Origin of the sequence: uncultured Vibrio sp. (assembly GCF_947488985.1) — a bacterium.
GTDB lineage: Bacteria > Pseudomonadota > Gammaproteobacteria > Enterobacterales > Vibrionaceae > Vibrio.
Window position 1 is genome coordinate 1 of the sequence record NZ_CANLBV010000016.1, and the last position, 57,671, is coordinate 57,671.

Sequence of the window (57,671 nt, forward strand, 5' to 3'; positions counted from 1 at the left end):
CGGAACCGCCGTATGCGACCCACGCTTGTACGGTGGTGTGAGAGGACGGAGGCCGTGAGGCCTCCTCCTACTCGATTGATTTATGCTACCAATCGTAATAAATAACTGGTCACGTTTTATCTTCTCTTTCGCTCGAATTTTTTATCCTTAACTATCTTTAACTTTGAGATGACCCCCTTTTCTATAGTTTTATTAACCTACGGTTTTTTTACACAGTCTGAGAATATTATGAAATTTCGTTATTTGGTTGCTAGCCTCATCGGCTGCTGTAGTGCCTCGCTTGCTCACGCTTCTGAAGGCCCAACCTTAGAAGTTGGTTTAGCTCTCGACCAAGATTTAAGCGTCGTTGCTGAATTTGCTCAAAAGTATCGTGTCACCATTGGTAACGATGGTGCTGCATTTGACTATATTTTTCAGCGCGGTCAGTTTCAAACTGAAGCACCGTTAAGCTGGTACGTAGGTGCTGGTGCATGGGCTGATTGGCATGATGATTTTGGCTTACGTTTACCGCTAGGTGTGAAAGCCAATTTCTACGAAGGTTGGAATGTTTACGCGCAAATACACCCTGAACTCGACATGTATAAAGGTCTTGAGTTGCAAGTGGGTGGCGCACTGGGTGTGACCTACAAATTTTAACGAGCAAGAAAACTCGTTTTATAATGAAAAGCTAGCATTTCGCTGGCTTTTCGTTTTTTTAACTATCAATATCAGCTTTTCATTGATGTTGATTGAAAAGCCGTTCGATGAACAGTAAGCACGCCATAAACCCCGCATTTTAATCACCTAGCACGAAGAATAAAATCAAGCCTCCAACCATGAGGAGATTTGAAATGGGAAAACAACGCACCAATCAAGAATGGTAAATGCTTATCGAACAATCTGAATCGAGTTCACTGTCGACACTCGCGTTTTGTAAGCTCAATGAACTTAACCCCTCAACGTTCTATGCCAAGTGCTAGCAACTCAATAAAACTGACGTATCTCTAGGCTTTGTCCGAGATAAAGTCGTCGAAAATAAGACTAAGTATCAAGCTCAGGATGCATCCAACCAAGTCAAAGGTCATTTACTGTAAGGACAGCAATCGACCGCTTGCATATCCAATACAAATGCGTAAATTAGCAGGCTATCTGGAACTTAGGTTGAGGCGTAGGGCAGGCGAAAGTATAAACGTCTTGCAGGGTATAAGCGGAAAAGCTCACAGTGGTTAAGGCATGTCGTTCAAAGTAGACCAAGTCTATTCATCCACTGGCATTATTTTGAAGATCAACGATTGGGTAATAGGAGCCGTATGATATGAGAGTATCACATACGGTTCTGCGAGAGGCTAGAGGTGAAATTCCTCTGGTCTACTCACCATAAAACAGGTTTCGCCCTCTGGTATAAACGTCTCGAAAAAGCTAAGTATAAGTGGCCTTCAAAAGAGAAAAGTCAGGTGTTTACCCCACTTAATTTGAGCTTGATAGACTGCTATCTGAGTTCACAATCATCGGCCATGAAACCATCAAAATAAAAAATTTACAATGAGTTAATCGAGAATAAAACCTTATCTGCCAAGTGTTAATGGCATGGTTTTAGTATAATAAATGGTTCATCGCGGCTTTCCGGGGAACGCGATGAACCTAAAAGTGCCAGATGTAACTCTGACACATCAAAAACAAAAATTAAAACCTTAAACTCTAAACTTTAAGGATTTGAGACGCAGGATGCGTAGTCCGTGTCGCTCGGATCAGTGCTGACGTCGCCGCCATTGAAGAGGTCCACGATGTAATTGTCAGAACCATCAGGTGTCGCAGACCAATAGACGTAGGTCGGCCAACCGCGCGTGATAAACATATTGCCGAATACACCGTATAGTTCCGTTTGTAATTCGTCTTTTGTCGCTAAACTCCAGTTCGTCCGTCCGCCGAAACTAAGGGTGTTGTAGGTATTACACAGTGCATTTGCGTTAGTCCAGTTGAATTTGTAAAAATCACCAGCTGGGCTGGTAATTCCATTTTCAGTATAAACACCGTCTGTAGCACTACCGCCAATGCTGTCTAGATAGGCCACTGAAGGTGAATTGGTAAACAACTTACCACTACCTGTATCGAAGATATCAATACATACACCCGCCAATGAACCACATACATTCACGTCCACCGTATTACTAGTCACATTATCTTTGGTGGCCGTGAGTGTCGTATACCCCGCTTCAACTGCAGATAATAACCCCGCTGCTGACACGGTAGCCGTCGCCGTATCGATAGGTGTCCACGTCACGGAGTTAGATATGTCAGACGATGTGGCATCACTGAACGTCGCTGTTGCTGTTAACTGTTGATTCTGACCTTTCGCAATATTCACAGGCGAAGGCGTCACTTGAATGGCAGTAATGACCGCTGCCGAAACATTCACATCCACCGTATTACTGATCACACCATCTTTGGTGGCCGTGAGTGTCGTATTACCCATTTCAACCGCAGATAATAAACCCGCTGTTGACACGGTCGCCGTCGCCGTATCGATAGGTGTCCACATCACTTCGCTAGAGATACCAGACGATGTTCCATCACTGTACGTCGCTGTTGCAATTAACTGTTGGGTCTGACCTTTCGCAATACTCACAGGCGAAGGCGTCACTTGAATGGCAGTAATGACTGCTGCCGAGACATTCACGTCCACCGTATTACTGGTCACTCCATCCATCGTGGCCGTGAGGGTCGTATTACCCGCTTCAACCCCAGTTAATACCCCCGATGCTGACACGGTAGCGGTCGCCGTATCGATATCTGTCCACGTCACTGAGTTTGTGATCGGAGAGGAAGTACCATCGCTGTACGTTGCATCGGCAACTAACTGTTCAGTCTGACCTTTCGCAACACTCACAGGCGAAGGCGTCACTTGAATGGCAGTAATGACCGCTGCCGAGACATTCACGTCCACCGTATTACTGGTCACTCCATCCATCGTGGCCGTGAGTGTCGTATAACCCGCTTCAACCGCAGAGAATATGCCTGGCTCATCAAAGAGTCCTACATCAGAGTCGCTTGTGTGCCAATCACTCACGGTTAAATCCGTCAATGGACGAGATAAGCCATCAGAGTAGTGACCAACCGCTTCAAAGGGCTGCTTGTTACCTACCGCAAGCGTCAGCTGACTTATGCCTTGTGTTGTTATTGGCGATGCGACGATATCTATACGTTCTAATTTTACGGTTGGTTCAGAGAAAGCACCTTCTGAATTACAACCGGTTAATAGCATTAATAGTGGAAAAATCGCTATTGCAAATAGAGATTTAAAATATTTACTCATAGTAATACAACCTATTCTTGATCTTGAAACTGGAAGCTAGGGATCGTGATTTCAACTCGGCAATTTTTAGCTCGTCCTTCTGCAGTATTGTTGTCTGCAATAGGTTGAGACTCACCTTTACCTCTCCACTCAAGTTGCGTCGGTGTGGCACCCAATTCAATCAGCTTATTGACAACCGCTTGAGCACGACGTTCGGAAAGATTTTGGTTGTAGAGTGCTGAACCTGTTGAGTCAGTGTGTCCAACAACTTTGGCCTGAGCTTGAGGGTAAAGATTTAATATTGAAGACATCTCGATTAATTGGTCAATAAACTCTTGGCTAAGTTCGACTGAATCAAAACCAAACAATCCATCTGTAGTTTTTGGTGAAAAGACCTGTATTTGAGGTGGTGCTTTTACAGTGGTTGTCTCTTTAACGGGAGTATCTTCAATAATAGATGTTGGCGCTGTTTCGACTAACGCTGGTTGAGTTGCACTGTCAAATGTATAGGTTAGACTGACCAACAACCCATTGCTATCATACTTACCCGTGTTTGACTTACCAATACTGTCAATGTATTGATAGCCAGCTGATATTCGGACATTAGGGTTAAAGATGTAGTTAACCCCCACCTCTCCGAGAGGAGAAAAACCAGTGGCATCGATTTTATTTGAAGAAAGTTGCGTTTGTTCCATGTCCCAATAAGCAGCACCAAGTCGGCCGTATAAACTTAGGTTATCTTGTAGGTACCAATCGTAACGAAGAGCACTTTCAATTAACCAAGTTTTAACATTAACCGAGCTGGTATCCGCCTTTAGTTTATCGTGATATTGATAGCCTAAATCCCAACTCCAAGAGGGAGTAAACTGTAACCCGCCATAGAGACCTAAAATGGTGCCGTCTGGATTTGAATGCTTGTAATTGTTGTCTTGGGCCCATTGATACCCACCCTTTACGCCAACAAAAACCTGAGGGGATTCCGTCACAGCTAGTACAGGAATGCTGAATAAACCAGTAAGTAATATTATTTTTTTCATAATTTCAGATAGATAGATAGATAGATAGAGTCTTTGTTAAGCACACATTGCATGTAGTACATGAGGACTTAAAAAGTGGTCGGCTTTGTTTGTACTTTATTTTCTGCAAATAACGAACTCTCATCATATCAAAAAAATAAAAAACATAATATACCCGTACTCATTGAAGGTGCTTGATTTTCAGTAAAATCAGGATCATGCTACTCTGAATATGTAGGTATTGAATGGAAGAGCTTAGGTTGAGTTTTTCTAATTCAGAGCGTTGGTTGGAATAGAAAAGACCGAAACGTCCTTTCTCAAGCGGTGTTTCAATCGCGAAGGTAACGTTTTCGGATCCTTCCATATCATAGGTTTTTCCTGTTTGATCTTCGACACTGCCACCAGCGGTATAACCGATCATAGGAGTAATGATGACCTCCGCTGAAGCATAGCTGTTTGAAACCGAAAGCAGCGCGATCAGTGCCATCATATTTGCTTTGTTATTCATGAGTATATCCTTATCCACACACCGATTAATTGTGATGGTTACATCAATATTGTGCGAGTAATTTCGATGATTCTTGAAGATACTTCACACACCTGATAGTACTTAGAGAAATTAATAATAACTCAGAGGTGTCTATGGAAAATAATCTGAAAAATGCCCTACAAATAACCGCTTTCATTTACGTCATTATTTTTGCCTTTGGAATTATTGCTATTGGTAGCTAATACCATCAATTGCGAGGCTGGGTTTTTATACTCAGGAAACCATGAATAGTGGGATCATCACCAATCTTGATAGAGCAATAGACTTAAATTATTACTCCAAGTTTATTGCTGGAAAAACGGCACTGGTTGCCCAAGGTGGCGGGCAGAGAAGTATTTTTACGTCTGGCGTGCTCGATGCCTTTCTCATTTCTAACTTTGACCCCTTCGATGAGTTTTTTGGTACTTCTGCTGGTGCTCTTAACTTATGCGCTTATCTTTGCCGCGATAAAGGTCTTGGTCGCTCTTTTGTTCTCGACCTGACCACTTCGCCAGAATTTTTCAATCTTTTTTCTTATATACGACATCGAAAGAACCTCGGCTTAGATTGGGCCTTAGAGCAGGTCATGGCGTACCCCTATAAGCTTGCTCTCGATCTTGGAAGGCGCACCCTAGGCGATCGACAATTCTTTGCCGCAGTAACGGATTCAAAAGATCTTAGAGATCACTATTTCCCATTGCTGGGCGAAGATTGGTACAAAGTGATGGTGGCCACGTGTGCCATTCCGCGCTTGTACAATTATGAGATACGTATTGGCGACAGTGCGTATGTCGACGGTGGTGTCTCCGCGTCTATCCCGGTGCAAGAGGCTTGGCGCAGGCAGGCTCGATCTATCGTCGTGATTAGAACAGAGCCAGCGGCTGAGTCTGCGGATAATGTGACGATTGAGGCTCAAAACAAGCCAGCTCTGAGTAAAGCGCCTAAGCCAATATCAGCCGAAGAGCTGGAATGGTTCCGTGAATCGTTTGAGAGTGTTCAAGGCCATTGGCAACAAAAGGTCGAGCAGTGGAAAAGTGATTGGACTTCATTTTTTCAGCAGCAGATTTTGAGCTCAAAAGAACAAAAACGCGATAGCGGACATCTCGATCTTCTGAATGGTGGTCGATGGTTATTTGGTGCGGATGATATTTACCGTTTGAGTCATTTGATTGGCGATAAATTTGATTCAGGACTTGCAGACATGCTGATGGTGCATTATCAAACCTATTCGCTGACTCAAGATTTTCTAAGTTCACCACCAGACGATGCCTTTGTGGTGCAGATAGCACCAAGCCAACCGCTTAAGTCGAGCTCTTTAATGAGCAATAAAGACGATTTGCAACATGATTACGAATTGGGCTTGGAGGCAGGCTATCGATTTGTCGACACTTATACTTCGACAGATAATGCTCGCATCTCCCATGCATCGTAACTGACGAATTTCTTCAGGAGTGAGAAGGTTGATGGTTAGAAGAGCAAGCAACGAAAGCCTTAATGTTTAAATCGATCGTGTATGAGGGATAACACGTGGTGCAAAATGGTTATTGGACTGGGTTCAATAACCATTTTAGTTTTTAATGGGGCTAAGAGGGGGATTCGCTTTTAAGAAAAGAGCGTTCAATGATTAACCATCACATCTTCACTTAACAATCACCAAACTACTCTCTATTCCTCCCTAGGAGACGGGTAATATTCTCATGCAGTTGGTGGAGCCTGCGACATCCATGATGTCCCCTTGAGTGACGATCACCAGATCGCCAAATTTAAGGTAGCCTTGCTCCTTCAAGCTAGCTAGGGTTGATAGGGCGATATCAAAGCTGTCTTTGGCTTCTGTCTCGAAATAGATAGGGGTGACGCCTCGGTACAAGCTACAACGATTAAGCGTTCCTTCATTTCGTGATAATGCGTAAATCGGCATATCGGCACTTAAGCGTGACATCATGAGTGCAGTGCGGCCAGACTCGGTGAGAGTGACCACGCCTTTGATGCCTTCCATATGGTTTGCAGAATAAATGGTTGCCATTGACACCGTCTCTTCAGCAGTAATGAAGGTGCCGTCAATGCGGTAATTCGATGGGTTAATGCCTGCCATCTTTTCTGCACCAATGCACACCTCGGCCATCGACTTCACGGTTTCTACTGGGTAGGCACCGGCGGCGGTTTCCCCGGATAGCATTACCGCATCCGTTCCATCAAGCACCGCATTTGCCACATCCATGACTTCTGCACGAGTGGGCATCGGTGCGGAGATCATCGACTCCATCATCTGAGTGGCGGTGATAATGGTTCGATTCAGCGCTCTAGCGCGGCGTATCAGCTGTTTTTGTACTCCGACCAACTCTGGGTCACCAATCTCAACGCCGAGGTCACCACGGGCTACCATGACCACATCTGAGGCCATTATGATGTCATCCATGTTTTCAATGGTGGCGACCGTTTCTGCTCGCTCTACTTTGGCGACCAGATGGGCGTCTAACCCCGCTTCTCGTACCAATTTTCGAGCGTAGTACATATCTTCACCGTTACGTGGAAAAGAGACGGCAAGGTAATCCACTTGGATTTGTGCGGCGGTGATGATGTCTCGCTTGTCTTTGGCGGTGAGTGCTTCTGCAGAAAGCCCACCGTTTTTTTTATTGATGCCTTTGTTATTGGAAAGAGGGCCGCCAATGAGCACTTCGGTGTGCACCCTACAACCTTCAACTTTGGTGACTTTCAGTTGCACACGACCATCGTCGAGGAGCAGAGTATCATTGACAGCGACGTCGTTAGGCAGCTCTTTATAGTCGAGTCCGACCGCATGTTGATTACCCTCACCCAAACCAAGGCTGCTGTCGAGTGTAAACGCATCACCGACGGCAAGCTGAATTTTACCGTCTTTGAAGGTCGATACGCGAATTTTAGGGCCTTGCAAGTCTCCGAGAATAGCGATTTGTTTGCCAAGTCTTTTGGCGATGGAGCGGACTTTTTCGGCGCGCTGTATATGGTCGTCGCTGCTGCCATGAGAAAAGTTCAGACGGACGATATTGGCACCGGCTTTGATGATTTCTTCAAGCACGTTACCTTTATCTGTTGAAGGGCCTAGCGTTGTGACGATTTTTGTTTTTCTTAATTCGGCAGTCATGAATACTCCTAGAGTGAGACCAAGTAACCTTTGTAAACACTGATTTAAGTATATGCATTAATTGATAATTTAATGGGAGTTTGGAGGATATTTCGTTATTTGGTGGTATTTATTGAACTTTGCACTTAAGATCGATGTTTTTATATAGAAATTAAGTCTCAATTTATCGATAAGAGTGATGAATTTTATTAAAACTATTTGACTCGATACACAAAGATTCATGTATATACGTGACACTGGTCACGGCGATATATCAAGTGACTTCACAATTACTTCGCAAAGTAAAAAAATTAAACTGTTGATGATTTCTGGAGCGTAAAATGTACATGGCTCAACCGGGCCATATTGATCATATCAAACAGGTCAATGCTGGTCGTGTATACAAACTAATTGACCATAAAGGTCCTATTTCTCGTATTGAGTTGTCCAAGCAAAGTGAGTTGGCTCCGGCGAGTATTACCAAAATTACCCGTGAACTTATTGAAGCTCACCTCATTCATGAAACGACGGTTCAAGAAGCCACGACTCGTGGGCGTCCTGCTGTCGGTTTGCAAGTCAATAACGAAGGTTGGCAGTTTCTGTCGATGCGTCTTGGTCGAGGGTACCTTACGCTCGCGCTTCATGAATTGGGCGGCGATGTGCTGATCGATACAAAAATTGATATTCATGAACGCGATCAAGAAGATGTGCTCGCGCGCCTTCTCCATGAAATCGATGAATTCTTTCAAACCTATGCTGAGCAACTCGATAGGGTGACGAGTATAGCAATCACCTTGCCGGGGCTTGTGAATTCAGAGCAAGGTATCGTGCTGCAAATGCCGCACTATAACGTTGAAAATTTGGCGCTTGGGCCGGAGATCTACAAAGAAACCGGCCTGCCTGTATTCATCGCCAATGATACCCATGCTTGGGCATTGGCAGAGAAGCTATTTGGTAACTCACAAGATAACGATAACTCTGTTCTTATTTCGATTCACCATGGCTTAGGGGCGGGGATCATCCTTGATGGTCGTGTGCTGCAAGGACGTCACGGTAATATCGGTGAACTGGGGCATATCCAAATCGATAAACAGGGGAAACGTTGCCACTGTGGTAACCGAGGCTGTTTAGAAACGGTAGCGAGTTCTCAGGCGATCCGTGAGCAGGTCAAAGAGCGACTGACAAATGGTGAAGCATCGTTGCTGACCGCGTTTGAAGAAGTTACGATCGAACAGATCTGCTCAGCCGCCGCTGATGGGGACCCACTAGCGGTTGACGTTATCGAGCAGCTAGGACGTTATCTCGGTGCCGCGATTGCGATTGTGATTAATTTATTTAACCCAGAGAAAATTTTGGTGGGTGGGGTCATCAATCAAGCAAAAAGCGTGTTATACCCTGCGATTCAAAAATGCATCGAAGAGCAGAGTTTATCGGTTTACCACCAAGATTTAGAGCTGGTGGAGTCTCGCTTCTATAAGCAGGCCACTATGCCTGGTGCAGCGCTTGTCAAGCAGGCTTTGTATGATGGTCAGCTGTTAATGAAGGTGATAGAAGGCTAACCTCTTTGGGTTACCCTATCGTTTCGCTTTTACCTTTCATGTTACGTTAACCCGCCCCAGGCGCTTAAGCTTGGTATTACCTCTCAGGTTGTACTGAGTTTAAGCATTTATGCAATGGCGCGTTGCTTTAACCTATTGAAGTAGGCTATTGTCACTATCGTCATTATTTGTTAATACGGTTATTATTTGTCACTAAGGTGTTGTATGTCTGGCGTTTTAAATTCGGTTGATCAGAGAACTAAATTGGTTGGTGAGAACCGCCTGGAGCTGCTGTTATTTAGTCTAAATAGCCGCCAACTGTTCGCGATTAACGTCTTTAAAGTGAAAGAAGTCCTAAAAGTGCCTGCACTGACGCGTTTACCCGGCTCCCACCACCATATTACTGGGGTGGCTTCTTTACGAGGCGAATCGGTTCCTGTGATTGATCTGCGCAGCGCAATTGGCTTCCCACCCTCTCGTGCAGAGTCTCAAGAGAGCAACTTAATCATTACGGAATATAACCGAAGCGTACAAGGGTTCTTGGTCGGTCAAGTACGCAATATTGTGAACACGATGTGGACTGAAATTCAGCCGCCGCCAAAAACGACTGGGCGTGCCAATTACTTAACAGCCATCACGCATATTCAAGAAGAAGAGCAACATAAAATCGTTGAGATCATCGATGTAGAGAAGGTATTGGCAGAGATCATCGATTACGATGTGTCTATCTCTGAGGGTGTGTTAGATGAGCAGCTAGCGCATGAGATGGTCGGTCGTAATGTTCTTATTGTTGATGACTCTTCTACTGCGCGCAACCAGATCAAAGGCACCTTGTCACAACTTGGCCTGAACATTATTGAGTGTTGTGATGGCTTAGAAGCTCTCAACTTACTCAAAGGTTGGTGCGATGAAGGTAAAGACATCAACCAAGAAATATTATTGATGATCACCGATGCTGAAATGCCGGAAATGGATGGCTATAAACTGACTCATGAAGTACGAACGGATCCTAGAATGCAGGATCTGTTTATTACACTGAATACGTCATTGAGTGGCAGTTTTAATGAAGCTATGGTTGAGAAAGTCGGGTGTAACCGCTTTATTTCTAAGTTCCAGCCAGACTTATTGGTTGAAGTGACTCAAGAGCGATTACGTCAAATCTTATAGTTGACGTTGCGTTCAACGAATTGGATCAAAGTTGAAGTCCAGCTATCAGTCAATAATTTAAACTGAACTAAAGGGAAGCGAGTGCTTCCCTTGTGGTATTGACACCTTTAGTCAGCTGTTAACCGAAATAGCCATTTTGATCGTTAATGGAAATCTCTTGATTTGGTATTCAAGTCAATAATTTCATCGGTCATATCGATAAGTTTCCCGGCAATCACATGCACAACTTCACCTTCCTTTTCTAATATTCCTTGTACCTTTAATGCTTTAGCTGTGAGATAAGCTTGCTGTTGAGCACGCGCCGTGGCTCCCCATACCACCACGTTGATATTGCCAGTGCTGTCCTCAAGTGTGACAAAGGTGACACCGGCTGCGGTGCCGGGTGACTGCTTGCCAGTGACTAAACCAACAACCGTGACCATGGATTTGTGTCTTTGTTGTATCAAGTCTTTCATATGAGTGAATCGACCTAATCGATTCGCTTCTTCTAGCAAAGTGATTGGGTGCTTGTTTAATGAAATCCCGACACTGGTGAAATCTTCGAGTAGATCTTGCATCTCGTTGGGCTTGTGCAGTGTGTGTTCGCCATGCTCACCCTCGGTATCGTCATAGACCTGGCTAAACAGAGGTAGATCAGAAGCGGAGTCCATGATCGCCCAGCGCGTCTGAAAGCGGTCTCCCGAAACGTTGTGCAGTGCGTTGGCTGATGCGAGTAGCTCTATGTCCTTCCTATTCATCGATAGCTGTTTTACTTGGCTAGGATGGCGATAACCAGAATTCGGACGATTGGCAAGTACGCTTTGAATACCGTGTTCACTCAAGCCTTTGATTTGTCGCAACCCTAATCGAATCGCTAGACCATCCTGATGAGAGACAACCGTGTGGTCGTTTTGAGAAGCGTTCACACATACCGGAAGTATCGTCACATTGTGACGCTGCGCATCTTGTACCAACTGTGAGGGGCTGTAAAAGCCCATGGGTTGGCTATTCAGCAAAGAAGCATAAAAGCACTCTGGATAGTAGCATTTCAACCAAGCGGAACAATAGGCTAATACCGCAAATGAAGCCGAGTGGCTTTCAGGGAAACCGTACTCACCAAAGCCACATATCTGTTTAAAGATCTGTTCGGCAAACTCGGTTTCGTAGCCTCGCTTTTGCATGCCTTCGATGAGCTTGGTTTTGAACTTAAAGACGTTGCCATTCTTCTTCCAAGCGGCCATTGCGCGTCTGAGCTGATCCGCCTCACCACCTGTGAACCCTGCAGCCACCATTGCGAGTTTAATCACTTGCTCTTGAAATATCGGTACACCTAAAGTACGCGAGAGTACCGACTCAACATCCTTAGAAGGGTAGCTGATTGGCTCAATACCATCGCGACGCTTTAAGAACGGGTGCACCATATCGCCTTGAATTGGTCCTGGACGCACGATCGCGATTTGAATCACTAGGTCGTAATAAGTTCTTGGCTTAAGCCTTGGCAACATGCTCATTTGTGCTCGTGACTCAATTTGGAATATGCCGACGGTGTCTGCTCGCTGAATCATGCCGTAAACCTGAGGATCATCCTTAAGGCGAGTGATCTCTGCGATCGTTAACGAACGTCCATGAATACGCTTGATCAGGTCAAAGCATTTTCTAATTGCAGAGAGCATACCCAATGCGAGCACATCTACTTTTAGTAGTCCCAAGGTTTCAAGATCATCTTTGTCCCATTGAATTATGGTTCGATCATGCATCGCTGCATTCTCGACAGGAACTAATTCATATAAGGGGCCAGAGGAGATCACAAAGCCGCCCACATGCTGAGACAGATGACGTGGAAAGCCGATGATTTCATTCACTAAGTGGATAAACTGCTGACCTTTCAAAGAGTCCGGTTGCAGTCCCAATTGGGTGAGCTGAGCTTGCCAACCTAAGCTTTTGTCCCTGCGATTGGTGTTCTTAATGAAATAATCAAGCTGGGTTTCTTGCAGCCCTAAAGCTTTTCCGACATCCCTTACCGCACTTTTGAAGCGATATGAAATCACAGTCGCGGCAAGCGCAGCGCGTTCTCTACCGTACTTCTTGTAGATGTATTGGATGACTTCTTCACGGCGTTCGTGTTCAAAATCGACATCAATATCAGGCGGCTCATCACGCTCTTTACTGATGAAGCGTTCAAACAGTACCGAGATTTGTCTTGGGTCGACAGAGGTGATCTCTAGGCAATAACAGACCACGGAATTAGCCGCTGACCCTCGACCTTGGTAAAGAATGCCTTGGCTTTTAGCAAACATCACGATGTCGTGAATCGTGAGAAAAAAGAAAGGGTAGTCGAGCTCGCCAATCAACCCCAGCTCTTTATCTATGATCTGCTGGATGTCATGAGGGACACCTTGTGGAAAGCGAGCCTTTTTTCCTTTCTCGACCAACATGCGCAGATAACTCATGGGTGTCTCACCTTGAGGAATCAGTTCACTTGGGTATTCGTAACGTAGGCTACCTAAATCAAAGTCACACAGCTCAGAGATTCGGTTGCTCTCTTCCAGCCACTCAGCTTTGAAGATATGAGAGAGCTTATTGATGCTTCGTAAACAGCGCTCGGCATTCGCCAGTAAGTGACTGCCAACTTCGGTCACTGATTTTTGATATTTAATCGCGGTAAGTGAGTGCTGTAAGGGCAAGCGATTAGCGTTGTGCATCAACACGCCACCACAAGCTGTAATCGGTAATTGATGATGTTGTGACAGTTCAACACAGTAATCTGTGTATTGTTGGTCGGTTTGTTTTAGGTGTCGCTGCAAGCCAATCCACAATCGACCGGAATGATGTTGAGAAAGCCACTGTCCCCAATGTGCGTCTTCATTTTTCTGTTGCGGTAGCCACAGGATGAAACAGTGCTTAGCCGACATAATATCCCACTCAGAGAGCTGATAGTGCCCTTTGCTGCTACGACGTCTCGCATTGGTGATAATACGGCACAGCTCGGCATAGGCTTGTCTGTTTGGGCACAATAAGACCACTTGGCACTCGTCATTTAACCAAAACATGCTCCCGACAATTTGTTTGAGCGACAGCTTGTGTTGCTTGATTGCAGAGTGAACCTTCACGATGCCCGCGACCGAGCACTCATCAGTAACCGCGAGTGCTTGGTAACGTAAAAAATCGGCCTGTAGAACCAACTCTTCCGCGTGTGAAGCCCCTTCAAGGAAGGAGTAATTACTTTGACAGAAAAGCTCTGAGTATTGCTGAGACATAATGGAATCTCACTTAACCATTGCGAGTAAACATGATTGAAAAGGGGCGTTTTAATGGGACAAATGGCAAGAACGACTTACCATGCTAACTAGCTGAATAAGCCGTGTAAGAACCACTGTTTATCGGGTGTTCTGAACACCCATAGCCATCGACCGTTTTCACTGTGAGCAATAAAGTAGTCTCGAATGATTTTTTCACCATCCCACCACCCAGAAACGATACGCTCAGGGCCCTGAGATAAGGTGACGCTTTCGGTTAATGCTTCAGGTTCTGGTAGTAAAATACTGGGCCTGAGTCGCTGTTGGTTAATGTTGTTCGTTGTTGTGGCTCGTTGATCGAGTTCTTGTGGAGCTCGCCCCTTTTTCGCCGTATGACTTAGTGTTGGAAGCGAATATTGATTGGCTTTCTCTGGCCTAGGATCTTGTTGTATTTTCGGCGTTTGAATACAGGCCTGTCCAAGCTTCGCCTGTAACAGTGAAAGTAGGTCTAACGCAGCAAGTGTTCCTGTATTGCCATCAAAAAGATCATAGTAGGCCATTTGGGGTTCTCCATGGCGAACCAAGGTGAGGGTTAGCCCTTGAACGGGGGCTGTGATCTTCAGTGACTCTAAGGTCAGATGCGTTAGGTTCGCCCATTTGCTAGCAAGGTAATCGCCCTGCGCCGAATAGAAAGAGACATGATGATCGTCTTTATCCCTAAGATGCAGAGTCAGCGTTAACTCAAACGCTACTCTGTCACGTAGCTTCAAAAAGCATTCCAGTTGATTCAACAATTTCAGCAGCGGCTTTTCGATAAATAGAATGTTTTCAATATCAAACAGCAGCTCCAGATATTGCTGGAAGCTTTCTGGTGGATGATAGAAATCAATAGGGTGCTTGAACTGCCCATTAAGGCGACCAACATAATTGACCAAGTCGATATCAAAACGACGTGCGACTTCTTGCAAAGGTAGCTTCAATAGTTCTTCAACGATATTAATGCCGACACGATTTAAGCGCTCAACTTGCTTAGGTGGTAGCTCGCTAGAACTTAGAGCTTGTTGGTTAACCCAAGTCTTCATGTGTTGAACATTGTTCGTTGCTTGGTTGATCGCTTGTTTGCCCAAAAGGATCGCAGAAAGCGGTGAGTAACCCGTCGCAAAGCTGAACTGGATGTTGAGTGCTTCTAAATGGTTTTTGAGTTCATGCCAATAGTTATCTAGTCCGTCGTAAAGTGACAGCATGTTAGAGGCTTTAATCAACAAACCATTAGGTGGCAATAACGCCATATCAGAAGTGACCAGATACGCCCATTGAGCTATCTCTTTCAGCTTATTTTTCTCTAGCTCAATACTGTAAGGGTGGACGTGTAAGTTATGGCAAAGCGCCGCCGCAGACCCTAGCCCCATGTCCAGTGTAATGCCTGAGTCCAGCGCGACTTGGTTAGCTTGCAGCACACGATGATCTTTTTCGTCGACGATGATAATAGGTTGCTCGTGTGATTCTTCGTTCGAACCCAATTCATTAGAGTTAAATAAGGTATCCAACTGCAGAGATGGAAAGTGCAGATAAAGCCACAGCATGCGTTAACCTTGCTTCGCAATAGGAAAGGCCAATACAGTATTACCTGACAGATCGTGGTGTGAACAGTCGATGTTGATGACTTTTTCTGTCAGTAACGGCCAATTGTGGGTCATATCGAGAATAAAGCTGCCATACGACCAACTGCCTTTTCTCTTAGTCACCTCAACCTTTAATCCCTGCGCGTGAGAAGAGAGCTTCATGCTCAAAGAAACGGGCAGAGATAACTGATTATGGCTAGTGGCTTTAAAGTGAAATTGCAGGCATTTACCTGTTTCACTTGCTGCTTGTAGGCGTTTGGTTTGGTGAATTTCGAGATCGGTTCCCCATAACAATACAGAATGACAAGCACCACTCTTGAGGCATTGCTCGGCTGCCCATAATGCATCGAGGTTGCGTTGAGGCTCGATCACCAAGATGTTATCGAGTTCAATCCCTTGGCTGCTAAAAAACTCGGCACAGATCTTCCCTGGCGGGTTAATGAATATGGCCAGCTTCTGTGAGTTTTGCTGAGCTAAATAGGGCGTAAGCAGGCGAAGCTCGCCTATCCCTTGTTGTGATTCGACTTCAATAACGCCGTGTGTAGGAAAGCCACCATCAAGCTGTTTATCCAATTGCGGATAGCCTGTCGAAGTGGTATTTCCTTGCGTTGTTGATTGTAGCCCTTTCCAGATTAGCTGGCGGTCTTGTAAGTTTTTTATGAGTTCATGCATAATTAAATACCTGTATATTTATACAGTATATTGGACAATGAAAAAGATGCAAAGCAAAATGATGAAAATTAGTGGAAGTAAGTATTAGGTGGTTGATTTAGATACAAAAAAAGCCGCTATTAAAGCGACTTCTTGTTATTGGTTATAATATCAGCTACTTAGGTTGAGCGTCGATACATTGGCCATTAATGTCTGTCACACTTGGGTTCATTAAGTGTAGGTACAGTGGGATGATGTCGAGTGGCGTTTTCAGCTTGTTCGCATCTTCACCTGGGTACGCTTTTGCACGCATACGTGTTTGAGTTCCTCCTGGGTTGATTGCGTTAACACGGATGTTTGTGTCTTCAAGCTCATCCGCTAGGATTTGCATCATGCCTTCGGTAGCAAACTTAGATATTGCGTAACTGCCCCAGAATGCACGGCCAGAGTGACCAACCGTTGAAGAGGTGAATACTATACGACCCGCGTCTGCTTTCTTAAGGGCAGGCAGCAGTGCTTGGGTCATTAGGAACTCAGACTTGACATTGATTTGCATAACATCGTCAAAGGTTTCTTCATCAATCTGCTCAAACGGACTCAGAGTGCCGAGAACACCTGCATTATGAAGTAGACCGTCTAAACGACCGAACTGTGATGCAATGGTTTCAGCCATATCAACGTAGTTCTGCTTTGTCGCGCCTTTTAAATCCAATGGGATAATTGCAGGTTGTGGGTAACCCGCGCTTTCGATTTCATCGTAAATGAATTCAAGGTTTTTAACATTGCGGCCTAACAGAATGACCGTTGCGCCATGTTGAGCGAAGCTTAGTGCAGCTTGGCGACCAATACCAGCACCGGCACCTGTAACCAAAATTACTTTATCTTTGAGGGCATCTGTAGAGATTGGGTAATCCACTGTGCTTATCCTTCTTTCTTTTATTATGTTCGTCATTCCATTGATGTTTAATCACACAGATAACCGTAGGAATGATGAGAAATTCTTGGTAATCGTGACAAGATGGTTACAATACACTAATTCATACAATAGGGGATATGACATTGGAATTTTTGTTGGACTACGGCTTGTTTTTAGCCAAGATTGCGACCGTTGTAATCGCCATCATTGCAATTTTAGTCATTGCTAAATCTGTGGGTGGAAAATCAAGCGCGATTAAAGGTGAGCTGGAAATCACGAACCTATCTGAGTACCATAAACAGACGATCGAACAGTTAGAGCACCATCTACACGATGATGCTTTCATCAAAGCCCGTGATAAAGCAGAAAAGAAAACGGAAAAAGAGAAAGTAAAATCACGTGGTAAAGAAGTAAAACAAGCGGCAAAAGAGGGGGAGCTGGATAGCAAGCGTGAACCACACCTCTTTGTTCTCGATTTTAATGGCAGTATTGATGCGAAAGAAGTCGCTTCTCTACGTGAAGAGGTGACAGCGGTTCTAGCTGTGGCTCGTGAAGGTGATGAAGTATTGCTTAAACTAGAATCTGGTGGTGGCATGGTTCACGGCTATGGCTTGGCGTCTTCTCAGCTTGATCGTATCAAAGCAGTAGGTCTGCCTCTGACTATCTCGGTAGACAAAGTAGCAGCAAGTGGCGGTTACATGATGGCATGTATCGCAGACAAAATTGTATCTGCACCGTTTGCTATTGTTGGCTCTATTGGTGTTATCGCTCAACTGCCCAACTTCAATAAACTGCTTAAAAAGCACGATATTGAGTTCGAGCAGCTAACAGCGGGTGAGTACAAACGTACATTAACCATGTTTGGTGAGAACAGCGATAAAGCACGCGAGAAGTTTAAAGAAGAGCTAGAAGAGACACATGGCTTATTCAAAGACTTTATTCGTGACCACCGCCCAGCTCTCGACCTTGAGAAAGTAGCAACGGGTGAGCACTGGTTTGGTACACAAGCGCATGAACTTGGGCTGGTGGATGAGATCCGTACTTCTGATGATTTAGTGGTTGAAGCATGCAAAGACAAAACGGTGCTTGCGATTCACTACGTACAAAAGAAAAAGCTTTCAGACAAGCTAGCAGGTGTGGCAGGTAAATCGGCAGACAGCGTGCTGATGAAGCTGATTGAACGCGGCCAAAAGCCGATTGTTTAAGCTTATTCAGTTTTAGATCTAGTTTATAGTTCTAGGTTCAGTGCCTTACGTACATTTAAAGACGTTTGAGCCTTAAAGAGAAAGCGCATAAGTTATTAGGCTTATGCGCTTTTTTATAGCTCCACTTCCGAGTGGGTTGACCACTATGTTGTAGGGGGAGCGGAGTTTGATACCAATCACTGACTTGCTGCGAGTGGTATTAAATCTTGGCTCCATAATCATTGCGTTTTGGACAAGTGGTTAGAATTTCTCTATGTCCCGTGTCTTTGACCTCTTCCAAAATCACATCAAAACCCCATAATCGATAGAGGTGCTTCATCACTTCATCGTAGCCTTTATCAAGCGGTATACGATCGTGAGGCACATACTGTAGTGTCATGGAGCGATCACCACGGACATCGACGTTGAACACTTGAATATTCGGCTCAAGGTTACTTAGGTTATATTGCGCTGCAAGCTTCTCACGAATCAAGCGATAGCCTGGGTCATCGTGAATCGCACTCACTTCAATGATATTTTTACGGTCGTCGTCGAGTACCGCGAACAGCTTGAAGTCTCGAATGATCTTTGGAGAAAGATATTGGCTGATAAAGCTTTCATCTTTGAAGTTATGCATCGCAAAGTGCACCGCTTCTAACCAATCGCTTCCTGCTAACTCAGGGAACCACTCTCTGTCTTCATCTGTTGGCTCCTCACAGATACGGCGTATGTCTCTAAACATAGCAAAGCCAAGCGCATAAGGGTTTATTCCACTGAAGTAAGGGCTGTTGTAAGCCGGTTGTGCGACCACACTGGTGTGGCTGTGCAGGAACTCTAAGATGAACTTGTCACTCACCAAACCTTCGTCATAAAGGTGATTTAGAATGGTGTAGTGCCAGAAGGTTGCCCAACCTTCATTCATCACTTGCGTCTGTTTCTGAGGATAGAAATACTGGCTCACCTTACGAACAATACGAACACACTCACGCTGCCAAGGTTCAAGCAGTGGGGCGTTCTTCTCAATAAAGTAGAGAATGTTTTCTTGAGGCTCACTAGGAAAGCGGATCTTGGTCTCTTCTTCTTTACTTTTATTTTGAGGAACGGTTCGCCAAAGTTCATTAACTTGAGATTGCAGATAGGCCTCACGCTCTTCTTGTCTTGCTGTTTCTTCGGCAATGGAAATCTTCTCAGGGCGTTTGTATCTGTCTACGCCGTAATTCATTAGTGCATGACAAGAATCGAGAAGCTTTTCAACCTCTGAAACACCGTATTTTTCTTCACAGTCGGTAATGTATTTCTTCGCGAATAAGAGATAGTCAATAATGGATCCAGCATCTGTCCAAGTTTGGAACAGGTAGTTGCCCTTAAAGAACGAGTTATGACCATAACAGGCGTGAGCCATAACCAGCGCCTGCATCGTGACGGTGTTTTCTTCCATCAGATAAGCGATACAAGGGTTGGAATTGATTACGATTTCATACGCGAGCCCCATTTGACCATGCTTGTAGTTTTGTTCTGTTTGAATGAACTTCTTACCAAATGACCAGTGGTTGTAATTAATAGGCATACCGATACTCGAGTACGCATCCATCATTTGTTCAGAAGTGATCACTTCGATTTGGTTAGGGTAAGTGTCTAGTCGGTAATGCTGCGCGACACGCTTAATTTCGACATGATATTGCTCTAAGAGGTTGAACGTCCAATCCGGGCCGTCAGGCAGTATCTTGTCGTTTTTATTCTGTGCAGCCGTGTCTTTATCTGCAATGTCTGATTTCTCTGCAACGTTTGATTTCGCTGTCATGGCAAGCCCCCTTACGCTGTCTCTTTTTGGAACAGTTCTCTAAACACAGGGAAAATATCATCCACTGTTTTGATGTTTTTCATCGCGAAGTTGTCAAAGCTACTTTCAAGTTTCTCGTATTCATGCCAAAGGGTTTGATGAGAGCGGCGTGTGATTTCGATGTAAGAGTAATATTGGCAAGTCGGCAGCAGCGTGTTGACCAGCAGCTCTTTACAGCGAGGTGAATCATCTGCCCAGTTATCGCCATCGGAGGCTTGTGCCGCGTAGATGTTCCATTCATTCGCAGGGTAGCGGTCTGCGACAATTTCTTTCATCAGTTTCAGTGCGCTGGAAACAATAGTGCCTCCGGTCTCTTGTGAGTAGAAGAATTCATGTTCGTCGACCTCTTTGGCTTGAGTATGGTGACGAATGAACACCACATCGACGTTTTCATAAGTGCGGTTTAAGAATAAGTAGAGTAGAACATAGAAGCGCTTAGCAATGTCTTTGGTCGCTTGATCCATTGAGCCTGAGACGTCCATCAAACAGAACATGACGGCTTGGCTAGATGGAATAGGCCGCTTCTCATAGTTTTTATAACGCAGATCGAAGGTGTCAATGAATGGCACGCCATCGATCTTCTTGCGCAGCTTAGCGATCTCCTCTTTGATACGAGTTTCTTCAAAGGGTTGCGCTGGCTCGGTCATTTGAACTTGATCTAGTTGATCCATGAGCGTTTTCAAGTCGCGCTTTTTGCTTGCCGTCATTGCAGTTCTACGAGCAAGGGACTGCTGCAATGAGCGGACAATCGCGATATTCGATGGGATCCCTGCGCTTTGGTAACCTGAGCGATGGGTCTTCCATTCAGTGATTTTATTGACTTGATTCTTTTCTAGATTAGGCAGGGCTAAATCTTCAAACAGAATATCAAGATACTCATCTTTTGAGATTTGGAAAGAAAACTCATCTTGTCCTTCGCCATCAGGGCTCGCGTCCCCTTGACCGGAGCCGCCGCCTTGGCCGCCTTTAGGACGTTCGATTTTATCACCCGTGATGAATTGATCATTCCCCGGGTGAACGCGTTCCCTTAAGCCTCCTTGGCCTTGATGAAAGCTGGGTTCTTTGATGTCTTTGTGAGGAATCGTAACGCCTTCACCTGATTCAGTATTGGTGATGGAGCGTCGGTTGACTGCATCGGCGACAGATTCTTTGATTTGCTCTTTATGACGTCGTATGAAGCGCTGCCTATTGACAGCACTCTTATTCTTGCCATTGAGCCTCCGATCGATAAATTGTGCCATATGAACTCCCTCTCATCTGATGTCGCAATCCTACTTTTAATTAGGGTATAAGAGTTATTTATTAGGGTATAAGTGTTGTTAAGGTATAAAAATATTATTTGGTTATACGAGCTGTCCACTTGAACAGCTCAGTAGCGCTTGATTATGAGGATTTACGAACTCTTAGGTACCACTCGGATAGCAGTCTTACTTGTTTCTCGGTGTAGCCTTTTTCCATCATACGAGCAACGAAGTCGTCGTGTTTTTTCTGATCATCTGTTGAGGTCTTAGCATTGAACGAAATAACAGGAAGCAGCTCTTCTGTATTAGAGAACATTTTCTTCTCAATCACAGTGCGCAGTTTCTCGTAGCTTGTCCAAACTGGGTTTTGACCGTTGTTGTTGGCTTTGGCACGAAGCACAAAGTTCACAATCTCATTTCGGAAGTCTTTTGGGTTACTGATCCCAGCTGTTTTCTCGATTTTCTCAAGTTCACCATTCAGAGAAGCGCGGTCAAATAGTTGGCCTGTTTCTGGATCACGGTACTCTTGATCTTGGATCCAGAAATCAGCGTAGGTGACATAGCGGTCGAAGATATTTTGACCGTATTCCGAGTAAGACTCTAGATACGCGGTTTGGATCTCTTTACCGATAAATTCGACGTAGCGTGGTACTAAATATCCTTTCAAGAACTCTAGATACTTCTCGGCGGTCTCTTGAGGGAATTGCTCGCGTTCAATTTGCTGCTCAATAACGTAGAACAGGTGCACTGGGTTCGCAGCCACCTCGGCTTGGTCGAAGTTAAACACACGAGACAGGATCTTAAAGGCGAAACGGGTAGATAGCCCAGACATACCTTCGTCAACGCCCGCATAGTCGCGGTACTCTTGATAGCTCTTTGCTTTTGGATCGGTGTCTTTTAGAGTCTCACCGTCGTAAACACGCATTTTGGAGAACAGAGAAGAGTTTTCCGGCTCTTTGAGTCGCGATAGGATGCTGAATTGCGAAAGCAGATCGAGTGTACTTGGTGAGCAAGGGGCTTTGGATAGCTCACTGTGTTCAAGCAGTTTCTTGTAGATCTTCACCTCTTCGGAGACGCGCAGACAGTAAGGGACTTTTACTATGTAGACACGGTCGAGGAAGGCCTCGTTGTTTTTGTTGTTACGGAAGGTTTGCCACTCGGATTCGTTCGAGTGAGCCAGAATCATACCGTCAAAAGGCAGGGCAGAAAGCCCTTCGGTGCCGTTGAAGTTTCCTTCTTGTGTGGCCGTTAGTAGAGGGTGCAATACCTTGATGGGTGCCTTGAACATCTCCACGAACTCCATCACACCTTGGTTGGCTTTACACAGTGCACCAGAGTAGCTGTAGGCATCAGGATCATCTTGCGAGAAGTGCTCAAGTTGACGAATATCGACTTTACCCACTAGAGAGGAAATGTCTTGGTTGTTCTCATCACCAGGCTCTGTTTTCGCAATCGCCACTTGATCGAGAATCGAAGGGCGTAGTTTGATGACTTTGAATTTAGATATGTCACCGCCAAAATCGTGTAGGCGCTTAGCGGCCCATGGCGACATAATTGAGCGAAGGTAGCGTTTCTCAATGCCGTATTCGTTCTTTAGTAAGTCACCATCTTCATTGACATCAAATAGGCAGAAAGGGTGATCATTGACTGGGCTGCGCTCACCATCAGCAGACAATACATAGATCGGCATCTTCTGCATTAATGCTTTGAGTTTTTCTGCAAGAGATGATTTACCGCCGCCCACCGGGCCGAGCAAATAAAGGATCTGCTTGCGTTCTTCTAGACCTTGCGCAGCATGTTTTAAATAAGAGACAATCTGCTCAATGGCATCTTCCATACCATAGAAATCTTTGAATTCGCTGTAGCGCGATATTACACGGTTCGAGAAAATACGACTTAGCTGAGGATCTTGAGCGGTGTCAATGACTTCCGGTTCACCAATAGCCAGTAGTAGGCGCTCAGCAGCGTTCGCGTAAGCACTTTTATCGTCTTTACACAGCGCTAAGAATTCTTGCAATGATAGCTCTTCTTCCTTGGCCGCTTCATAACGTGATTGATAGTGGTCAAAAATACTCATAGTCACATTCCCCTTGTTAACCAGTCAAACTGACGAGCGATTTTAAATAGGCTCTCCCTACATTTTAAGGTTAGACCTGCTTAGGCAATTTTGCTTAACAATTATGTATTTATTTACATTTTTGCATGATGCAACCCTATAGAAAGCAACAGGCAACTTATCGCACGTAGAATCAAATTAGTTTATTTAACAGGGTGGCTAGTCGTTTGTTTTGTGATTTCAGGTCGTTTTATAATTCTTGTACTGTATTTGTGGGTGTTGAATGTATAGCTGGCATTTATCAAATTTTTAGAGTGAAGTACTGTATAGTGCGTGATGTTATCAACAAATGGTTAATAAATAGTGATAAACCGTGAAGAACCAATTTAGATGAATTAGACGCAGGCTGGGATGGTCAATACTTTATTGGTTTGAGGGCATATATGAATGTGACGGCAAATATTTGTAATCACTGGTGGGGTTCGTTATACCAACCTTGAAGGTGATATAGAGGAAAGTCCAACACTTGAAAGTGGCATTCATATGTCAGGAAATGTTGACGTTGCTTACGTTTTCTAGCTCAAAGAAGCGAACGAAAAAGGGTTACTCATTATGAGTAACCCTTTTTGATTGTTAGCGATATAAACCGGTTAACACCGACTTGCTAACGCATTAAGCGCTAAAAATTTGAGATAGTTCGGTCGCACATAGGTGGTATTGACGAGGGCAGTTGCGCCATGTCGTCAGCATGCGACGGTACTTCTCTAGCATTGGGATCTGACTATTGAAGTGGTGATCAGCTTTGTCGAATTGAGGGTAAAGACCTTCAGAATCAACAAGGAAGCGCACGTAGTGTACGATTTGTGCTTCAGAAGCGATATCAAAACCTAGGAACTGTAGGCGACGTTGATCTACTTCAGTACGTTCTTGCTCTGCAAGCATCTTGTTTGACTCTTGCATGGCATGGTACATCTCCATGATGTCGATGATTTCACGACATTCAGCCTCAGTCAAACAACCAAATTCCTTGTTAAGCTCACGCATTTGGAGTTCGTAACCGCGCTCTACAATCGTTTGTAGGCGTTGATACTTTGCTGAGTTCTCAGGGGTCATTCGAGACATTAGGTAGTATTGATTTGATAGAATTAGACGCTGAGCATTGGTCATTTCCATGGGAGGAGCCTCACTAAAAAACGAAATGTTATATTGTTTTGTTGTTATAAGAGTAGCAGCATTCCTACACGTGGAAACATGATCTCAACACGGTTTTAATAGATTTTTTTGAATAAATAAACAAAAGTTGTAAAGAATAGTTTATGTATAAAAAACGCCTCGATAGAAATCGAGGCGCTTGAAGTGGTAGTTGAACAAGGTTTGTACTTTTACCAGTATTAGTATTTTACGTTTGAATGGTATTGGCTGAGTACCGCAACAATCTCGTCCATTGTATCTTTGCTCGGCGGATTGATGCCATCAAGAGGGTAATCATGACCAAGCGCTTCCCATTTATGAGCACCGAGCTTGTGGTATGGAAGCAGTTCTACTTTTTCAATGTTATCCATGTCTTTGATGAACTCACCTAAAAGGTGGGCATCTTCAGGCTTATCGGTATAACCCGGAACAATCACATAACGAATCCAAGTCTTTTTACCAATTTTGTGCAGATAGCGAGCGAAATCGAGTGTACGTTTGTTTGATACACCAATGAAATCGTGGTGAATCTCGTCGCGCATGTGCTTAAGATCCAGCATAACAAGATCAGAGACTTCTAGGACTTCATCGATCACATCTGTGTGCTTACGAATGTAGCCGTTAGTGTCAAGGCAGGTATGGATGCCTTCGGCTTGAGCTGCTCGGAAAAAATCGCGAACAAATTCAGGTTGGAGCATGGCTTCACCACCAGAACAGGTGATCCCCCCTCCAGAGGCTTTCATGAAATGACGGTATGATTTTGCTTCGTTGATGATCTCTTCAACCGTTACTTCCTTACCGTCATGAAGATCCCATGTGTCGCGGTTGTGGCAGTACATGCAACGCATTAAGCAGCCTTGAAGAAACACAATAAAGCGGATACCAGGACCATCGACAGTACCACAAGATTCGAATGAGTGAATGCGACCAGTTGTAGACATGAGCTATTCTCGTAGAGGAATTTATACCCTTTATTTTATTACAAAAATGGTACATAAAATAGGGTCAAATGGTAACGAGGACTTTAAAAATAAAGCTAATCGTCTTGGCAAAGGGGGGCTTTTATTTCACTTAAAGGTAAGCGTCAATGCTTGCTACTGTGACTAGAAGAAAGTGAACATCGTTATCCCACCTGTAGCGTATACTGGTTGTTTTGCTTGTTGGTAATCGGGCGTTTTTGCCGTTAGTAAAAGGGATGCGCCAAATTGTTGGTTATACCAAGCCGCACCCAACACAGCCGTCGCTTGAATGTTCTCCAGTGTTACATCATAGATCGCAGGGTCTTCGTTATTTTCTCGTGCGTATTCATCAACACCTGAGCGATCGCCTTCAATCGTGAGATCATTAAAGCGGTAGCGAGTTTCAAGACCTGCGTATGCAAACCAACCATGGTTTGATGCACCGATCATACCCGGTCGAAATGGGTTTTCAGAGTTGATGTTGGCTGCGCCAAAGTTGTCCCCTAAACTTGTCCCCCAGCGAAACATGAATCCGGTTGAAATATCACTTCTAAAATTGCCGACATTGATTTCTGAAACGTTAGAGATTTCGAAGTCAGTATTCGCGAAAACTCGATTACGTTTGAGGTTGAAATGACTCAAGTAACCGATGCTACCTGCGTATTCATCATCTACTTGATACGCCCAGCCCATAGGCTCATCCGAGTTAGTGATCGAGTGAACCAACTTCTGAGCATCTTCTGAAAGTGCACGCTCGCCAGTTGTACCAAATGTGATGTTAAAGCGTTGAGCTTGCTGTGGATGCAAACTGATGTAATTGAATTCTGCGTGCAGGTAACCCGCGTATGGGCGGTCATTGGCTGATGGGGTATCCAGCTCAATATCTGAAGGGGTATACATTTTGTGGCCGAGGTTGATCTCCCATTTGTCTAAAGAGCTTGCGCCCCAATAGGTAAGACTCAAGGGTTTTACCCAATCGTATGGCGTAATCGTTGAAGATGTGTAACCGAGAAATAAGCCGTTAGTATAGTCTTGATCAACACCAAAAATGCCATCATTGTCGAGTGCAAAGGTCAGCGTTGAGCGTTCAGACGCCATTGATGAGAAGGAAAGCAGGAGTAGGGGTAAGCAACGAAGGTATTTCATAGAGCAGTACTCCTAAATTATGAACTAAGACAGTATCGTAATTTAAAGGTATTTTCGGGAAAAAGGTCAATCTGACGTTGTTTTTCTGCTTAAGCTAACACTTTGATAGATAGGCTGAGTGTAGGTTATTTGTTGTAGGTATAAAAAAGCCCCGCACATTGGCGGGGCTAATCATATTTTACTATCTATTTAGCGTGAGCTTATAGAGACTCAGTAAATGTACGTGCGATTACGTCAGCTTGTTGCTCTGCAGTTAGAGAGTTAAAGCGTACCGCGTAACCAGAAACACGAATGGTTAGCTGAGGGTATTTCTCCGGGTGCTTAACAGCGTCTTCAAGAGTTTCGCGGTTAAGAACGTTCACGTTAAGGTGTTGACCACCTTCAATGCCAGCTTCGTGGTGGAAGTAACCATCCATTAGGCCTGCAAGGTTCGCCTTCTGACCTTCAACATCTTTACCAAGAGCGTTAGGTACGATAGAGAACGTGTAAGAGATACCATCTTGTGCATCAGCAAACGGTAGTTTACCTACAGACGTTAGTGACGCTACAGCACCTTTCTCATCACGACCGTGCATTGGGTTAGCACCAGGAGCGAAAGGAGCACCAGCACGACGACCGTCTGGAGTGTTACCAGTTTTCTTACCGTATACAACGTTAGATGTAATAGTAAGAACTGATTGTGTAGGGATAGAATTACGGTAAGTTTCAAGCTTACGGATCTTGTTCATGAACGTAGAAACTAGTCCACAAGCAATATCATCTACACGAGAGTCGTTGTTACCGTATTTAGGGTAATCGCCTTCGATAGTGAAGTCAGTTGCGATGCCATTTTCGTCACGAACTGGAGTTACTTTAGCGTACTTAATAGCAGCTAGAGAGTCAGCAGCAACAGATAGACCAGCGATACCACAAGCCATAGTACGACGAACGTCACGGTCATGAAGGGCCATAAGCGCTGATTCGTAGCTGTACTTGTCGTGTGAGTAGTGGATTGCGTTTAGTGCAGTCACGTATTGCTTAGCTAGCCAATCCATGAAGTGATCCAACTTGTCCACAATGTCAGCGTAGTCTAGTACTTCGTCTTCGATCTTAGGCATCTTAGGACCCACTTGGATCTTAAGTTTCTCATCCACACCACCGTTGATAACGTAAAGTAGTGTTTTAGCAAGGTTTGCACGAGCACCGAAGAACTGCATTTGCTTACCAACAATCATTGGAGATACACAACAAGCGATTGCGTAATCGTCAGATTCTAGGTCAGGACGCATTAGGTCATCATTTTCGTACTGGATCGAAGAAGTATCGATAGATACCTTCGCACAGAAACGTTTGAAGCCGTCAGGCAGTTGCTCAGACCAAAGAACAGTGATGTTTGGCTCTGGAGAAGGCCCCATAGTGTATAGAGAGTTTAGGAAACGGAAGTTCGAACGCGTTACTAGCGTACGACCGTCGATGCCCATACCACCCATTGATTCTGTTGCCCAGATTGGGTCACCAGAGAACAACTCATCGTATTCAGGAGTACGTAGGAAACGAACCATACGTAGCTTCATTACGAAGTGGTCAATCATTTCTTGAGCTTCTACTTCAGTGATTTTACCAGCAGCAATGTCACGTTCGATGTAGATGTCTAGGAAAGATGAAGTACGACCAAGAGACATAGCCGCGCCGTTTTGAGATTTAACAGCCGCTAGGTAACCGAAGTAAGTCCACTGGATAGCTTCTTGAGCAGTTTGAGCTGGCTCAGAGATATCGTAGCCGTACTTAGCTGCCATTTCTTTCATTTGACCAAGTGCACGGTACTGCTCTTGCAGTTCTTCGCGCAGTTGCATAGTCATTTGAAGGTCTTCACCGCTTTCCAGTTTCTCTTGAGTAGAGTGGAACTGAGCCGCTTTGTCTTTCATTAGGAAGTCGATTCCGTAAAGAGCAACGCGACGGTAATCACCGATGATACGACCACGGCCGTATGCATCTGGAAGACCAGTTAGAACACCAGACTTACGACATTTTAGGATGTCAGGAGTGTAAACATCGAAAACACCTGCGTTGTGTGTTTTACGGTATTCAGAGTAAATCTTCTTAACTTCTGGATCCAGTTCACGATCGTAAGCTTTGCACGAACCTTCAACCATACGGATACCACCGTTAGGGATAAGTGCGCGCTTAAGTGGTGCTTCAGTTTGAAGACCAACGATAGTTTCAAGATCTTTGTTGATGTAACCAGCGTCGTGAGACGTGATGGTAGAGATAACAGAAGTATCGAAATCTACAGGAGCGTGGGTGCTGTTTTCTTGCTTGATACCTTCCATAACTTTAGCCCAAAGCTTGTTAGTTGCTTCAGTACCTTCAGAAACTAGGAAAGACTCGTCGCCTTCATACGGCGTGTAGTTCTTTTGAATGAAATCACGAACGTTTACTTCGCTTTGCCACTCACCCGCAGCAAAATCTTCCCAAGCTTTAGCAAATTGCTCTGCCATGACATACCTACCTTTTTAGTAGAAAAAACACGTACATTAACACTGTTTAGTCAGTGCCCCTCGTAAGGGTAGTACACTCTTATTAATAACAATATGTATAAGCATACTTGTCTCATATGGCTATATATATTGTTACTACTTCTAATATGGTGCTTAACTTTATGAATTCAATACTACGCTAAAAAAATTTGCAAACCTTAAACTAAATCAATAAATACCAAAAAAAAGTTGAAAAAGTTTGAGTAACAAGGGGTGTCACCCAAACTTTTTTTGATCCAAGTACTACTTTTGTGTAGTAAGAACTATTATAGCCAAGCTTTTAGACCATATTGACTTTCTAGCATACCAACTGCAAGCATTGCTACTAGACAGATAACTAAAACACCAACTGGGATAACAATCTTGTCTACAAATGATAGACGCTTAGCACGCTCTTTATCACCAATTAGACCGTTGTTATCTAGAAGCATTGTCAATGCCCATGCTAGTACTGGGTTAACAACCGCTGAACCGAAGATACAGATACCAGCCGCTTGAGAATCTTTAGAATCCTTAACCATTTGCATACCCGCTTCAAGTAGAGGTAGAGATACACCTACAAGTAGCGCAACACGCATCACTGGTGGCCATACTGCAACGTCCATTGGGAAGCCAAGAATCGCAACAATAATACATAGAGAACCAAGCAAGATTGCACCTCCAGGAATTGGACGTTTCGCGATAGCTGCTGGGATCATGTAAGTACCCCAAGAAGAAGTGATGTTACCACCACCAACCGCAGTACCAACCATTTGACGAACTGAACACATAGTCATTGTGTCATCTACATCCATAAGCACTTTTTCAGATTTTTTAGGGTAGTTAAGTTCTTGGAAGATACGGTGACCTAGGAAGTCAGGTGACCACATTGCTACAGCAAGGATTGCAAATGGTAGAGATGCAATGAAGTGTTCAACGTTTGGCAAGCCAAGCATCCAACCTTCAGAAGTAGAACCCCACCAGTAAACTGGGTTTAGGTTTGGAATGCCCATTTCAGTTTCGAATACGATGTCGAAGCCAGCGCCTAATACTAATGCAATAGCAAGGCCTGTGAATGCACACACTGGGATAGCCAACCAACGCTTGTTCACTTTTGCTAGGAAAGCGTAAATAGCAATAGTAATAGCAAGAACGATTAAACCAACGTAACCCATGCTGCCCGCTTCAACAGTAGAAGATTGAAGACCAACCGCCCATTCTTGAATTGAGTTGATTTGGCTCATTGTACCGGTTAGGCCTAAGAAAATGAGCAAGCCACCAGCGGTACCTTCAGAAGTCAGGTTAACCAGCTTGGAGCCGCCTTTTAGGAAGCTTAGGATTAGACCGAAGACACCGATAAGGATTGCCAATGCAAGAGGGTGAGCACCAGCTAGAGCGATGGTACCAATAAGAGGAATCATTGGGCCGTGGTTACCGGCAAGGTTTGCTTTAGGGTTAAAGAAACCAGAAGCTAGGATACAGAACAGTAGTGCAGGGATAAGCATTTCTACACGAGCGACTTCAATCGCAAACTCTTTACCTAGGTTTACGTGATCCCAAGTTTGAGTTAGGCCGTCAGCCCAAGACATCATTACTGCAGAGTACATCGCGATGATACCAATAGTACCAGCAAGTGCAGGAACAAGATCTTCAATTTCAAAGCGGAAGTCACGACCAGGAAGGTTTAGGCCGAAGCGGCGAGGCTTCATGATTTGAAGCTCGTGATCTAGATAATCTGAGCGACTCTCAAATTCAGAAGCAGGACGGTGTAGCTCTTTATAGCTTTTCTCTTCTACTTCAGAGTTCGCATTATTCACAACGTCTGACATAGATTCCTCATGTTTTTATATTAGTAATTCTAAAATTGAATTCTACAATTTCGCGTTATTTCTTAGTTATAACTCATCAACATTATGTTGCACGGTTTTGATGTGCTTTGTGTAGCTAAGTTAAAAAAATGTTTAGCACTTTTAATGCCTTATTCTTTGCTGAGGAGTTTAACAAGCTTACCTTTTAGGGTGATTGATCTTGATCACTTTATGAGTGTGCGTGAAAGAAAACTACAAAACGAAGCGATTCATTAACGCACCATTTATGAATCGTGTAATTAGTTTTCACAAATTGACATTTACCTATCTTCTTCAAGCCTTTGTCATCATGGTTCGAGTTCAATGCCCAATTCTTACTGAGTTATTTCACTATTACTTGCTTCCCAATTGTTTCCAGTGAAATGCTTACAATGTAATAACCTTAAAATAACTGTGCCTTATGGTATGTATGTAGTGTTGAGCTTGCAGATTATAATTTGTCGATCTCGGCGTATCTAAGTTCACAAAACTTGTTTTTCTTGTGAGACATCAAGCTACGAGAATCTCATTTTGGTTAACTTTATTTAAACAATGTAAGGGAGGGCGAATTACAGCTTATTGATAGAGCTTATTCATTAAATTGAGGCTAAAACGCTACTTTTTGCATAGTAAGTCAGAGTGAATCGCTATTTATTTTAATTTATCAGGTTGATAATTTGTTGTATATTGTTTCGTGTGGTGCTAATTTGTATCGCATGAAAAGGTCGGAGCACCTTGCATTTCACAAATTTGGGAGAGAAAGCGCATGAAAGATGTACCAGCGCTGGACATAAAGGGTCTACATAAGACGTTTGGTCAAAATGAAGTTTTAAAGGGAATTTCACTTTCTGCGTACAAAGGCGATGTGGTCTCGATTATTGGGTCTTCAGGATCAGGTAAAAGTACTTTTCTTCGTTGTATCAATCTGTTAGAAACGCCGACGTCAGGAGAGATTTGGGTTAATGGCGAATTAATTCAAATGAAAAATAACCGCCAAGGTGTCTCTGTTCCTGTCAATGAGAAGCAAGTGCAGCGAATCCGTTCTCGCTTAGCGATGGTTTTTCAAGGCTTCAATCTTTGGTCTCACCTGACCGTTCTCGAAAATGTGATTGAAGCGCCGATTCATGTTTTAGGTGTACCCAAAGCACAAGCGATTGAAAATGCAGAGTTACTACTGAAAAAAGTCGGCCTGTATGAGCGTAAAGATTACTACCCAGGTCATTTATCAGGTGGACAACAACAACGTGCTGCGATTGCCCGAGCGTTGGCGGTTGATCCGGAAGTGATGTTATTTGATGAACCGACATCGGCGCTTGACCCTGAGTTAGTTGGGGAAGTGCTAGGGGTAATGCGTGATCTTGCGGAAGAAGGCAGAACCATGTTGGTAGTAACGCATGAAATGGCCTTTGCTCGTGATGTATCAAACCACGTAATGTTCTTACATCAAGGTTTAGTCGAAGAGCAGGGTGACCCGGCGAAACTGTTTACAGAGCCTGAATCTGAGCGATTACAACAGTTTATCTCTTCGATCTATTAATTACGCTTCAAGTTTGATTGTTTTTAAGCGCTAAAGCGCCTGAATAGACCTCATTTGAGCGAATCAGAATTGAAATACTGCCGCGACGGTAACGCGAGACAGTGTGAACAATGAAACGCAACATCCAAGTACCAGTAATAAGCAACAACAAACACAACATTAAAATTAGCAAAACAAAAAAACCTAAATCACAGGAGTAGGGATATGAAAAAGTGGTTATTAGTCGCGGCACTTGCTGCAACTGCTGCAACGGGCGTAGCTCAAGCTAAAGAATGGAAAACAGTACGTTTCGGTATTGAAGGTGCTTACCCTCCATTTAGCTGGACTGAAGCTGACGGTTCACTGAAAGGCTTCGATGTCGATATGGCTAACGCACTTTGTACTGAAATGCAGGTGCAGTGTAAGATTGTTGCACAAGATTGGGACGGCATTATTCCTTCTCTACTGGCTCGTAAATACGATGCGATCATCGCGGCAATGTCCATCACGGAAGAGCGTAAGAAAAAAATCGACTTCACAGGTAAATACGCACTTATCCCAAACAATTTCATCGCTAAGAAAGGTACAGACCTTAACTTTGATGATCTAAGTGGTAAAAAGATTGCCGTTCAACGTGCAACGACTCACGATAAATACCTAACAGACAACTATGGCGACACAGTAGAAATCGTTCGTTACGGCTCATTCGACGAAGCTTACCTTGATTTAGCAAACGGTCGTGTTGATGCTGTACTTGGTGATGCGTCAGCGCTAGAAGAAGGTGTATTAAACAAAGCGGGTGGTGAAGACTACGAATTCGTTGGTCCATCACTGACTGACCCTAAGTGGTTCGGTGAAGGCTTTGGTATTGCTCTACGTAAGCAAGACAAAGATCTAACTAAACAATTAGATGCGGCAATCCTTTCACTACGTGAAAAAGGCATCTACCAAGATATCGCGGCGAAGTACTTCAACTACGATGTTTACGGCCAGTAATCTCTAGTGTCAATTCTTAAGGGAGAGAGTCTTCTCTCCCTGTCTTACCAACTTTTTCGCAGTTCTGTTGGAATTCATTATGTTTGATTTACAAGGTTATGAAGCTTCGATCCTGAAAGGGGCGATGCTGACAATCGAAGTTGCCTTGCTGTCGCTAATTTTAGCTATGGTTCTTGGCATGCTAGGTGCCTTAGCAAAACTAGCGCCTTATCGTTGGGCTCGTGCTATTGCAACCCTCTACACAACCGTCATTCGAGGCATTCCTGATCTCGTCCTGATGATGTTGATTTTCTTTGGTGGACAAATCCTTTTAAACAACAGTTTGTATTCCATCAATGAGTGGCTTAATGAGTGGTTTACATCAAGTGATCCTAACCATGAATGGACCTCTTACTTACCGGATTATATCGATGTCAGCCCATTTATTGCCGGGGTACTTACAATAGGTTTCATCTTTGGCGCTTATATGGCTGAAACATTCCGTGGTGCGATCATGGCTGTCGACAGCGGTGAAATGGAGGCTGCCAAAGCTTACGGTATGAGCTCTGTATTGGCATTTCGTCGTATTCTACTGCCACAGATGATTCGTCATGCACTACCCGGTTTTGGTAACAACTGGTTGGTTTTACTTAAGACAACTGCACTGGTTTCGATTATCGGCCTTGAAGATATGGTACGTGTTAGCGCACTGGCGGCGGGTTCAACCAAAATGCCGTTTACCTTCTATATGACAGTGGCGATTATCTTTTTATTCTTTACCAGCGTTTCGACTGGCTTACTCAAGCTTGTTGAACGTAAATTCAGTATCCACACGAGGTAGCTATGGACTTTTCATTAATAGTTGAAAGCCTGCCGATTTATCTTAGTGGTCTATGGACAACGGCTTGGATGGTCAGCTTAGCTTTGGTCATCGGTTTATTTGTTGCTATCCCGTTAGCGATTACTCGCAACAGCCCTAATATGTTGTTTTATGCGCCAGCTTGGTCATTCATCTATTTCTTCCGTGGAACACCGTTATTGGTGCAGCTGTATTTGATTTACTACGGGATGGACCAGTTCTTCCCAGTAAAAGATACATTGTGGGAAAACGCATGGTTCTGTGCTTTGGTGGCGTTCGTTCTTAACACATCGGCATACACTGCAGAGATCATTCGTGGTGCGATTAACGGCTTGCCGAAAGGGGAAGTAGAAGCAGCGAAAGCGTACGGGATGAGTACAGCTAAGACTTACCGCCGCATCATTCTACCAAGTGCATTGCGCCGAGCATTACCGGCTTACAGCAATGAAGTGATCTTTATGCTTCACGGCTCTGCAGTAGCAGGTATCGTAACCATTATGGATTTAACGGGTGCTGCGCGTTTGGTGAACTCTCGTTACTACGCTCCATTCGAGTCTTTCCTAACGGCAGGTCTGTTCTACATGGCACTAACGTTCATCATCATCGCGCTCTTCAAATTCGCAGAGAAGCGTTTCTTGGCCTATATGAGGCCGCTCGATGCTCAATAGCTTAAAAAAAGAGCGCCAACTTGGCGCTCTTTCTAATCAACATTTATTGAGACCTATGCTAGATCGATAAACGAATCCCAAGAAACGTCAGTGTATATTTGAACTTCTTCGTCATCTGCGTTGGTAAACGTATAGCAGTATAATATACCTTCAACGCCCTCTAGACCAAGGCTAGCCCGGACTGTTGGGTCCAATGCTGAGTAATCAACGTCTGATTTACTGGCGTTGGTGTAGCCATTCTCTTTTAACTCTAGGCTTTCGACACCAAGTGCATAAAAGGCGTTGCCATCATTCCCATCCACATCTTGGGTTTGGCGCGCAACTTTGTTCAAGTTGAGCTGCAACGTATCATCTCCACTGGTACCGATTACGGCTTCCATCCCTTTAATGGTCGTTTTGCCCATTAAGTCAAAGGTGACACCGGTCTCTCCTTCAGGGATATCTTTATCATTAGCAACTAATACATCGAACCCTTTCCCCCATGGATTAGGGTATCCTCTGCATCATAGGCTATGGTATCGTTACCAGCACCGCCGCGAATCTCGTCTGCGCCACCGCCGCCAATGATGATGTCATCGCCTTGACCGCCTTTGATATGGTCGATTCCGTCGCCGGCATCAAGCCAATCATCACCTTTACCACCGAACAATTGCTCTGGTTGGTCATCGATTTCAACGGTGGTTACCACATCATCGAAGTCAGCATCACCGCCTGGGTCGTCATTCCAGAACTGATTTCCGAGTTCTGTACCTGGATTGAAGTTGTCAATGCCGCTAACATCTAAGGTAAGGTTGCCGTTACTACCGACTAAATCTTGTACACCTAGCAAGAAGGGGTGGTCACTGTTGTTAGGGCTTGTCGCTTGTTGAGTGTTTAAGTCAATCTCAATACTTTCGCCTGAGACGAAACCGTCATTCCCGCCATCTGGAATAATGAAGAACCCGAGCGTATCAACGCAATCATCACAGCGCCCTAAGTCGAGACTAAAGCTGTTGCCAGCTTCAGAGTTTGGAAGGTGCTCCTTAACATTCCCCCAAATGATTTCAGCGTTTACATTGCCTTCACTGTCTTTTGTGAAGTAACCAAACGAATTTTCGAAGCCCGCTTCGGTACCTTCCATGGTGATATCAATAGTCCCTCTGAAGTTACTTACATCGTAGTAACCCGTATCAGGTTCGAGTTCAGGTACGCCACCCTTGGCGTTGTCGCCACCAAGAATGACATCGTCTCCACGGCCACCATAAAGCATATCGGTGCCATCACCGGTTAGACCGTCGGTGGTGACAGAAGTGACGTAGTAGTCACTTGAATCAGCATTAGCGTTGCCGCCTTTGTCAAATGCAGGGCCAACGGCAGTAAACTGAAGCTCATCAAAGGCTTTAAACCCTGTCTCTTCAGGGCCGATATTTAGATAACCGCTGTTGTTGTTGCCATCCGACAAATCACTGGCGATGAAGTCACCCTCGGCGACCAGAATACCGTCTCGATATGCTGCCCAATGACCAGTCTCATCGACTCCATTGTCGCCTTCATTTAAGTAGAGGTTGGAAATGCCAATTTTAGCAATCATCGTATGTTCGTCTAAGCAGACAGAAAACATCTCTGATGCACCTTCACCGGTATCGCCGTCGTAGCTAAAGCCGATTTGAGCCAGTACGCCGCTCTCTTCTACTTGCATTGCCAGTATCAACGGTACCGAAAGAACCATCAGCGTTGTATGCCGTTGAGTTTGCTGATAGGTCGACGGATGTTGTTGGCTCTGCTAACTCAAATTCCCCCGTCCCTTCATTAAACGATAGCGCTTCAAAGTTATCACCTATAATAACGTCGTTACCTTTACCGCCTCGAATCAAGTCATTCCCAGCAGCGCCCTCATTTGCAGCGTCTGGCCCATTATCACCGATGAGTACATCGTTGTGCAGTACCTGCTTCAATGACACATTATCGATAAGAGCCCCAAAGGTATCTTCTGCGCCATCGGCAATAAATTTGAGTGAGTATTCTCCGGAAGAGAGATCGACATCTTCGCTGAATAGATCCCAATCATCATCGACGCCGTCAATGTCTTGGAAAGATTTCTCGAACACGACCTCGGTGCCCGCCATAATTTGAACCGTAAAAGGTGCGGTGGTGTCGTTGCCCCCTTTATTACGGAAAGCGTAAGAGAAGTCGAGTTGATAGATGCCGGCGTCATCGACTGTAAAGTCTTGGGATACGGTTGAATTTGAATTCGCGCCATGCGAGTCTAATTCTAGGAAGTGGCCACTGGCGATATCAGTTCCGTAACCACCAGCTGGGACACCGCCATGCAGTTGTTCTTGAATCTCGATGCTTCCAACCTCAGCGTTCCATGCACCAGCACTTGTGGTTGTTCCCCAAGTGTTGCCAAGGTCAAAAGCTTCAAAATCACCATCGCTGATTAGGTTTTCGCCAAATTCGGCGCCAGCGCCTCTGTCACCATAAATAATGTCATTGTTCGCACCGCCTTCTACGTAATCATCGCCGTCCCCTGCGACCACAATATCGTCAACGCACTCTGCGCCCAGTGCTTCTAAATCTTTAGTGTGTGCTGCACTTAAATCACGGTTAGTGCCGACTTCATCACCTGCATTAAGCGAGTGATTCCAGGCTTCCACCACGTCGTTGCCGGCCCCTGCTTTAATTGTGTCAGAACCGCGTCCAGCCGCGATAAAATCGTCGCCGCTGCCCGTTTGAACAATGTCGTCGCCTTTATCTGCTCTTACTTCGAGATTGTCGCCGCTGAGGTTAGAAAGGTCATTATCGACATCTCTAGGCTCGTTGTTGGTAGTAGGACCATCTACCAGAATATTGGTATCGTTGCTATTGTCGCTTTTTAGTCCTGCTTCGGTATTGGTTACTTCTGCCATTGTTTTGTCCTCATATATCATTCGATACATAGAGGTAGCCCAGCCATCTCGGCTTCACCCCTGAGATCTGGAGCTTTCCGTCCTCACCTCACGATGAGTTTGGCTTTGTCTTCTTTGTGCTTGGTTAAATTTCTCTCATTGCCTTGTAGGCGCTTACAGAGAGTGGGTTGAGTAGATACTCAAGCGGCGTTTGTTGCTCAAGTAAAATCATCACCTCTGCGGGCATGCCCGGATACAATGAGATGTTTTCTAATGCTTCTAGCTCAGACTTATCTAACGATACTCTCGCTAAGTAAGCAGAAGATCCTGTGGCTTGATCGCCAATGCGGTCAGCCGAAATATGAACTAATTTACCGCGAATCGGCGGTGTTTTACGAAAACTGTATGCCGTTAGCCTTACTTGGGTATCCAAGCCAATGCGTAAGGCTTCGATGTCTTCTGGTTTCACTAATGCTTCAACAATCAGCTCATCGTTTTGTGGAACCAGTTCCATTAAGGTTTCACCGGGTGGAACGATGGCATTTTCAGAGACCACATTCAACCCGACCACCACACCACTTTGAGGTGCTCTTATTTCAACCCGTGTCAGAATATCTTGAGCATTGACCATCGCTTCTCGGGTTTCGTTTAGTTTTTGTTCTAAGCCTTGAATCTCTTCGCCGAGTGTTTTTGCGTAAGTATAATCTGCGTTGATCAGTTCTAATTTCGCTTCGGCAATGGTACGTTTTGCGTGCCCAATTCTGGCTTTGAGGTCAGCAACATCGCCTTGTAATTGAGAGCGTTCACGCTGTAAATCCAACAGGCGAGATTTGGAGGTATTACCAGAAACAAGCAAATCTTGGTGCATTTGTACTTGTTCTTCTAAATATTTGAGGCTTCGATTCCCCGCCAAGAATCGCTGTTGGTAGCCTTGAAGGTCGAGCTTTGACTGCTCCACTTTTTGCTGTAACACATCGGATTCACCGGATTTTAACGATTGTCTTTTACTGAAAAGCTTACTTTGTGTATCGAGTAAGCTAGATACGTTTGGATCACTCATAAGGGAGAGTAATCTCATATCAAATTGAGTTTCTGTGCTTGCCCGCCAGACAATTGATGGCCGAAAGAGCCAATGATGGTTTCATAGCCATTGGGAAGGGCGACAATGGTGTCATGCACACCAGCCTGAATGGCTGATTTTACAATTTGGCTATCGGTCACATTGTCGTCGAATCGGGCGATGTTCTGTTTTACCGAACCATGCAAAAACTCGATGTGTTGAAGTACGTATCCGACAGTGTGTTTGAACTGGTTTTGGTTCCAGAGTTCAACGTTGAGCCCATCAATGGAAACGCCGCCTTTCGATGGCGTGATCCCATTGGTAATCATCTTACAAATCGAAGACTTACCTGAACCGCTCGGACCTATCAAGGCGACTCGATTTCCTGATTCTAATCTGAGCTTTAAACCATTCAGGGTTGGTTTATTGAGGTTTTCAGAGGCGAACCAAATGACGTTGTCGATCACTAAGTTACCCTTAATTACTTCCAATTCTGTTCGCTCGGCACGCTTGGTGTGTGATGTAAACTCTTTGGCTAAACGCTTGTTTGCATCCATCCCGGTTTTCCACGCCTGTATCCCACTAGAGAGCATTTCTATAGGCTGCAGCGCGCGGGCCATCAGTATTGAGCCTGTAATCATCCCACCAGCAGACATGGCATTTTCGATGACTAAACTGGCACCGACGGCCATGATCACGAGCTGTAAAACCATACGGATATAGCGAGAAAAAGCACTTAATGAACAAGTGGCTTGATCGAGGTGGCTGCGAGACCAACTCTTTTCCGCCAATATATCTTGGTAGGTTTGACTCAACCCATGTTGTTGGTGTTGACTAAAGATTGTGGTGTGTTTTTGAAAGCACTCATCGTTTTTTCTTTGCGTTGCAAGCTAGCTTAAGTAAGTGGTTTTAAAGTGCTTAGATTTCACCCAATGAGAGATCAATGTCGTCATCAGGATAAACACAACAGCAGCCATACCGACCATGCCTATATATGGATGAATAGCAAACATGATAACCAAAAACAGGGGCGTAAATGGCAGATCAAACATAACAAAGTACGCAGGGGAAGAGAGCAGGCTTTTAACTTCATTAATATCGTTAAATAGATGCTTTTCTTTTACTTTCGCTGAGAAGGAGCATTGATCAAAGAGCTGTTGAGAGGCCAAAAACTCAAATTTAGTTGCTTTTTTTTGCGCATATTTTGCTCTGGATGCATCAAGGAACGCCTGAGCTGTGAGCAGAAACACAGCTATGAAGGCCAAAAATAGCAGCGTATCCAGACTTTGACTGGAGAGTACTCGATCGAATACCTGAAGGCTAAACAGTGGAACCACTAACATCAACACGCTAATCGCTCCACTGACCACCATCATAGGAAGCAAATTACGCAGATTGATTGGATTAATACCACTCCAAAGTTTTGCATCCATACAACACCTACCTTTATTTGGTTACTCAAATAGTATAGATGGACAAAAGCGATAGTGTGGGCTATGTCAAACCTTTTGAGAGTGAGGGGGAGGAACTAGGTAAAAATGCACAAGCTAAACATCAACTTGTGCATTTCTGTTTGGAAATTAAATTTTTTTTTATTGAAATGAAGACCAAATGGGGGCGTGGTCTGACGGTTTTTCGATGCCGCGTAGCTCGTAGTCGATGCCTGCTTCCGTGCATTTATCGGCCAGTTTTTGGGTAGCCAGTACCACATCAATACGCAACCCACGATTGTCCACAAAACCTTTTGAACGATAGTCAAACCACGAGTATTGATCGTTTACTTCAGGGTGCAGTAGACGGAAAGTATCGACAAAGCCCCAGTCCATTAACGCTTTCAACCATTGGCGTTCTTCTGGTTGGAAAGAGCATTTGCCTGTTTTTAGCCAGCGTTTCGCATTAGGCTCACCAATACCGATATCTGCATCGATAGGGCTAATATTAATGTCGCCCATCACAATCACTTGTTGATCTTTGTTGTGAAAGTCATTTAGGTAAGTCATCAAATCTTTATAGAATTGGCGTTTATATGGGTATTTAGTCTCATGCTTAATGTTGTCCCCTTGTGGGAAGTAGCCATTCAGCACTGTCACCTTGTCCCCATTCTCATCTGCAAACGTTGCCATGATCATGCGTTTCTGATGATCTTCGTTGTCTGTTGGGAAGCCTTTTTGCACTGAGATTGGCTCTTGCTTACATAGTATAGCGACGCCGTAGTGCGCTTTTTGACCGTGGAAGTAAACCTTGTAGCCCATCGCTTCAACATCGGCAATGGGAAAGGCTTCGTCGTGCACTTTTATCTCTTGTAAACCAATCACATCGGGTTGGTGTTTGTCGATAATCGCTTGCAGTTGGTGAAGGCGGGCTCTAAGGCCATTGATATTAAAACTGATTACTTTCATAGGTTCCCTAAAGGAAAGCGGTAATGATGGCTAAATCTTAACATTTCAACTAGGGCTGACAAGTTGAAAGCTCTTGAAATCACAGAAATAAAAGACAAATAACATCATTGTTTAACATTGTCATAAACTTTCGTTTTATATGGGTGTGATTTATGCTGTAATTATTCGATAAGCTATCCGTCTAACTTATTTACATTGTGCGATCCACTTATCAACAATGTGTATGTTACGGCTATGGAAGTCTTTTGGCTTATAATAAGGATATTAAATGCGCTCTCTATCGGTACAGTGGAAAATTACCCTCCTTGCAGGTTGCTGCTTGATCATTACTTCACTGTCTCTTATTGGTTTCTCTATCTATAACGCGACCAGTAATCAGCAAGTCATCAAATCTCAAAGCTCACAATCAGTGATCAATAAATCCCAGCAGCTATTGGCGTCTGTTTCTCAGCTTAATGCTCAAGCAACTCAACGTTATGTTGATGAGGCTATACATAGAGCAGAGATGTTAGCGGCCAATACTCAATTTCTTAAGGGTAATGCCGATGAAAACTTTACACCAAGTGAGGAGCTTCGCAGCGCTTTAGATGAAATGGTGCGAAGCTCGGTTTTAAACTTTGATTCTATTCAAGGTGCATACTTGGTTTTTAATCCTGACCTGCTGGATGGCGAAGATGCTAACTATGTGGGGGCGGATTATGTCGGTTCCAACGAGAAAGGACGTTTTGCCGCTTATTGGAAGGTGTCGGATGACGGTGGTAATGTTCTTGCTAACGTGATCTCTGAATCGATATTGAATGATGACAGCAATAGTGAACGCTTTTATTGTCCTTTATCATCAGGGCAGACATGCATTAGCACTCCACGCGTGGTAAATAGTGGCGGCGCAGCACTACTCACGTCTTCAATCTCAGTGCCGATTATTGCCAACGACGTTGCTATTGGTTTCTTAGGGATTGATCTCAGGCTTGACGGTTTAGCCAATGTTGTAACTCAATCAGATCAAGGCTTGTTTGATGGTGCCGGCGCGGTTTATGTTGTCAGCTTAGACGGTTCAGTTATCGCTTCCGATGATAAAAGCACTATGATTGGATCGCAATTCCAAAGTGCAAATACAAATAGCGACTTAATGACCGATTTTATCTTTGGTGGCGAAGTGACGACTCAGTGGAGTGAAAACGGTGAGTGGTTACTCGCATTTGCTCCTGTTGTTGCGGCGAATCAAACTTGGGGGGTGCTGTTTGAAATCCCAAGAGAAAGTGTGGTCGCTGATGCCAATCAATTGGACGCCATCATTAGCACTCAGCTTAGCCAAGGGATTAAGACCGAATTGATTACGGGTACTCTTTTTGTTTTATTTGGGTTAGCCATTATTGCGTTTGCTTCATTATCGATTGTAAAACCTATCCGAGAGGTTGTAGAAAGGCTTAACGATATTGCATCGGGTGAAGGTGATTTGACTCAGCGCCTAGAGGTGAAATCTCTAGACGAGATTGGCCAGTTATCGAAAGGTTTTAACATCTTCTTAGATAAACTTCAGCATACCATAAAAGAAGTTGTACAAACTTCTGAGCAGGTTGCAAATACCACCGCGCAAGCGAAGTCATTGGCATCGAATACTCGTCAAAGCAGCGAATCACAGTTTAAAGAAGTGGATTTGGTGGCGACAGCTGCTTAAGAGATGACTCAAACGGCAGGCTTAGTCGTACAAAATGCAGAAGTGGCGGTTGATGCTGCTCTTAAAGCGGATCGCTCAGCGCAGCAGGGGCAACAGGTTATCGAGCTTTCGGCCGGAGAAATGAGAAAGCTGGTCGAACGGATGTCAAGCGCGGTACCTATTGTTGAAGAGCTTGCGAAGAACAACGGAAATATTACCGAGATCTTAAGTGTGATTGAAGGGATCTCTGAGCAAACCAATTTATTGGCGCTGAATGCGGCGATTGAAGCGGCGAGGGCGGGTGAACAGGGACGCGGTTTTGCGGTTGTGGCTGATGAGGTGAGAAACCTAGCGAGTCGCACACAATCTTCAGTTGGTGAGATCAGAGCTGTAATCGACAAGGTTCATGCGGGGACGCAAGATGTGGTTGAAGCGATACAGGAAGGAAATATTTTAGCGAATGATACCGCGCAGCATGTTCAACACGCGGTCGACGATCTGAGTTCGATCTTTACGTCGATCGAGGCGATCAGTGATATGAATAGTCAGATAGTGAAAGCCGCTGAAGAGCAGCAATCGGTTTCTGGTGAAGTGAATCAAAGTGTGGTTAACATTCGAGATTTGAGCGCGAAGATCTTGGATCAAGCTGCAGCTTCTGAGCAAATTGGCAATCACATTGATCAATTGTCTCAACAGCAGCAAACGTTGGTTAATCAATTCAAGGTTTAGCTGTTTAAGGTATCGCTAAGCGTTGAATTTGAAAAGGGACAAATGAAAGTTTTATTTGTCCCTTTTCGTCTTGTTTATCACTCGTTAGATATCACGATTCTAGCTTGATCGCGTTACTCTTCGATAAACCAGTAGCCTTTGTTTACTAGCTCTGTTACGACCGTTATACCTGAAGGCGTCATTGCCTCTGACGAGTTAATCACGGTGTCATCACAAAGCACCTTGAGTAGCGATGAATCCGCATCTGCAAGCTTAACTACTTCACCATTGATGTAAGCGGTGTTGCTTTGTTCTTCGTGGTAGAGCGCTTTTAAGCCTGACACTCGGTGTATTTCACCTGCTGACTCTAAGTGCTGGGCGATCTCTTGTTCTGTCCATAGCGGCTCAGGTGCAACAATATCAAGCTGGTGGCGTGATTGGCTCAGTAAGCAACCCATGAACTCATTGATGGTTTCTGGTTGCTCTAGTGCCGATTTCAACATGCCAGTCAGGTTGCTTAAATCAGCCGAACGGATCTTGCCGTAGCCATCTTGGGTTTTGAAATTAGGATCGTGCAGGTGGACATCACCTATATCATGAGCCAACACATAGTCGGCAAAATTACTGATCAACTCTTGCTCTTTAGGTGAGCGGTAACCGATAGAATAGCTCATTGATGGCTCTAACGTGGTGCCTTCATGTGGGAACCCTGGTGGAATATAAAGGATATCACCTGGCTCTAGAACATCATCGATGATGGGCTCAAAGCCTTCGATCTGGCGCAGCGCTGAAGCTTGAATTGTCTCTTTATATTGACCCACATCTTTCGCACCCACCTTCCATTGACGTTTACCTTGACCTTGAATGATGAACACATCGTATTGATCAATATGAGGACCAACGCCGCCTGCAGGCGCTGAGTAGCAGATCATCAGATCGTCGAACAGCCAGTTTGGTAATTGCTGAAACGCTTCGTTTAGTTGATTGGCACCTTGATGCCAATGGTTTGCCGCTTGAACAATCAATTGCCAATGTGTTTCAGTGAGTTCACCAAACTTCTCTTCAGTGAATGGACCGTGTTCTGCAGTCCACTGATTGTCGAGGTTAGAAACAAAGCGAGAATCCACTTCTTCTTCCATCGATAAGCCAGCCAGTTCTTCCGGCGAGATTGGGTCGACGAAGTTTTGCAAGCCACCCTTTAAGATGGTCGGTTTTTTATGCCAGTAGTGTTCAAGAAATTCGGGCATAGAAAAGCTAAGTTGGTACATGTGAATCCTGTCTATTATTATGCTAGATGCTAGATGCTAGATGCTAGATGCTAGATGCTAGATGCTAGATGCTAGATGCTAGATGCTAGATGCTAGTTTGGCTTGTAAATCTTGCTGGACAATCTTAATGGCTGCTAACGCTACCTGTGGGTCGATGTCGTTGCTTTCGAGTAGATAGATCAGGTCGACAGCTAATTTTACTTCTTGTGGTGCATTATCCAGTGGGGATGAAGGGGTATCATTGCTCATGTCGTGTTGGGTTCTCTAAGTTAATCAGTCTCTCAATGTTCTTCATTGAGTCTTCACAGCGTTCTAAGCGTTCTTTTGCTAATTGCCAAGCCTGCTCCGCTTTTTTCTTAGCGTGACGTGGTGCTGAATCAAACGCTAACTTTCGTATTTGAACTAAATCGATCAATCGTTTTTGCCAATCTTGATGCTGAGCAAGTTCGTTATACAAATCGTTCAGGTTTTTCCCTGACTTACTTTTTCGATCTAATCGTAAATCATGGTTGGCCAACTCTCTTTGGATCGCCGCTATTTGATTGGTGAGCTTTTCTGTCAGGTAGTGTGCTCTGGATGCGTTCAATTGATTCGTCGCTTGTTCACGTAGAATCGTATGGTATGTTGCTTGAGCTTCCAAAGCATAGGGTAGCAGGATCGTAGCGCTACACTTAAATAACGTTCTGTCGAACAGTGCTTGGTGGTATGCGCCTCTTGATTTATCCACCTGCGAGCAATGACCAATCAAGGTATCTAATATATTTTTTAGCTTTGAAAAATGATTCATTTCGCTTCCTGTTGGTGAGTGGCTATAAATTCACAAACCAAGCTTCGTATGCCAGCTTAATCGCAAGTACGCTGACTACGGTAACAAACACAGGCCGAATAAATTTAGCACCGAATCGAATCGCGGAATGAGCACCAACAAACGCACCAGCCATCAAGCAAACCCCCATGGTTAAACCCAGTACCCAATCAATGTGGCCTAGAATGGCAAATGTAACTAAAGAGGTGAAATTGCTGGTAAAGTTCATCGCCTTAGACAAACCTGAAGCGAGCAAAATATTGAGGCGATAAAGTGCCATAGAGCTTACTGTCCAAAAAGCACCAGTCCCCGGACCTGCCACACCATCGTAAAAGCCCAGAATAAACCCTTGGTATTTTTGTTTTTTCTTCAGAACAGGGCAAGGCTTGGGTAACACGTTGTGATTCGCGTCGGGAGTCTTGTGAAAAATGGTATAGACAGCAGTGGCGAGAATGACCAAAGGCAAGACTTTTTCGAGCCACTCAGTGCTAATGGCATCGACGGTCAATGTTCCAATGATGGCACCGGTCAAGGTCGCGATGAATGCATTTATCCAACATTCAGGATTGAACAGTTTTTTACGATAGTAGGTAAAAGCAGCCGTTGATGAAGCAAATGTTGCGGCGAGCTTATTGGTCCCTAGCGCGATGTGTGGCGGAAGACCAAGTGAAAGCAAAGCTGGGACAGTTAACATCCCGCCACCACCAGCAACGGCATCAATAAAGCCAGCTGCAAATGCAACCAGAGCAAGTATAACCAACATGGTTGGCTCGATCATTTCCATAAATAGCTAGTGTTCTCGTTAGCGGCTGTCAAGGCAGCCACACGAATAATCGTTGGATTAGTCATGTTGATTGGTGAATGCAGAAGCCGAGCGATAATGGATTGATTGTTATCGCAAGGACAGGCTGATTAGTATTTTATTGTTCTTTTAAAAGGCGGCAGGGAATCGAGTAAGGATTTCCCGTATCGCTTCGTTACTATGCGTCGGTCAAGGATCGTGACTTTACCAGAATCTCTTTCCTTACGCAGCAGACGACCAACAGATTGAATCAGCTTTTTACTCGCTTCTGGAACAGTAATCTGCATAAAGGGATTACCGCCACGTGATTCAATATATTCTGAATGTGCTTGCTCTACAGGTGAAGTGGGCACACCAAAAGGGATCTTGGTAATAACCAGGTTTTCAAGAAGCTCGCCCGGCAAATCTAAGCCTTCAGAAAAGCTGCCAGTGCCAAAAAGAACGCTGGTTTTACCTTGCTCGATGAGCTTTTTATGTTTTTTTAGAATTTCAGTTCGAGAAGTGTCGCCCTGAACCTGCAGTGCCCATGATTTTTGAACAAATTTGCTTGCTAGCGCTTCAGCAACTTTGTTCATTTGCCAATAAGAAGAGAATAGAACGAGATTGGCTTGGTTGTCTTCTATTACCTTAGGCAAAATTTCAATAAGATATTCGGTAAACTGAGGTGCTTGTGGTTCGTATTTCATCGCTGGCACAATCAGCTCGGCTTGATTTTGATAATCAAACGGTGAGGCCAAAGCCAAAAATTGTACCCCGTCTTCTGCTTTTTGACTGATCCCAGATTGGTGACAGAAAAAGCTGAACGAGTTAAGCGCCCTCATTGTCGCCGAAACCAACACGGCTCCAACACAGCGGCTCCAAATTTGTTGGTCTAGTTGCCAACCCACCTCTAGCGGAGAGACGTTCACAAGGAAATCGCCCTCACTTTCTTTATTCAGCTCAAGCCAGCGAGCCAAAGGCGCGCCTTTTTCGCGCTTCGGTTCAGCCATTAAGCGCCAAACTTGCGCAAGATTTTCAGTTCTCTGGATATAGAAACCGATTTCAGCTAATGCAGGCTCTGCCAATTTAGCGGATAGCTCTCCGTCTTTGACCCGTTCTGCAATCAGGTCGGCGATTTTTGCGACCGCTTGACTTGCCTTCTGGGTTAATTGCTTCAAGTCTTTAGACTCATTCTCTAACCATTGCGGTAAGTCACCATGTTCAAAACGGTACAACCCGTCTTCAAAGTGGCTGGCATCAAACTGTTTACTTAGCTGGGTTAGAGTGGGGATCAGCTGCTGTACCGAGTCTTGTAATTCATTTCTGAAACGATGCACGCGTTTTTCATCGGCTAAGCCTGAAAGTTTAGTGATCGATTGATTCAAACGCTCTAACCAAGAGGCGGCACCTTTTAAGCTTGCGGCTGCAGAAGAATGATCTCTGGCTACATGCGGTAAATGGTGAGCTTCATCGAATATATAGATGCTGTTTTCTGGTTCAGGCAGTATTACGCCGCCGCCTAAGTCAGCATCAGCCATGACTAAACTGTGATTAGCGATAATCACGTCTGCTTTATCTAGCTCTGAGCGTGCTTTTTGAAAAGGGCAATCTCTGTGCGCAGGCATGCTGTTATTGCAGCTGTGTTTATCACTGACGATCATTTGCCAAATCATGTTATCGATGGGCTTGGGCCATGAGTCTCGGTCACCATCCCACTTACCCTGATTCAAACTACGATACATGGTTTGCAGTTGTTCGATATCTTTCTGCTTTGGTTTGGACTCAAACATTGCCATTTGCCCACCATCAACGCCACAAGCAGCGGCTAGCTTCTCGGCACAGCAATAACGCTGTCTACCTTTCGCTAAGATAAACGAGAATTCTCTATCGGTGAGCCGTCTATATAGAGGGAGGTCTTTGTTGACGAGTTGCTCTTGTAGGGCAACAGTCGCTGTCGAAATGATGATTTTGCGATTGTTCAACACCGCAACAGGAATCGTCGCCATTAAATAAGCCAGTGATTTGCCGATCCCTGTCCCCGCTTCGGCAACAATTATGCGATTACTTTTGTGGTATTGACCACAAAGTGTCTTTGCGATCTCGGCAACAAGGTAGTTTTGTGCACGACGAGGTACAAAGTTATCCAACTGTTGCTGGAGGTTTTGATAACTGGTGCGAATGGAATTTTGAATTTTATTAGTTAGCATGCTGTGACCTACATAACGGAGCGAAGATAGTAGCACATATCACTAGTCAGTACATTTACGGCAAAATAGCTCACTTTTAAAGCAAAACCTGATCTTGTTCACAAAAAAAAACTGAACCTTCAACAACTTACTTATTTTATTTTACCTGTGAAATAAAAATATCAAAAAACCACCTCCTTTAGGTGTTAAGTTCTATTTATTAGCGGCCTTTTAAACTCGGTATGGTAGTTAGTTCTGATTTTGTGTTTTATGTAATTACTATATTTTTTGCGAAAATTAAGGATAAGCTGTTCGTAAAACGATGAAAAAAGATGTAATCAATTGATTTTGTTTGATTTGTGTTTTTTTTAGATTTGTTTTTAGTTTATTTGACACGCAGGATAATCTTTTGCAATCTAGACCACGAAATTTAGTGACAGTGATTAACCAACAAAGAGTGGTAATCACCGCCATAAAAATAATAGGGAACCGGGCAAGGATCTCCCATTCTTAGAAAAGGCAGTGGATTTATTATGAAAAAGACTCTATTAGCACTTGCAGTTGTTGCAGCAGCAGGTTCAGTGAACGCAGCAGAAATTTACAAATCAGAAGATGGCGCAGTAGACTTCTACGGTCAACTACGTACAGAGCTTAGGTTCGAAGATTCCGAAGACCACGAAGCAGACCTAAGTTCTGGTTCTTCTCGTGCAGGTATCGATGGTCAATACGCACTAACTGACTCTGTTGACGTTTTAGGCTTGGTTGAGTTTGGTCTAAGAGACAATACTGACGTAAACGTTCGTCAGCACATCTTAGGGTTCTCTGGCGATTTCGGTACCATCAAACTTGGTAAGCAGTGGACGACATCGGATGACGTTTACGGCGCAGATTATTCATACTTCTACGGTGGCAGTGCACTACGCTACTTAACTTTAAATGGCGCAGCTCATGACTCACAAGTTAAGTATGCTTACGATGCCGATAACTTCTGGGTTAAAGCGGGCTGGGGTCTAAACGAGAATGAAAAAAACCAAGACCTTTATGAATTGTTTGTAGGTACTTCTGTTGGTGACCTTGCACTTCACGTTGGTGCAGGTTTAAACCGTGATTATGCATTTGTTACTAACGCTAAAGCTGTAGCAGATAATGATGCAACCGCTGAAAAAGCAGATCTAGAAAATCTTTTCTTTGAGTTTACTGCAGAGTACAGCATTGGTGATCACCTGATCGGTTTCACATACTATAATGCTGAAGTAAGTGAAAATGGCTCATCGAATAAAATTGATGAGAACGCTTTCTCTGTTGCGGGCTCTTTCCAGGCTACAGATAAAACAGCGGTTTATGCTGGTTACGAATTCGTAGATCAATCTGTTAACGTGGGAGGTCTAGAAGACGGTGATGGTACACTTTTTTACGTAGGTACAGTACATAAGTTTAATAGCTGGTCTCGTGTATACGCTGAATACGCATATGCTGACGGTACTACTTTAGGTTACTCAAACAAAGGTTCAGACCAAGTAGTTGGAGCAACTTTGGCAGATAGCGAAAGTAACTTCGCAGTTGGCGCACGTTTCTACTGGTAATCAAATCATTTGACTACTTTTTAAGGCCCAGCTTATGCTGGGCTTTTCTGTTATTAAGGGATTGTGATGAGAATACAAGCAGCCACATTGGTTAGCACTCTTTTGTTTAGTCTGTCGTCACTGGCGGCTTCACTGACAGTACAAGATACCGTTGATCTGTTGGTCGTTAATATGAGTGAGCCTGCGTTGTCTGGACAGGCATTTAATTCGGTCAAAACAGTAGAGTTACCTGCGGGCAAGAACCAAGTGCTTTTTAAGTACGAACCGGTCATTGAATCAGGTGAAGGGCGTAAAAAGGTATATAGCCATGCTCAGATCGTGACTTTTCATGTCGATGCGAATCAAGAACTCCGTTTTGAAATGCCAAAATACCGCAATGTTCGCTTGGCAGAGAAAGGCCTGAAAAATCTAGAATTTAGAATCGTCGACCAAGATGGCAATGAGATCTCTAAGGTCGTGGATAGGTTAAAATCTGACGGTGTTCAACTTGGGCGCAATTATATTGAAGAAGCTCGCCAGTACAATATTAATGGCGGACAGGCTGCGATCGCGATTTCCTATGTTGCGATTGATAATCAAGCACCAATACAGCAAGCGGATGCGGTTGAAGCCATTGCTCCCCCAGTTGAAAGCGCAACAATTTCTCAATCTGTTGAGTTAAATCAACTGCAAGCTTGGTATCTGAAGACCTCGAAAGAAGATCGCAAAGCGTTTCGTAAATGGATGATCGACCAAGAATAACGGTACTCAGTTATATTAAAGAAAAGCGGGGGGTTGATGAACCTCAACGGCCTAGCTTTTCTATTTAATGTTTTTTGATAAGCGTTATATCTCTTTCCATTCACCAGGCTGAAGTTGCCCAACATTCATGTTACCCATTGAGTAGCGAATGAGGCGCAAAGTAGGGTAGCCGATATTGGCGGTCATTCGCCTAACCTGACGGTTACGCCCTTCAATTATCGTAATGGCAAGCCATGTGGTCGGTATAGCGGCTCTGAATCTGACCGGCGGGGTTCTTTCCCAAACCTCCGGTTCAGGCATGATGTCCACCTTTGCTGGCAGTGTCATCCCGTCTTTTAGTTCAACCCCTTTTCTCAATTTATCTAAATCTTCCTCAGAAGGGGCGCCTTCCACTTGTACCCAATATGTTTTGGGTGACTTAGAGTCTGGTTGCGTTAATTTAGCTTGAAATATACCGTCATTGGTCAAGACCATTAACCCTTCACTGTCACGATCAAGTCTACCCGCTGCATAAACGTCTTTGATCGGAATATAGTCAGCAAGCGTTTTTCTGCCTTCGCCATCGGTGAATTGGCTGAGTGAATCGAAAGGCTTGTTGAACAAAATGACTTTTCGGTCTTCGAGCGCCACTCTCGGTTTTTCTCCGTTCGGTCTCGCTTTATATCGGTGCTTGCTGGAGCGCGTTTTTGGGTTGGAATTGCTAGTGCTCTTTTTATTACTGCTTCGGCTTGGTCTATGGCTGCTTTGTTTTAATTGTGCACCAGAACGAGCTGGTTTATCTGAGTGAGATGCGCTGCGTGAGCGAGTAGACATGTTAACTACCTTGCAAAATTGTAAAGGAACTGTGCTGAAAAGTTTTCACTGAAACGGAATTGAGCTATCATTTGCGCGCCTAAAAGACACAAAATAGAACAAGTTGATGGACTCTTAAGCCTGATTTGTTTAATTATACCTTGGTGTTTTATTATAACTGGCTCTTTTATTAAAACAATGCACTCACGGATTTGGTTCATGCTGTCATAAGACTGCATGAAGAATAAGATAGAGTACGACTATCGGGTAAGCAGTTTCCACTCTCAGAGTCGCTTACTGGTCAATTTATAACATGCTCACTATTCAAGTGAGCTTGTAGAACTATAGGGAAATTTCATGCCTACTGAAAAACCAACTATCATCTATACCATTACAGACGAAGCCCCAGCATTAGCAACTTATTCTCTGCTACCTATCATTCAATCTTTTACGGCTTCTTCAGGTATTGACGTTGAGACTCGCGATATTTCACTAGCAGGGCGTATTATTGCTAACTTCCCTGACTACTTGAACGAAGAGCAACGTATTGGTGATGCATTAGCAGAACTGGGTGAATTGGCTAAGACACCAGAAGCGAACATCATCAAGCTTCCAAATATCTCGGCATCTGTGCCTCAGCTGCAAGCGACGATCAAAGAGTTGCAGTCAAAAGGTTACGCTCTTCCTAACTACCCAGAAGAAGCAAAGACTGATGAAGAGCAAGCAATAAAAGCAACTTACGACAAGATCAAGGGCAGTGCCGTAAACCCGGTATTGCGTGAAGGTAACTCGGATCGTCGCGCACCACTTTCGGTTAAGAACTACGCGAAGAAAAACCCGCACTCAATGGGCGCTTGGTCTTCAGACTCTAAGTCGCATGTGGCGAGCATGGATGACAAAGACTTCTTTGGCAGTGAAAAGTCAGTAACCATTGAAGGTGCTACCGAAGTGAGCATCGAATTCGTTGGTAAAGATGGTGCGAAGAAAACACTCAAGCCAGCTTTTGCACTGCAAGACAAAGAGGTCATTGATGCATCGGTGATGAACAAAGCCGCTTTGGTTGCCTTCTTCGAGAAAGAGATTGCATCGGCGAAAGAGCAAGGCGTGCTGCTTTCACTTCATATGAAAGCGACGATGATGAAGGTCTCTGATCCAGTGATCTTTGGTCACGCTGTTAAGGTTTATTACAAAGACGTATTTGCTAAGTACGGGCAACTGTTCAACGAGCTAGGTGTTGATGTAAACAACGGCATTGGTGATGTCTATGCCAAGATTGCATTGCTTCCTCAAGAGCAAAAAGACGCGATTGAAGCTGATATACAAGCAGTATACGAAACTCAGCCACCACTAGCGATGGTTGATTCGGATCGCGGTATTACCAACCTGCACGTACCAAGCGACATCATTGTTGATGCATCTATGCCAGCAATGCTGCGCTCTTCAGGTCAAATGTGGGATCCAGAAGGTAAGCAAAAAGATACCAAAGCGATGATCCCAGATCGTAGCTACGCAAGTATCTACCAAGCGGTGATTGATTTCTGTAAAGACAATGGCGCGTTCGACCCGACGACAATGGGCAGTGTACCAAACGTTGGTTTGATGGCTCAAAAAGCAGAAGAATACGGTTCTCACGATAAAACTTTCATCCTTGAAGCTGCAGGTCAGGTACAAGTGGTTGACGCTTCAGGCGCAGTGCTTCTCGAGCAAGACGTCGAGGAAGGTGATATCTTCCGCATGTGTCAGGTGAAAGACGCGCCGATCCAGGACTGGGTTAAGCTAGCAGTAACGCGTGCTCGAGCTTCTGGCGTTCCAGCTGTATTTTGGTTAGATGCGTCTCGCGCACACGATGCCGAGCTTATTAAGAAAGTTGAAGCGTACCTTCCTGAATACGATACTGATGGTCTTGAGATTAAGATCCTTGCTCCGCTAGAAGCGACTCAATACTCACTGGTTCGTATCAAACAAGGTCTAGATACCATTTCGGTTACAGGCAACGTATTACGTGATTACCTAACGGATTTGTTCCCAATTCTTGAGCTTGGAACATCAGCAAAAATGCTATCGATTGTTCCGCTAATGAATGGTGGTGGTCTATTTGAAACGGGCGCTGGTGGCTCTGCTCCTAAGCACGTTCAACAAGTAGAGAAAGAAAACCACCTGCGCTGGGATTCTCTGGGTGAGTTCTTGGCGTTAGCTGCATCTCTTGAGCACCTAAGTACGGTCACTGGCAACGCGAAAGCCCAGGTTCTTGCTGATGCCCTTGATAAAGCAACCGGTGAATTTCTAGACAACAACAAATCACCTTCGCGTCGTGTTGGTGAGCTTGATAACCGTGGTAGCCACTATTACCTTGCCGCTTACTGGGCTAAAGCTCTTGCCGCACAAACGGTTGATGCTGACCTGGCTGCTGAGTTTGCGGGTGTTGCGAGTCAATTAGCAGAAAGTGAAGAAGCGATTGTTGCTGAGCTAAATAACGCGCAAGGTGTTGCTGGTGATTTAGGAGGCTACTACCTACTAGATGATGCACTGGTTTCAACACTAATGCGCCCAAGCTCAACGCTGAACGCATTTATTGATGCATAGTGATTGGACTGATTGTTAGGGCGTGTTGATCTTTCGTGGTTAAATTTTGTTCGAGATAAAAGCGTTTTAATCGCGGCGAGGGGGAAGTAGCCTAGTCACTCTAAGCAAATCTCCCTCAACAAAGAGTAAAACGCTTTTAGCCGAACCCTTCGGGCAGCGTTTGCTGGGCATTTCTACTACGTTATCGGCTTCTCATGTAGGCTAGCTACACATCGACGCCTCTGGCTTGTATAAATACCCAGCAACTCGCTGCAAAAATCAGCTCGAAAGATCAACACTCCCTAGTCAGCCAGGTAAATGATTGACTAATGAGTTGCTTAGTTTGACGGCTAAGTCATAGATAAAGTCAAAACGAGAGACGCTTTAACGATAATGTTAAAGCGTCTTTTTTGTTCATTTGTCATCTTCACCTAAGACCTAGCAAACATAAAGAGATAAATATCACTGGAACCACTGTACCGTGATTCACTTTATTGCTCACAGATCAAAAAACCGCTCATATGCTTCTCTATTACAGAAGTCAAATGAACGGTTTTAGCCTTTGTCTGCCTATCTGCCGTTAATTAGGGCTGATGGAGGTCAACAATGGAATTGGGTATCGACGGCAATCGCCTATTTTGCGGCGCTGCCTTCTACAGGAACAACGTAGCTCGCATGCGAGCCTTTAGGTCCACTTTCTACTTCATAATCGACTTGTTGACCAGCCTTTAAGGTTCGATAACCTTCCATCTGTATTGTGGAGTAGTGAGCGAAAATATCACCTTCTTCACCTTCTGGACAAATAAAGCCAAACCCTTTGGCATTGTTAAACCATTTTACTGTTCCTGTAGCCATGCTATACATCCCTCATGCATTTTGTTACTGACGTTTTAATATCAATTGTCGTAAGTGCAATTGATACTATTTCGACCAACGAAAGAATTTCGGCTGGTTGCTTAAATCTAGTACCTTAATTATGGAAATTCACCTTACCCCGTGTAATTCTCCCAATTGTTCAAACTTTTAAATGTGTTGCTAATTTGTAATCAAAAAGCCTTTTAGCTCCAATGTAGCTAATGATTGAGCTCAGTCAATAGCAAGTTGCTACGAAAGTAACCAAATTTAATAACAAATCACATTTGAGACTAATTACAACTTATTAACTGTGATTAAACCTTGCCGTGTGTATATAACTGGTATCAATGCTTGTGGCGTCTTTTTAATCAACCACATATGTTGATCCTATTAATCGAGATCTTTTATTTGCAGCGATGGAAATGGTGGATTAGGCTCAGTGGAGAGGAATATTTTTTGGTACTGTTTCTCGGTGCCGTTTCTTAGTACACCGTAAAGCGTGAATGTGGTAAATTTGAGTCATTAACGCCTTCCGAAAAATAACCTTTAGCAAAGCGATATGAGCAGAAACTTTGAATGGGCATCTCCAGGCTCAGATTTACTGGAGAAAGAAGCAACAAAAGTAAAGCCACCGGCAATGTATAACGTCGTACTGAATAACGATGATTACACGCCTATGGACTTTGTAATCGAGATCCTAGAGCGATTCTTCTCACTAGATATCGAAAAAGCAACGGAAGTGATGCTCAAGGTTCATTATGAAGGCAAAGCGATTTGCGGCACATACAGTGCTGAAATAGCCGAAACAAAGGTAGCGCAGGTCACGATGTACTCAAAGGAAAATGAGCATCCGCTACTATGTACAATGGAGCAAGTATAAATTGCTCGAGCAACGATGTTGTTCCCCCAGGAGGTACTTATGCTAAACAAAGAATTAGAGTCGAGTTTAAATGGCGCATTTGCTCGTGCGCGAGACAAGCGACATGAATTTATGACTGTCGAACACCTCCTACTTGCATTATTAGAAAATGATGCGGCGAAGGAAGCGCTACAAGCATGTCAGGCAGATCTTGATGCGCTTCGAAACGAGCTCGATATTTTTATTGATCAAACCACCCCGTTAATCCCAGAAAGCGACGAAACTCGTGAGACACAGCCTACGCTGAGCTTTCAACGAGTACTTCAACGTGCTGTTTTTCATGTTCAATCTTCAGGCCGAAGTGAAGTCACGGGCGCGAATGTGCTTGTGGCTATTTTCAGTGAGCAAGAGTCTCACGCGGCGTATCTTCTTAAGAAAAACGACATTAGCCGCTTGGATATCGTTAACTTCATCTCACATGGCATTACCAAAGCGAGCAATGAAGGTGACAACGCGTCACCCTCAGATTCATTTGGTGGTGCAGAAAGTGCCGAAGAAGCCAATTCTGAAGATCGTCTAGAAAACTTCGCCACTAACCTTAATGAAGTGGCAAAGCAGGGCAATATCGATCCTCTTATTGGTCGAGACAAAGAGTTGGAGCGAACGATCCAAGTTCTGTGTCGTCGTCGTAAGAACAACCCTTTATTAGTCGGTGAGGCCGGTGTTGGTAAAACGGCCATAGCCGAAGGGCTTGCATGGCGTATTGTCGAAGGGCAAGTGCCTGAAATCATTCAAAGCAGCGTGATTTATTCTTTAGACATTGGTTCGCTGTTGGCGGGAACTAAGTATCGTGGTGACTTTGAGAAGCGCTTTAAAGCGATTCTTAAGCAATTAGAGAAAGAAGAAGATGCAATCCTGTTCATTGATGAGATCCACACCATAATTGGTGCGGGTGCAGCATCGGGTGGCCAGGTTGATGCGGCAAACCTCATTAAGCCGCTATTAAGCAGCGGGAAGCTACGCTGCATCGGTTCAACAACATACCAAGAATACAGCAGTATCTTTGAGAAGGAGCGGGCTTTGGCTCGTCGCTTCCAGAAAATCGATATTGTTGAACCGTCGCTAGATGACACCACCAAGATCCTGATTGGCTTAAAGCCAAAATACGAAGCTCACCACGAAGTACGTTACACCAACAAAGCGTTGCGTGCCGCTGTGGAATTGTCAGCGAAATACATCAACGAACGTCACCTTCCTGATAAGGCGATTGACGTGATCGATGAAGCAGGCGCTCGCAGCCGTTTAGCGCCAGCAAGTCGTCGTAAGAAAACGGTCAGTGTGGCTGATATCGAGTCAATGGTGGCGAAAATGGCTCGCATTCCAGAGAAGTCAGTATCATCTTCAGACAAAGATACGCTGCAGAAGCTGGATGACCGCATGAAAATGTTGGTATTCGGACAGGACCCTGCCATCGATGTATTGAGTGAAGCGATTAAGCTCACTCGAGCTGGACTGGGTGCCGATAATAAACCAGTCGGTTCATTCT

At 44.4% G+C, this 57,671-nt stretch carries 44 protein-coding genes, 3 pseudogenes and 1 riboswitch (1 of these 48 running past the window's edge); of the genes and pseudogenes, 17 read left to right on the forward strand and 30 right to left on the reverse strand.

Features of this window, described 5'->3' with window-relative positions:
* Positions 1-228: 228 nt before the first annotated feature.
* Together Q1A70_RS05640 and tnpB are read left to right on the forward strand one after the other, a co-directional pair.
* A complete protein-coding gene (locus tag Q1A70_RS05640) occupies positions 229-636 on the forward strand; it encodes a hypothetical protein (RefSeq protein WP_299687792.1) in 408 nt (135 codons plus the stop codon).
* Positions 637-1,331: 695 nt separating this feature from the next.
* Positions 1,332-1,511: an IS66 family insertion sequence element accessory protein TnpB gene (gene tnpB / locus Q1A70_RS20860; RefSeq protein WP_363318234.1), complete on the forward strand. Its 180-nt coding sequence runs from the start codon at positions 1,332-1,334 to the stop codon at positions 1,509-1,511.
* 173 nt (positions 1,512-1,684) lie between these two features.
* Here tnpB and Q1A70_RS05645 read toward each other — a convergent pair whose 3' ends face one another.
* The 3 genes and pseudogenes from Q1A70_RS05645 to Q1A70_RS05655 form a co-directional block, all read right to left on the reverse strand.
* Entirely contained in the window at positions 1,685-3,292 is a 1,608-nt protein-coding gene (locus Q1A70_RS05645; protein WP_299687795.1) for an Ig-like domain-containing protein, read from the reverse strand.
* Positions 3,293-3,303: 11 nt separating this feature from the next.
* Positions 3,304-4,308, reverse strand: coding sequence for an OmpA family protein (locus tag Q1A70_RS05650; protein ID WP_299687798.1), 1,005 nt, complete (start codon positions 4,306-4,308; stop codon positions 3,304-3,306).
* Positions 4,309-4,507: 199 nt separating this feature from the next.
* Positions 4,508-4,795, reverse strand: a pseudogene (locus tag Q1A70_RS05655) (porin family protein); the annotation flags it as partial.
* Positions 4,796-5,060: 265 nt separating this feature from the next.
* Between Q1A70_RS05655 and Q1A70_RS05660 the strand changes: the two are divergent.
* On the forward strand, positions 5,061-6,248 hold the full coding sequence (locus Q1A70_RS05660) for a DUF6363 domain-containing protein (RefSeq protein ID WP_299687801.1): 1,188 nt from the start codon (positions 5,061-5,063) through the stop codon (positions 6,246-6,248).
* Positions 6,249-6,491: 243 nt separating this feature from the next.
* On the opposite strand, the gene pyk is transcribed toward Q1A70_RS05660, so the two are convergent.
* The gene (pyk, locus tag Q1A70_RS05665; protein ID WP_299687804.1) at positions 6,492-7,937 is read right to left on the reverse strand and encodes a pyruvate kinase; all 1,446 of its coding nucleotides are present in this window, start codon (positions 7,935-7,937) and stop codon (positions 6,492-6,494) included.
* Between the two features lie 320 nt (positions 7,938-8,257).
* Between pyk and Q1A70_RS05670 the strand changes: the two genes are divergently transcribed.
* Both Q1A70_RS05670 and Q1A70_RS05675 read left to right on the forward strand, forming a co-directional pair.
* Positions 8,258-9,475 carry an ROK family protein gene (locus tag Q1A70_RS05670; RefSeq protein ID WP_299687807.1) on the forward strand — a complete coding sequence of 406 codons (1,218 nt, stop codon included), beginning with the start codon at positions 8,258-8,260 and terminating at the stop codon, positions 9,473-9,475.
* Positions 9,476-9,679: 204 nt separating this feature from the next.
* On the forward strand, positions 9,680-10,621 hold the full coding sequence (locus tag Q1A70_RS05675) for a chemotaxis protein CheV (RefSeq protein WP_299687810.1): 942 nt from the start codon (positions 9,680-9,682) through the stop codon (positions 10,619-10,621).
* A 143-nt stretch (positions 10,622-10,764) separates the two neighbouring features.
* Here Q1A70_RS05675 and Q1A70_RS05680 read toward each other — a convergent pair whose 3' ends face one another.
* The 4 genes from Q1A70_RS05680 to Q1A70_RS05695 all read right to left on the reverse strand — a co-directional run bounded on the left by Q1A70_RS05680 (position 10,765) and on the right by Q1A70_RS05695 (position 17,025).
* A complete protein-coding gene (locus Q1A70_RS05680; protein WP_299687813.1) occupies positions 10,765-13,857 on the reverse strand; it encodes an error-prone DNA polymerase in 3,093 nt (1,030 codons plus the stop codon).
* A gap of 89 nt (positions 13,858-13,946) precedes the next feature.
* On the reverse strand, positions 13,947-15,419 hold the full coding sequence (locus tag Q1A70_RS05685) for a DNA polymerase Y family protein (protein WP_299687816.1): 1,473 nt from the start codon (positions 15,417-15,419) through the stop codon (positions 13,947-13,949).
* Between the two features lie 3 nt (positions 15,420-15,422).
* Complete coding sequence (gene imuA, locus Q1A70_RS05690) at positions 15,423-16,130, reverse strand: translesion DNA synthesis-associated protein ImuA (RefSeq protein WP_299687819.1); 708 nt, start codon at positions 16,128-16,130, stop codon at positions 15,423-15,425.
* Between the two features lie 154 nt (positions 16,131-16,284).
* A complete protein-coding gene (locus tag Q1A70_RS05695; protein ID WP_299687822.1) occupies positions 16,285-17,025 on the reverse strand; it encodes a YciK family oxidoreductase in 741 nt (246 codons plus the stop codon).
* A 137-nt stretch (positions 17,026-17,162) separates the two neighbouring features.
* Between Q1A70_RS05695 and sohB the strand changes: the two genes are divergently transcribed.
* A complete protein-coding gene (gene sohB, locus Q1A70_RS05700) occupies positions 17,163-18,230 on the forward strand; it encodes a protease SohB (protein WP_299687825.1) in 1,068 nt (355 codons plus the stop codon).
* A gap of 199 nt (positions 18,231-18,429) precedes the next feature.
* Here sohB and Q1A70_RS05705 read toward each other — a convergent pair whose 3' ends face one another.
* The 3 genes from Q1A70_RS05705 to Q1A70_RS05715 all read right to left on the reverse strand — a co-directional run bounded on the left by Q1A70_RS05705 (position 18,430) and on the right by Q1A70_RS05715 (position 23,367).
* A complete protein-coding gene (locus Q1A70_RS05705) occupies positions 18,430-20,010 on the reverse strand; it encodes a SpoVR family protein (protein WP_299687829.1) in 1,581 nt (526 codons plus the stop codon).
* A gap of 11 nt (positions 20,011-20,021) precedes the next feature.
* Positions 20,022-21,290, reverse strand: a complete 1,269-nt coding sequence (locus Q1A70_RS05710) for a YeaH/YhbH family protein (RefSeq protein WP_299687832.1) — start codon at positions 21,288-21,290, stop codon at positions 20,022-20,024.
* 142 nt (positions 21,291-21,432) lie between these two features.
* Positions 21,433-23,367: a PrkA family serine protein kinase gene (locus Q1A70_RS05715; RefSeq protein ID WP_299687835.1), complete on the reverse strand. Its 1,935-nt coding sequence runs from the start codon at positions 23,365-23,367 to the stop codon at positions 21,433-21,435.
* Between the two features lie 335 nt (positions 23,368-23,702).
* On the opposite strand from Q1A70_RS05715, the pseudogene Q1A70_RS05720 reads away from it, so the two are divergent.
* A pseudogene (locus tag Q1A70_RS05720) lies at positions 23,703-23,925 on the forward strand (MipA/OmpV family protein); the annotation flags it as partial.
* A 93-nt stretch (positions 23,926-24,018) separates the two neighbouring features.
* Here the strand turns inward: Q1A70_RS05720 and Q1A70_RS05725 are convergent.
* The 5 genes from Q1A70_RS05725 to Q1A70_RS05745 all read right to left on the reverse strand — a co-directional run bounded on the left by Q1A70_RS05725 (position 24,019) and on the right by Q1A70_RS05745 (position 30,966).
* Positions 24,019-24,519 (reverse strand): YfbU family protein, encoded by a 501-nt coding sequence (locus Q1A70_RS05725; protein ID WP_299687838.1) that lies wholly within the window; start codon positions 24,517-24,519, stop codon positions 24,019-24,021.
* Between the two features lie 218 nt (positions 24,520-24,737).
* Entirely contained in the window at positions 24,738-25,478 is a 741-nt protein-coding gene (gene pflA / locus Q1A70_RS05730) for a pyruvate formate lyase 1-activating protein (protein ID WP_299687841.1), read from the reverse strand.
* A 162-nt stretch (positions 25,479-25,640) separates the two neighbouring features.
* Positions 25,641-26,642, reverse strand: a complete 1,002-nt coding sequence (locus Q1A70_RS05735) for a lipid A deacylase LpxR family protein (protein WP_299687844.1) — start codon at positions 26,640-26,642, stop codon at positions 25,641-25,643.
* A gap of 200 nt (positions 26,643-26,842) precedes the next feature.
* Positions 26,843-29,119 (reverse strand): formate C-acetyltransferase, encoded by a 2,277-nt coding sequence (gene pflB / locus Q1A70_RS05740; RefSeq protein ID WP_299687847.1) that lies wholly within the window; start codon positions 29,117-29,119, stop codon positions 26,843-26,845.
* A 305-nt stretch (positions 29,120-29,424) separates the two neighbouring features.
* Entirely contained in the window at positions 29,425-30,966 is a 1,542-nt protein-coding gene (locus Q1A70_RS05745) for a DUF3360 family protein (RefSeq protein WP_299687850.1), read from the reverse strand.
* Positions 30,967-31,750: 784 nt separating this feature from the next.
* Between Q1A70_RS05745 and Q1A70_RS05750 the strand changes: the two genes are divergently transcribed.
* From Q1A70_RS05750 to Q1A70_RS05765, 4 genes are all read left to right on the forward strand, one after another.
* Positions 31,751-32,521, forward strand: coding sequence for an ABC transporter ATP-binding protein (locus tag Q1A70_RS05750; protein ID WP_299687853.1), 771 nt, complete (start codon positions 31,751-31,753; stop codon positions 32,519-32,521).
* 204 nt (positions 32,522-32,725) lie between these two features.
* Entirely contained in the window at positions 32,726-33,496 is a 771-nt protein-coding gene (locus Q1A70_RS05755; protein ID WP_299687855.1) for an ABC transporter substrate-binding protein, read from the forward strand.
* A gap of 79 nt (positions 33,497-33,575) precedes the next feature.
* The gene (locus Q1A70_RS05760) at positions 33,576-34,316 is read left to right on the forward strand and encodes an ABC transporter permease (protein ID WP_299687858.1); all 741 of its coding nucleotides are present in this window, start codon (positions 33,576-33,578) and stop codon (positions 34,314-34,316) included.
* Positions 34,317-34,318: 2 nt separating this feature from the next.
* Complete coding sequence (locus Q1A70_RS05765) at positions 34,319-35,002, forward strand: ABC transporter permease (RefSeq protein ID WP_299687861.1); 684 nt, start codon at positions 34,319-34,321, stop codon at positions 35,000-35,002.
* A gap of 53 nt (positions 35,003-35,055) precedes the next feature.
* On the opposite strand, the gene Q1A70_RS05770 is transcribed toward Q1A70_RS05765, so the two are convergent.
* The 7 genes from Q1A70_RS05770 to xthA all read right to left on the reverse strand — a co-directional run bounded on the left by Q1A70_RS05770 (position 35,056) and on the right by xthA (position 41,328).
* Positions 35,056-35,406 (reverse strand): hypothetical protein, encoded by a 351-nt coding sequence (locus Q1A70_RS05770; RefSeq protein WP_299687864.1) that lies wholly within the window; start codon positions 35,404-35,406, stop codon positions 35,056-35,058.
* 53 nt (positions 35,407-35,459) lie between these two features.
* Positions 35,460-36,680 carry a hypothetical protein gene (locus Q1A70_RS05775; protein ID WP_299687867.1) on the reverse strand — a complete coding sequence of 407 codons (1,221 nt, stop codon included), beginning with the start codon at positions 36,678-36,680 and terminating at the stop codon, positions 35,460-35,462.
* Positions 36,637-37,890, reverse strand: a complete 1,254-nt coding sequence (locus Q1A70_RS05780; protein ID WP_299687870.1) for a hypothetical protein — start codon at positions 37,888-37,890, stop codon at positions 36,637-36,639. Before Q1A70_RS05780 ends, Q1A70_RS05775 begins: the two co-directional genes overlap by 44 nt.
* A gap of 30 nt (positions 37,891-37,920) precedes the next feature.
* Positions 37,921-38,004: riboswitch (cyclic di-GMP riboswitch) on the reverse strand.
* A gap of 10 nt (positions 38,005-38,014) precedes the next feature.
* Entirely contained in the window at positions 38,015-38,929 is a 915-nt protein-coding gene (locus Q1A70_RS05785) for an HlyD family type I secretion periplasmic adaptor subunit (protein WP_299687873.1), read from the reverse strand.
* 14 nt (positions 38,930-38,943) lie between these two features.
* Positions 38,944-39,744, reverse strand: coding sequence for an ATP-binding cassette domain-containing protein (locus Q1A70_RS05790; protein WP_299687876.1), 801 nt, complete (start codon positions 39,742-39,744; stop codon positions 38,944-38,946).
* 75 nt (positions 39,745-39,819) lie between these two features.
* Positions 39,820-40,362: a hypothetical protein gene (locus tag Q1A70_RS05795; RefSeq protein WP_299687879.1), complete on the reverse strand. Its 543-nt coding sequence runs from the start codon at positions 40,360-40,362 to the stop codon at positions 39,820-39,822.
* Positions 40,363-40,521: 159 nt separating this feature from the next.
* Positions 40,522-41,328: an exodeoxyribonuclease III gene (xthA, locus tag Q1A70_RS05800; protein WP_299687882.1), complete on the reverse strand. Its 807-nt coding sequence runs from the start codon at positions 41,326-41,328 to the stop codon at positions 40,522-40,524.
* A 268-nt stretch (positions 41,329-41,596) separates the two neighbouring features.
* On the opposite strand from xthA, the pseudogene Q1A70_RS05805 reads away from it, so the two are divergent.
* Positions 41,597-43,714: pseudogene (locus Q1A70_RS05805) on the forward strand (methyl-accepting chemotaxis protein).
* 113 nt (positions 43,715-43,827) lie between these two features.
* Here the strand turns inward: Q1A70_RS05805 and Q1A70_RS05810 are convergent.
* From Q1A70_RS05810 to dinG, 5 genes are all read right to left on the reverse strand, one after another.
* Positions 43,828-44,961 carry a cupin domain-containing protein gene (locus tag Q1A70_RS05810; protein WP_299687885.1) on the reverse strand — a complete coding sequence of 378 codons (1,134 nt, stop codon included), beginning with the start codon at positions 44,959-44,961 and terminating at the stop codon, positions 43,828-43,830.
* 78 nt (positions 44,962-45,039) lie between these two features.
* Complete coding sequence (gene rsmS, locus Q1A70_RS05815; protein WP_299687889.1) at positions 45,040-45,210, reverse strand: pleiotropic regulatory protein RsmS; 171 nt, start codon at positions 45,208-45,210, stop codon at positions 45,040-45,042.
* Positions 45,200-45,748 (reverse strand): primosomal replication protein, encoded by a 549-nt coding sequence (locus Q1A70_RS05820; protein WP_299687892.1) that lies wholly within the window; start codon positions 45,746-45,748, stop codon positions 45,200-45,202. Before Q1A70_RS05820 ends, rsmS begins: the two co-directional genes overlap by 11 nt.
* A 22-nt stretch (positions 45,749-45,770) precedes the next feature.
* Complete coding sequence (locus Q1A70_RS05825) at positions 45,771-46,550, reverse strand: TSUP family transporter (protein ID WP_299687895.1); 780 nt, start codon at positions 46,548-46,550, stop codon at positions 45,771-45,773.
* A gap of 128 nt (positions 46,551-46,678) precedes the next feature.
* Positions 46,679-48,754: an ATP-dependent DNA helicase DinG gene (gene dinG / locus Q1A70_RS05830; RefSeq protein WP_299687898.1), complete on the reverse strand. Its 2,076-nt coding sequence runs from the start codon at positions 48,752-48,754 to the stop codon at positions 46,679-46,681.
* Between the two features lie 512 nt (positions 48,755-49,266).
* Between dinG and Q1A70_RS05835 the strand changes: the two genes are divergently transcribed.
* The gene (locus tag Q1A70_RS05835) at positions 49,267-50,316 is read left to right on the forward strand and encodes a porin (protein ID WP_299687900.1); all 1,050 of its coding nucleotides are present in this window, start codon (positions 49,267-49,269) and stop codon (positions 50,314-50,316) included.
* 66 nt (positions 50,317-50,382) lie between these two features.
* Positions 50,383-51,057 carry a DUF2057 family protein gene (locus Q1A70_RS05840; protein WP_299687903.1) on the forward strand — a complete coding sequence of 225 codons (675 nt, stop codon included), beginning with the start codon at positions 50,383-50,385 and terminating at the stop codon, positions 51,055-51,057.
* Positions 51,058-51,141: 84 nt separating this feature from the next.
* Here the strand turns inward: Q1A70_RS05840 and Q1A70_RS05845 are convergent, their stop codons facing one another.
* Positions 51,142-51,870 (reverse strand): pseudouridine synthase, encoded by a 729-nt coding sequence (locus Q1A70_RS05845; RefSeq protein WP_299687906.1) that lies wholly within the window; start codon positions 51,868-51,870, stop codon positions 51,142-51,144.
* Positions 51,871-52,206: 336 nt separating this feature from the next.
* Here Q1A70_RS05845 and Q1A70_RS05850 point away from each other — a divergent pair, with 336 nt between their 5' ends.
* Positions 52,207-54,432: an NADP-dependent isocitrate dehydrogenase gene (locus Q1A70_RS05850; protein WP_299687909.1), complete on the forward strand. Its 2,226-nt coding sequence runs from the start codon at positions 52,207-52,209 to the stop codon at positions 54,430-54,432.
* A 612-nt stretch (positions 54,433-55,044) separates the two neighbouring features.
* Here Q1A70_RS05850 and cspD read toward each other — a convergent pair.
* Positions 55,045-55,266: a cold shock domain-containing protein CspD gene (gene cspD / locus Q1A70_RS05855; RefSeq protein ID WP_299687912.1), complete on the reverse strand. Its 222-nt coding sequence runs from the start codon at positions 55,264-55,266 to the stop codon at positions 55,045-55,047.
* 559 nt (positions 55,267-55,825) lie between these two features.
* On the opposite strand from cspD, the gene clpS reads away from it, so the two are divergent.
* Entirely contained in the window at positions 55,826-56,146 is a 321-nt protein-coding gene (gene clpS, locus Q1A70_RS05860; protein ID WP_004737430.1) for an ATP-dependent Clp protease adapter ClpS, read from the forward strand.
* A 39-nt stretch (positions 56,147-56,185) separates the two neighbouring features.
* A protein-coding gene (clpA, locus tag Q1A70_RS05865; protein ID WP_299687916.1) for an ATP-dependent Clp protease ATP-binding subunit ClpA crosses the window boundary here: on the forward strand, positions 56,186-57,671 show its 5' portion. Its footprint extends 788 nt past the window's final position; 1,486 of the gene's 2,274 nt are visible here — the first part of the coding sequence; the start codon lies at positions 56,186-56,188; the stop codon falls past the right edge of the window.

Bases quoted from the DNA above. Each gene is read 5' to 3' on its own strand.
- cspD (WP_299687912.1), bottom strand. From the start codon at position 55,266: ATGGCTACAGGAACAGTAAAATGGTTTAACAATGCCAAAGGGTTTGGC.
- Q1A70_RS05645 (WP_299687795.1), bottom strand. From the start codon at position 3,292: ATGAGTAAATATTTTAAATCTCTATTTGCAATAGCGATTTTTCCACTA.
- Q1A70_RS05755 (WP_299687855.1), top strand. From the start codon at position 32,726: ATGAAAAAGTGGTTATTAGTCGCGGCACTTGCTGCAACTGCTGCAACG.
- Q1A70_RS05835 (WP_299687900.1), top strand. From the start codon at position 49,267: ATGAAAAAGACTCTATTAGCACTTGCAGTTGTTGCAGCAGCAGGTTCA.
- Q1A70_RS05795 (WP_299687879.1), bottom strand. From the start codon at position 40,362: ATGGATGCAAAACTTTGGAGTGGTATTAATCCAATCAATCTGCGTAAT.
- imuA (WP_299687819.1), bottom strand. From the start codon at position 16,130: ATGCATGAACTCATAAAAAACTTACAAGACCGCCAGCTAATCTGGAAA.
- Q1A70_RS05725 (WP_299687838.1), bottom strand. From the start codon at position 24,519: ATGGAAATGACCAATGCTCAGCGTCTAATTCTATCAAATCAATACTAC.
- clpS (WP_004737430.1), top strand. From the start codon at position 55,826: ATGAGCAGAAACTTTGAATGGGCATCTCCAGGCTCAGATTTACTGGAG.
- rsmS (WP_299687889.1), bottom strand. From the start codon at position 45,210: ATGAGCAATGATACCCCTTCATCCCCACTGGATAATGCACCACAAGAA.
- Q1A70_RS05715 (WP_299687835.1), bottom strand. From the start codon at position 23,367: ATGAGTATTTTTGACCACTATCAATCACGTTATGAAGCGGCCAAGGAA.
- Q1A70_RS05770 (WP_299687864.1), bottom strand. From the start codon at position 35,406: ATGGGCAAAACGACCATTAAAGGGATGGAAGCCGTAATCGGTACCAGT.
- Q1A70_RS05640 (WP_299687792.1), top strand. From the start codon at position 229: ATGAAATTTCGTTATTTGGTTGCTAGCCTCATCGGCTGCTGTAGTGCC.
- Q1A70_RS05650 (WP_299687798.1), bottom strand. From the start codon at position 4,308: ATGAAAAAAATAATATTACTTACTGGTTTATTCAGCATTCCTGTACTA.
- Q1A70_RS05760 (WP_299687858.1), top strand. From the start codon at position 33,576: ATGTTTGATTTACAAGGTTATGAAGCTTCGATCCTGAAAGGGGCGATG.
- pflB (WP_299687847.1), bottom strand. From the start codon at position 29,119: ATGGCAGAGCAATTTGCTAAAGCTTGGGAAGATTTTGCTGCGGGTGAG.
- Q1A70_RS05750 (WP_299687853.1), top strand. From the start codon at position 31,751: ATGAAAGATGTACCAGCGCTGGACATAAAGGGTCTACATAAGACGTTT.
- xthA (WP_299687882.1), bottom strand. From the start codon at position 41,328: ATGAAAGTAATCAGTTTTAATATCAATGGCCTTAGAGCCCGCCTTCAC.
- Q1A70_RS05780 (WP_299687870.1), bottom strand. From the start codon at position 37,890: ATGGCAGAAGTAACCAATACCGAAGCAGGACTAAAAAGCGACAATAGC.
- Q1A70_RS05660 (WP_299687801.1), top strand. From the start codon at position 5,061: ATGAATAGTGGGATCATCACCAATCTTGATAGAGCAATAGACTTAAAT.
- Q1A70_RS05705 (WP_299687829.1), bottom strand. From the start codon at position 20,010: ATGACAGCGAAATCAAACGTTGCAGAGAAATCAGACATTGCAGATAAA.
- Q1A70_RS05710 (WP_299687832.1), bottom strand. From the start codon at position 21,290: ATGGCACAATTTATCGATCGGAGGCTCAATGGCAAGAATAAGAGTGCT.
- sohB (WP_299687825.1), top strand. From the start codon at position 17,163: ATGACATTGGAATTTTTGTTGGACTACGGCTTGTTTTTAGCCAAGATT.
- Q1A70_RS05825 (WP_299687895.1), bottom strand. From the start codon at position 46,550: ATGGAAATGATCGAGCCAACCATGTTGGTTATACTTGCTCTGGTTGCA.
- Q1A70_RS05735 (WP_299687844.1), bottom strand. From the start codon at position 26,642: ATGAAATACCTTCGTTGCTTACCCCTACTCCTGCTTTCCTTCTCATCA.
- Q1A70_RS05810 (WP_299687885.1), bottom strand. From the start codon at position 44,961: ATGTACCAACTTAGCTTTTCTATGCCCGAATTTCTTGAACACTACTGG.
- pflA (WP_299687841.1), bottom strand. From the start codon at position 25,478: ATGTCTACAACTGGTCGCATTCACTCATTCGAATCTTGTGGTACTGTC.
- Q1A70_RS05745 (WP_299687850.1), bottom strand. From the start codon at position 30,966: ATGTCAGACGTTGTGAATAATGCGAACTCTGAAGTAGAAGAGAAAAGC.
- Q1A70_RS05785 (WP_299687873.1), bottom strand. From the start codon at position 38,929: ATGAGTGATCCAAACGTATCTAGCTTACTCGATACACAAAGTAAGCTT.
- dinG (WP_299687898.1), bottom strand. From the start codon at position 48,754: ATGCTAACTAATAAAATTCAAAATTCCATTCGCACCAGTTATCAAAAC.
- Q1A70_RS05675 (WP_299687810.1), top strand. From the start codon at position 9,680: ATGTCTGGCGTTTTAAATTCGGTTGATCAGAGAACTAAATTGGTTGGT.
- Q1A70_RS05845 (WP_299687906.1), bottom strand. From the start codon at position 51,870: ATGTCTACTCGCTCACGCAGCGCATCTCACTCAGATAAACCAGCTCGT.
- pyk (WP_299687804.1), bottom strand. From the start codon at position 7,937: ATGACTGCCGAATTAAGAAAAACAAAAATCGTCACAACGCTAGGCCCT.
- Q1A70_RS05685 (WP_299687816.1), bottom strand. From the start codon at position 15,419: ATGCTGTGGCTTTATCTGCACTTTCCATCTCTGCAGTTGGATACCTTA.
- Q1A70_RS05850 (WP_299687909.1), top strand. From the start codon at position 52,207: ATGCCTACTGAAAAACCAACTATCATCTATACCATTACAGACGAAGCC.
- Q1A70_RS05775 (WP_299687867.1), bottom strand. From the start codon at position 36,680: ATGCAAGTAGAAGAGAGCGGCGTACTGGCTCAAATCGGCTTTAGCTAC.
- Q1A70_RS05680 (WP_299687813.1), bottom strand. From the start codon at position 13,857: ATGTCTCAGCAATACTCAGAGCTTTTCTGTCAAAGTAATTACTCCTTC.
- Q1A70_RS05840 (WP_299687903.1), top strand. From the start codon at position 50,383: ATGAGAATACAAGCAGCCACATTGGTTAGCACTCTTTTGTTTAGTCTG.
- Q1A70_RS05820 (WP_299687892.1), bottom strand. From the start codon at position 45,748: ATGAATCATTTTTCAAAGCTAAAAAATATATTAGATACCTTGATTGGT.
- Q1A70_RS05670 (WP_299687807.1), top strand. From the start codon at position 8,258: ATGTACATGGCTCAACCGGGCCATATTGATCATATCAAACAGGTCAAT.
- Q1A70_RS05765 (WP_299687861.1), top strand. From the start codon at position 34,319: ATGGACTTTTCATTAATAGTTGAAAGCCTGCCGATTTATCTTAGTGGT.